The following is a 56,720-nucleotide window of genomic DNA, read 5'->3' as shown; positions in this document are numbered from 1 at the left end:
ACTGGTGACCTTCCTGGCCAGCGTCAACCACACGGGCACGTCGTCCATGGAGATCGGCATCAAGGTGGTGGCCGAGAACATCCGCACCCAGGTGGTGCGGCATGTGAACAGCTGTTTCTTCTCGATGGTGGCAGTGGACGATGCGGGCAAACCCACCCCCGTGCCGCCGCTGGCCCCCACCAGCTACGACGAGCGCCGCCGCTGGGAGGCCGCGCTGCTGCGCAAGGCCCTGCGCAGGGAACAGGCCGAGCGCTTCGCGCAGATCCGCCAGGCGGCGCAGGCCAGCGCCGCCGGCTGAGCCGTCACACCGCCCGGCTGCGCGTGCCTGCTACCGGGGCTGCATCTTCGCCTTGCGCCACGGCCTGGATGCCGCGCACCACGTCGCCGATCACGATCACCGAGGGGCTGGCCAGCCCCTCGCGGGTGATGGTGGACTGCAACTGGCCCAGCGTGGTCACCGCGTGGCGCTGCTGCGGCAGGCTCACATGCTGGATCACCACCGCCGGCGTGTGTGCAGGCAGGCCGGTGAGCAGTTCCTCCTGGATGTGGGCGCAGCCGGTCACGCCCATGTAGATCACCAGGGTCAGGCGTGCATCGCGCGCGGTGGCGGCCAGCAGGCGCCAGTCGGTGCCTTGGTTCCCAGGCTTGTTGTGGCCCGTGATGAAGACCACGCCGTGCGCATGTTCGCGGTGGGTGAGCGGCGCGCCCAGCTGCGTCATGCCCGCCAGGCCGGCGGTGATGCCATTGACCACCTGCACCGGCACGCCCGCCGCGCGCAGGTGCTCCACCTCTTCGCCGCCCCGCCCAAAGATGAACGGGTCGCCGCCCTTCAGGCGCACCACGGTCTCGCCCTCCTGCACGGCGGTGAGCATGAGCTTTTCGATGAACGCCTGGGGCGTGCTCTTGCAGCCGCCGCGCTTGCCCACATGCACGACGCGGGCGCCGGGGCGGGCCAGGGCGACGATGGCGTCGCTCACCAGGTCGTCCACCAGCAGCACGGTGGCGGCCTGGATGGCCTTCACCGCCTTGAGGGTGAGCAGCTCGGGGTCGCCGGGGCCGGCGCCCACCAGGGTGCAGCTGCCTGCATGGGCTGGAAGAGAAGGTGTGGTCATGACGAGGCCTGTGCAGTGATTTGACGGCTCAAGTGCAAGATATGTTCCACCTGCTGGCGCAGGGCAGGGGGCACGGGCGCGTCGCCCGCCAGCACGCGCCGGGTATAGGCGGCGGTGGTGGCCACGTCGATCTCGGTTGGCAGACCGGGCACTTCGGCGGCCGTGCCGGGCTGCTGGTCTTGCAGCAGTTGGTGCGTGCCGCCAATGAAGGCGTCGTAGCGCGGCGTGCGGCGCGGGTCGGCCGCCACCTCGCCCTCCAGCCCGCGCGACAGCAACGCGTGCGCGCCCAGCGTGGCAAAGGTGCCGCTCAGGATGTCGAAATATTCGGGGTGGGTGAAGCTGCTCACCACCAGCGCCGGGCCGGCGCAGGGGTTCATCAGCTTGGCCACGCTGTGCCCCGGTGTGCGCAGGCCGATCACCTCGCGCACCGCCAGCAGGCGCGCCAGCCCGGGCAGCAGCACCGCGGTGCCGATGTGCGCCACGCTGCTGGGTGCTATGGATTGAGGAGCTGTTAGCGCAGGTATATCCAGCGCTTCAAGCACATCTGATGCCAGAACGCGGCGCGCCTCGGTGCGCATGCCGTGCAGCAGCACGGGCAGGCCTTCGCGCGCCAGCAGCAGCGCCAGCAGCGGCGTGAGCACGGGCAGCTTGCGCGCGCCGTTGTAGCTGGGCAGCACGATGAGCGGCTGCCCGTTCGCACAGGCCGGTATGGCGGCGATGCGCGCATGCACCGCGTCCAGCAGGCCGCTCATTTCCTCGGCGGTCTCGCCCTTGATGCGCATGGCTACGCAGAAGGCGCCGATCTCCAGATCGGTCACCTGGCCGTCGAGCACTTGCCCGAACAGGTCGGCGGCTTGTGCGCGGTCCAGCGCCTTGGCGCCGCGTGCGCCGCGGCCGATTTCCTTGATGTAGTGGCTGATGCCCATGGGGTATTGGCTGGCGGGTGGGACGAGTGGTGTCCATTCTGCGGCATGTCTGATAACCGCCTGTTATATGCGTGCGGCGGATTGCGTGCCGCGTCACGCTGCCTGCACCGCAGTGGTGCCTATGCCCGCGACCGCCGCCTGCACCATGCGCTTGAGCTCGGGTACGCAGGAGCCGCATTGCGTGCCGCAGCGCAGCGCGCCCTGCAACTGCGCCAGGCGCTCGGCCGGGCTGCCCTGGCACTGGCCCAGGCGCTCGGTGATGTCGGTATCGGTCACGTTCAGGCAGACGCACACCCGCTTGCCGCGTGCGGCCACGGCCACGGGCGGCTGTTGGGTGGGCAGCAGCAGCAACCGGCCATAGGTCTGCACGGGCAGTTCTTCCTGCAGCAGCGTGCGCAGCCAGCCGCCAGCGCTGCCATTGCCGGCCAGCAGCAGTGCGTCCAAAGTGGTGCGGCCGTCGGTTTGGCGCTGCAGGCGCGCGGCGCGGTGTTGGGCGCGGCGGCGGTCGGCATAGCGCAGCGTGCCAGGCCCGTCCAGGTGCAGCAGGTGCTCGATGCGCGCGAGCAGGGCCGGGGGCGGCGCCTCGTGCGCGGCACCGCGCAGCAGAACGCCCGTGCGCGCGGGACCTGCCGTCGGCGCGGCGCCGCTGAAGGGCACGCAGTGGGCAAAAGGTAGCTCTGGCATCAGCGCGGCCAGGGCCTCGCGCGCGGCCAGGGCTTCATCTTCGGGCAGCCAGGCCATGGCCAGCAGCGTCCAGGGCAACTCGGCCTTGAGCACCTTCACCGCCGCGTGCTTGAGCTCCGGCTGTTTGGAGCCAGGGCAGAAGGCCGGCGTGGTGAGCGCGTTCACGCCCGCCAGCGGCCGGCCCGTGCTGGAGCGCCCGCCCAGGTATTCGCCGCCCCAGTGCATGGCCATGAAGGCCTGCCCGGGTGCCAGTGTGTCGTCGGCCTGCACGGGCGCGATGATGGAGCCGCGCGCGCTGGTCACATGCGCCAAGTCGCCAGCGGCCAGCTGCAGGCGCTGCAGGTCCTGCGGGTGCATCTGCAGCGCGGGCTCGGACGCGTGGCCGAACAGCCGCCCCAGCGTGCCGGTGCGGCTCATGCCGTGCCACTGGTCGCGCAGGCGTCCCGTGGTCAGGCTGAACGGGTAGCGCGCGCTGGGCGGCTCGGCCAGGGGCTGCCAGGCCGTGGGGACGAAGCGCGCACGCCCGTCGGGAGTGGGAAAGACGCCGTCCGCATACAGGCGCGCGCGGCCCGTGCGGGCGCCGCTCGGGTAGGGCCACTGCTGCGGCCCGTCGGCCTCCAGCGCGGCCCAGGTCAGGCCGGTGATGTCCAGGTCGCGCCCGCGCGTGGTCTCGCGGTGTTCGTTCCAGATGGCCTCGGCGCAGGCCTGCGCCGTGTCGCCGGTGTAGGGGAACAGCGTGGGCTGGCCGGGGCGCAGGTGCCTCTCCAGCCGCTGCGCCAGCGCCAGCGCGATCTGCCAGTCGTGCCGCGCGCCGCCGGGTGCGGCCACTGCCGCGCGCACGCGGCTGATGCGGCGCTCGCTGTTGGTGACGGTGCCGGTCTTTTCGCCCCAAGTGGTGGCGGGCAGCAGCAAGTCGGCGTACTGCGCGGTGGCGGTGGTGGCGAAGGCCTCTTGCACCACCACAAACTCGGCGCGCTGCAGGGCGCGGCGCACGGTGGTCTGGTCGGGCAGGCTCTGCGCGGGGTTGGTGCAGGCGATCCACAGCGCCTTGATCTCGCCGTCGGCCGCGGCCTGGAACATCTCCACCGCCGTCTTGCCGGGCCGCGCGGGCACCGACTCCACACCCCACAGCCGGGCCACTTCGGCGCGGTGGTCGGGGTTGGCCATATCGCGGTGCGCGGGCAGCAGGTTGGCCAGGCCCCCCACCTCGCGTCCGCCCATGGCGTTGGGCTGGCCCGTCAGGCTGAAGGGGCCGGCGCCCGGTTGGCCGATCTGCCCGCAGGCCAGGTGCAGGTGGATCAGCGCGGCGTTCTTGGCCGTGCCGCTGGTGCTCTGGTTGAGACCCTGGCAGTACAGGCTCAGCGTGGGCCGGCGCGGCCCACCCTCCGCCATGCCCTCCACGCCTGCGAACCAGCGCGCTGCGGTGGCAATGTCCTGCGGCGGCAGGCCGCAGACGGCGGCAGCGCGCTCTGGCGTGCAGTCCTGCACCACGGCCTGCAGATCGGCAAAGCCGCTGGTGTGGCGCGCGATGTAGCCCTGGTCCACCCAGCCCTCGCGCAGCATCACGTGCAGCATGGCGTTGAACAGCATCACGTCGCTGCCCGGCAGCAGGGGCAGGAACAGATCGGCCATGGCCGCGGTGTCGGTGCGGCGCGGATCGGCCACGATGATCTTCATGGCCGGGTTGGCGGCGCGCGCGTCCTCGATGCGGCGAAACACGATGGGGTGCGCCCAGGCCGTGTTGCTGCCGGCGATGAACAGGCATTGCGCGTGGGCCAGGTCGTCGTAGCAGGCGGGCGGCGCGTCGGCGCCCAGCGTGGCCTTGTAGCCAACCACGGCGCTGCTCATGCACAGGCGCGAGTTGGTGTCGATGTTGTTGGTGCCGATCAGGCCCTTGGCCAGCTTGTTGAAGACGTAGTAGTCCTCGGTGAGCAACTGGCCGCTCAGATAGAAGCCCACCGCGTCGGGGCCGTGGCGGTCGATGGTGGCGGCGAAGCGCTGCGCCGCGGTGTCGAGAGCCGCGTCCCAGTCGATGGGGTGCGCTGCCTGGCCGCGCTGCGGGCGCAGCTGGGGTTGCAGCAGCCGGGTCTGCAGTGTGATGGGCCGGCTGGCGGTGAGGTGCAGGGTGCTGCCCTTGGTGCACAGGCGGCCGAAGTTGGCGGGGTGGTGGGGGTCGCCGCGCACGCCGGTGATGGTGTCGCCGTCGGACTGGATGATCACGCCGCAGCCTACGCCGCAGTAGGGGCAGGTGGAACGGGTTTCTTGCATGGCGTGTTCTCTTGGTATTTTTGGGCTTTAGGGCTTGTGGTGTGGGCGCGAGTAGCTATTCTTTTTGGACGTGGCTGGCCGGGACTCGCCCCGGCGGGCGAGGTACTTTTCTTTGCTTCGCCAAAGCAAAGTACCCAAAAGAAAGGCGACCCTACAGGCTGCGTCCCTTCGCTTCGCTACGGGCAACCTGCGGTGCTCGCGTCCAGCGGGGTCTCGCTCAAACTCGCTTCGCTCAAACAATCGCGAGCCCTGATCCGCTGGCCGCTGCGCTCCTCGGCGCATCCTGAAGGGAACCCGCAAACCGGACAGCCCATTCGGGCCATCGCTGCGCTCGGCCTGGCCTTGCGCGGCACGTTGCGCCTGCGCGGGGTCATGGTGGGTTTGCCTTGCAGCGCAGCGCGGGGCCGGCCACGGGGCGTTGCAGGTCCAGGGCGTGGTGGGCCAGCTCCTGGGCGTCCAGGTAGACGGTGCCGGCTTCCACCTTGACCTGAAAGCGCGGCGTGCAGCCTTCGTCGGGGGCGGCGGCCTGGCCGTCGCACAGGCCGATGGTCCAGTTGTGCAGCGGGCAGGCCACGCTGTTGCCGAAGACGATGCCCTGGCTCAAGGGGCCGCCCTTGTGGGGGCAGCGGTCGAGCAGGGCGAACACGCCGCCGGCGTCGTTGCGGAAGACGGCCACGTCCATGCCGTGCGGGCGGGCCACGCGGCGCGCGCCGAGCACGGGGATGTCGTCCAGGGAGCAGATCGGGGTCCAGGTGGTCATAGCTATTCCTTTAGGAGCTGTTGGCGCTTGCTGGCAGGGCGTGACAGGCACTTTTGGCTGAAACTCATGCCAACGTTTATGCGGGGATCGGCGTGATCGGGATGAACTGGCGCCGGTCCACCGCTGCCGGCTCGAACTCGAACCACGGGTCGGGCTCGCCCGCCAGCGCGTCCTGCAGCTCGCGCCACAGCGCCTGGCGGCCGGGGGCATCTTGGAGTACGCGGCGCTTGACGTAGTCCAGTCCCACGCGGGCGACGAAATGCACCGTGCGCTCCAGGTACCAGCCCTCCAGGCGGTACAGCTGCATGAAAGCGCCCGTGTACTCCAGCACCTCCTCGGCGGTCTTGAGCTTGGTAAAGAACTGCGCCACCTCGGTCTTGATGCCGCCGTTGCCGGCCACGTACATCTCCCAGCCCGAGTCCACGCCGATGATCCCCACGTCCTTGATGCCGCTCTCGGCGCAGTTGCGCGGGCAGCCGCTGACGGCGAACTTGACCTTGTGCGGCGCGTACATGCCCACGAAGGCGTGCTCCAGGTCCTTGCCAAGCTGCGTGCTGTCCTGCGTGCCCATGCGGCACCACTCACTGCCCACGCAGGTCTTCACCGTGCGCAGTGCCTTGGCGTAGGCGTGGCCGCAGGGCATGCCGATGTCGCGCCAGACGTTGACCAGGTCTTCCTTCTTCACGCCCAGCAGGTCGATGCGCTGGCCGCCCGTGACCTTCACCGTGGGGATCTGGTACTTGTCCACCACGTCGGCGATGCGGCGCAGTTCGGCGGCACTGGTCTCTCCGCCCCACATGCGCGGCACCACGCTGTAGGTGCCATCCTTCTGGATGTTGGCGTGGCTGCGCTCGTTGATGAAGCGGCTTTGCGGGTCGTCCCGCGCCTCCTTGGGCCAAGTGCTGATGAGGTAGTAGTTCACGGCCGGGCGGCAGGTGGCGCAGCCGTTGGGCGTCTTCCACTCCAGGAAGCGAAACACGCCGTCTACGGTCAGCAGCCGGTGTGTGCGGATGGCTTCGCGCACGGCCTGGTGGCCGTGGTCGGTGCAGGCGCATACGGGCTTGGTCTTGGGCGTGGCGGAATAGTCGCCGCCCGCGGTGGCCATGAGGATCTGCTCCACCAGCCCGGTGCACGAGCCGCAGCTGGCGCTGGCCTTGGTGTGCTTGCGCACCTCGTCCAGCGTGAACAGGCCCTTGTCCTTGATCGCCTTGCAGATCTGGCCCTTGGTCACGCCGTTGCAGCCGCAGACCTCGTCGCTGTCGGCCATGGCGGCAGCCTTGTTCTGGCCCTGATGGCCCGCGTCGCCCAGGTGCGATTCGCCGAACATGAGCCGGTCGCGGATGTCGGCCACGCTGCGGCCGTCGCGCAGCAGCTTGAAGTACCAGCTGCCGTCCACCGTGTCGCCATAGAGGCAGGCGCCCACGAGTCGGTCGTCCTTGAGCACCAGCTTCTTGTACACACCGCCGCCCTCGGCATGCGGGTCGCTGAGCACGATTTCCTCCGTGCCCTCGCCGCCCTGGAAGTCGCCGGCGGAAAACAGGTCGATGCCCGTGACCTTGAGCTTGGTGGAGGTGAGCGAGCCCTGGTAGCGCCCGATACCCCATTCCGCCAGGTGGTTGGCCAGCACCTTGCCCTGCTCGAACAGCGGCGCCACCAGCCCGTAGGCGATGCCACGGTGCGCCGCGCATTCGCCCACGGCGTAGATGCGCGGGTCGGTCACGGTCTGCAGCGTGTCGCTGACCACGATGCCGCGGTTGACGTGCAGGTGCATCTGCTCGGCCAGGGCCGTGTTGGGGCGGATGCCCACGGCCATCACCACAAGCTGGGCGGGCACCTCGCTGCCGTCCTTGAAGCGCACCGCGGCCACGCGGCCGTCGCCGCCGGCTACCAGTTCCTGCGTTTGGGCCTGCATCAGGAACTGCATGCCGCGCTCGGCCAGCGACTGCTGCAGCAGCTTGCCCGCCACGTCGTCAAGCTGGCGCTCCATGAGCCACTCGCCCGCATGCACCACGGTGACCTGCATGCCGCGCTTCATGAGGCCGTTGGCCGCCTCCAGGCCCAGCAGGCCGCCGCCGATCACCACGGCGTGCTTGTAGCTGGCGGCAGCGTCGATCATGGCCTGCGTGTCCGCGATGTCGCGATAGGCCAGCACGCCGGGCAGCTCACGGCCCGGAATGGGCAGCATGAACGGGTTGGAACCCGTGGCGAGGATCAGCCGGTCGTAGGGCGCCTCGACGGTGCGCCCGTCCTGCGCCACGCCATGCACGGTGCGCCGCGTGCGGTCCACATGGGTCACGGTGCACCCCGCGTGCAGCGTGATGTGGTGGTCCGCATACCAGGACCAGTCGTTGAGGACGATCTCCTCCAGCGTCTGCTCGCCCGCCAGCACGGGCGACAGCAGGATGCGGTTGTAGTTGGGGTGCGGCTCGGCGCCGAACACCGTGATGTCGTAGAGGTCGGGCGCGATCTTGAGCAGCTCTTCCAGCGCGCGCACGCCTGCCATGCCATTGCCCACCATCACCAGCCTGGATTGCTTCACCATCGTCTCCCCGGCGGGAATGCCCCGCGCAGCCACATCAACAAAAAAGGCGTCCGCACGCCGCACCGGGCAGGGGCCTGGTTGCGGGTGGGGACGCCTTCGTCCCGCGAGCCCTGCCTCCGCCGTTGGAGAGGGCACGCGCTGCGGCCTACCGTGGCCGCGCTGGCTTCAATGCAATGGGCGTGCCAGGGTGCGGCGGGGTGAGAGGTGTGCGCTCATGGGTTGGGCGAGATAGTCCGCTAGCGCTTGATGGGAAAGCGCGAGCAGCTATTGTTTTAGGAGCGATCGCGCGCTTCGCCGGGCGTGGCAGGCTGCGCACCGCCGTGGTGCAAGTGGCGGCGCGATGGTGCGGGCGCTGGCGTCCTGATGGCGCCCGGACCTCGTAGGGGATGTTGTGCCGGTGGTGCGGCCCCTGCGTGCGCGCCCGGTGCACCGCAATTGAACAAGAACAGCGTCCAGCGCTTGCCCCTCAAGCGCTGCCAGCGATGGAATCAGGAGCCGCCTGCCGGCGGTGGTGTTGGGTCCGTCCAGGCGCCGCCCAGCACCTTGTAGAGCGTCACGCGGTTGACCTGCTCGGCCAATTGCAGCGTGATCTGCGCCTGCTGTGCGGCATACAGCGTGCGCTGCGCGTCCAGCACGGCGAGGTAGTTGTCCGCACCGAGGCGAAAGCGTGCGTCCGACAGCTGCAGCGTGCGCTGGGTGGCCTGCACCAGCGAGCCCTGCGCCTGCAGGCGCTCGGTGAGCGTGGCGCGCTCGGCCAGCGCGTCGGACACCTCGCGGAAGGCGGTCTGGATGGCCTTCTCGTACTGGGCCACGGCGGTGTCGCGCGTCACCTCGGCCACGCGCAGGTTGGCCTGATTGCGGCCGGCGTCGAAGATCGGCAGGCGGATCTGCGGCGCGAACGCCCAGGTGCCGTTGCCGCCCTCGAACAGGCCCGACAGCGCATTGCTGGCCGTGCCCACCGAGGCCGTGAGCGTGATCGACGGAAAGAACGCCGCGCGGGCCGCGCCGATATTGGCCGTGGCGCCCTGCAGTGCATGCTCGGCCGCGCGCACGTCGGGGCGGCGCAGCAGCACGCTGGACGGAACGTCTGCAGGCACGGCCAGCAGCGCCGTTGCGGGCGCCGTGGGATCGGCCAGCGCGGGGACGGGGGACCGGGGGGCAGGACTGTCCGCAGTACCGGTGCCGGGAGAGGGCTGGGTTGCAGTCGTGGCCGGGCCCGCGATGGCCGTTTCCACGGTGGCCACGCTGGCGGGCAACAACGCTGGGGGCACGGGCGATCCCACCAGCAGGGCCAGGGCGTTGCGGCTGCGCGCCAGCTGCGAGACGAAGGCGGCCGCATCCACGCGTGCGGTGTCGGCCGCCGACTGGGCCTGCGCCAGCACCAGGCCCGAGCTGGCGCCCAGTTCATGGCTGCGCTGCGTGAGCTCCAGGGCCTGCTGGCGCGTGCGCAGGGTCTCGCGTGCCAGTTGCAGGCGGCGCGCGTCGGCGTCCAGCGTGAGCCAGGCGCCGATCACCTCGGCCACCAGGCTGAGCTGCACGCTGCGGCGGTTCTCCGCCACGCGCAGGAACTCCTGCAGCGCGGCATCGTTCAGGTTGCGCACGCGGCCGAAGAAGTCGATCTCGTAGCTGCTGAAGCCCAGTGTGGCGCTGTACTGGCTGGTGGTGTTGGAGCGGCCCGCGGCGGTCAGGTCGTCAGCGGTGCGGCTGCGGTTGCCCGCGCCGGCCGCGTTCACCGTGGGAAAGCGGTCGGCCTGCACCACGCCGTACTGCGCGCGGGCCTTGTCGATGGCCAGTACCGCCACGCGCAGGTCGCGGTTGTTCGCCAGGGCCTGTTCCACCACCGTGCGCAGGCGGGCGTCCTGCACGAAGTCTTGCCAGGCCATGGGGCCGCCGTCCGGCAGCGCCACGGCGCCGGCGGTCGGTGGCTGGGGCAGGGGCGATGCCACCGTGTCCGGCACGGGCAGCGGCGGCGCTTCGTAGCGTGGCGCCAGGTTGCAGCCGGCCAGCAGGGCGCAGGCCAGGGCGGCGGTCACAGGCGTGAAGGGATGGGGGCGCGTCATGCGGCACTCTCCGGATGGATGGGGGCAGGCTGGGCCGCGTCTTCCTGGCGCGAGCGGCTCTTGAACCAGCTGCGGATCAGCAGGAAAAACACCGGCACCATGAAGATGCCCAGCACCGTGGAGGCCACGGTGCCGCCCAGCACGGCCGTGCCGATGGCATTGCGCCCGCCTGCGCCGGCGCCCGTGCCCAGGGCCAGCGGCACCACGCCGAAGCCAAAGGCCAGCGAGGTCATGAGGATGGGGCGCAGGCGCATGCGCACGGCTTCCAGCGTGGCATCCAGCAGCTTGCGGCCCTGTTCCTGCAACTGCACGGCAAACTCGACGATCAGGATGGCGTTCTTGGAGGCCAGGCCCACCGTGGTGATCAGGCCGACCTGGAAGTACACGTCGTTGGCCAGGCCCCGCGTCCAGGTCGCCAGCAGCGCGCCCAGCACGCCCAGCGGCACGGCCAGCATCACCGACAGGGGCACGGTCCAGCTCTCGTACAGCGCGGCCAGGCACAGGAACACGAACAGGATCGAGATGGCGTACAGCAGCGGCGCCTGCGCGCCCGACTGGCGCTCCTGCAGCGAGGCGCCCGTCCATTCGTACGCAATGCCGGGCGGCAGGCCCTTCAGGATGTCCTCCACGATCTTCATGGCCACGCCCGAGCTGACGCCCGGCGCGGCGCTGCCCACCATCTCATAGGCGGGCGCGCCGTTGTAGCGCATGAGCTGCGGCGAGCCATAGGCCCAGTGGGCCTTGGAGAAGGCGCCGAACGGCACCATCTCGCCGTTCTTGTTGCGCACGGTCCACTTGCCGATGTCCTGCGGCAGCATGCGGTGCGGCGCGTCGCCCTGGATGTAGACGCGCTTGACGCGGCCGTTGTTCAGAAAGTCGTTCACGTAGGTGCCGCCCATGCCGCTGGAGAGCACGCTGTTGATGGCGTCGTAGCTCAGGCCCAGCGCGGCGGCCTTGCGGTCGTCGATGTCCAGGCGCAGCTCGGTGGCGTCGTCCAGGTTGGTGGTGCGCAGGTTGGTCAGCTCGGGGTGCTTGCGCGCCTCGGCCAGGAACCGGTCCTTGGCGGCCAGCAGCGCCTCGTGCCCCAGGCCGTTGATGTCCTTGAGCATGAAGTTGAAGCCCGCGTTGGAGCCCAGGCCGCGCACGGCCGGCGGCTGCGACACGAAGATGCGCGCGTCGCGGATCTTGGCCAGATCCTGGGTGGCGCGGTGGGCGATGGCCGCCGCGGACTGGCTGGCCAGCGGCCGCTGGTCCCAGGGCTTGAGGCGGATGAATGCGCGCGCCGAGCTCTGGTCGCCGTTCAGGCCCGAGACCTGGTTGAAGCTGATGACCTCGGGCACGTCCTTGAAGTACAGATTCACCTGGTCCAGCACGTCCTGCAGTCGCGCGTCGGTGGCTCCAGCGGGCAGGTTGACGTTGGCCAGGATGTAGCCCTGGTCTTCATCGGGCAGGAAGGCCGTCGGCACGCGGCCGATGATCCACCACACGGCCAGGCAGATGGCGGCAAAGATCAGCAGCATGCGCTTGGCGCGGTGCAGCATCCAGCGCACGCCGCGCTGGTAGCGCAGCGTGTTGGTCTCGAAGTGGCGGTTGAACCAGACGAAGAAGCGGTCGTTCAGCCCCAGCAGGCCGCGGCGCACCTGCGGGTCCTTGCCCAGGTGGGCGGACGGCTTGAGGATGCTGGCGCACAGCGCCGGCGTGAGCGTGAGCGCCACCAGCACCGACAGCGCCATCGCCGCCACGATGGTGATGGAGAACTGCCGGTAGATCACCCCCGTGGAGCCGCCGAAGAACGCCATCGGCACGAACACCGCCGACAGCGTGAGGCCGATGCCCACCAGCGCGGGCGTGATCTCGCGCATCGAGTGGCGCGTGGCCTCTTTGGGCGAGAGGCCCGACTCGTGCATCACGCGCTCGACGTTCTCCACCACCACGATGGCGTCGTCCACCAGCAGGCCGATGGCCAGCACCAGCGCGAACATGGTCAGCGTGTTGATCGAGTAACCCGCCGCAGCCAGCACGCCGAAGGTGCCCAGCAGCACCACTGGCACGGCGATCGCAGGGATCAGCGTGGCCCGGAAGTTCTGCAGGAAGATGAACATCACGATCACCACCAGCACCATGGCCTCGCCCAGCGCGGTGGCCACTTCGCGGATCGAGGCGCGCACGAAGGGCGTGGAGTCGGAGCTGACGAAATAGTCGATCTGGTTGGGAAAGTAGGGCTTGAGCTCCGCCAGCTTGGCGGCCACGGCGTCCGACACCGCCATGGCGTTGGCGCCGTCGGCCAGCACGATGCCCATGCCCGCGCCCGGGCGGCCGTTGAGCTTGGCCTTGACCGACAGGTTATCGGGGCCCAGTTCCACGCGCGCGACGTCCTTCACCGTGACCACCGAACCGTCGGTGGCGGTCTTGAGCACGATGTCCTCGAACTCCTGCACCGTCTGCAGCTTGGTGCGCGCGGTGATGGTGGCGTTGAGCTGCTGGTCGGGCACGGCGGGCAGCGCGCCGAGCTGGCCCGCCGAGACCTGTGCGTTCTGCGCGTTCAGCGCGCTGATCAGGTCCGACGGCATGAGCTGGAATTTCTCCATCTTGGCCGGGTCCATCCACAGGCGCATGGCGTAGAAGGTGCCGAACACGCGGATGTCGCCCACACCGTCCAGGCGGCCGATCACGTCCACGAGGTTGGAGTTCAGGTAGTCCCCGATGTCCACCGCGCTCATGTTCGGGTCGCCCGAGAAGAAGCTGTAGGTGACCAGGTAGTCCTGCCCGCCCTTGTTGACGAACACGCCCCGGCTCTTCACGGCATCGGGCAGGCGGTTCATGGCCGACTGCAGCTTGTTCTGCACCTGCACCTGGGCCACGTCGATGTTGGTGCCCGGCGCAAACGTGAGGGTGGTGGCCGAGCGGCCCGACGCATCCGACGTCGAGCCCATGTAGATCATGTTGTCGATGCCCTTGAGCTGCTGCTCGATGATCTGCGTGACCGAGTTTTCCACGGTCTCGGCCGAGGCGCCCGTGTACTGCGCGGAGATGGTCACGCGCGGCGGTGCGATATCGGGGTACTGCTCCAGCGGCAGCGTGAAGATCGCCAGGCCGCCCGCCAGCATGATGATGATGGACAGCACCCACGCGAAGATGGGGCGGTTGATGAAGAACTGGGCCATGTGCGCCTGACCTCGTGCTCAGCGGGATGCGCCGGGGCGGGCGGTGATGTCCACGCTCTGGCCCGCCGCGGGGGGGGCGCTGGCGGCGGGTGCTGGCGCCGCGGCGGCCGGGCCGTTCTTGGTGTTCAGGTCCACCACCTGGGGCGCCACCTTGTCGCCGGGCTTGATGCGCTGAAAGCCATCCACCACCAGGCGCTCGCCGGGTTGCAGGCCGCTGTCCACCAGCCAGCGGTTGCCCAAGGCGCGCGCCAGTTCCACGGGGCGCTTCTCGACCACGTTGTCGGCGTTGACCACCAGCACGCTGGCGCGGCCCGTCAGGTCGCGGTTCACGGACTGCTGCGGGATCAGCAGCGCGTCGCTGGCCAGGCCCGTGGGCAGCAGCGCCTGCACGTACATGCCGGGCATGAGCACGCCGTCGGGGTTGGGCACCACGGCGCGCAGCGTCACCGTGCCCGTGGTGTCGTTGACGATCACGCCCGCAAACTGCAGCCGGCCTTCGTGCGGGTAGTCGCTGCCGTCGTCCAGCCGGATGCGCACGCGCATCTGGTTGCCGTCCACCTTCTGGTAGCGGCCGGCCTCCCAGTCGCGCTTGAGCTGTACCAGCTCGGTGCTGGACTGGGTGAAGTCCACGTACATCGGGTCCATCTGCACGATGGTGGTGAGCGCATTGGCCTGGTTGGCCGTCACCAGCGCGCCAGGGGTGACGCTGGACAGGCTGATGCGTCCGGCGATGGGCGCCTCGATGCGGCTGTAGCGCAGGTTGATGCGCGCCGTCTCCAGGTTGGCGCGGGCCACGCCCACGTCGGCGCGGGCCTGCGCGGCCGCGGCCTGGCTCTCGTCATAGGCCTGGCGGCTGATGGCGTCGATCTTGACCAGTTCGGCATTGCGGCGCGCATTGGCCTCCTGCGTGCGCGCCGTGGCCTCGGCGCGGGCCAGGGTGGCCTCGGCGCTGGCCTCGGTGGCGCGCAGCGGGCGGTCGTCGATCTGGTACAGCGGCTGGCCCTTGCGCACCAGCGCACCCTCGGTGAACAGGCGCTGCTGCACGATGCCCGAGACCTGGGGGCGCACCTCGGCGGTCAGGTAGGCGCGGGTGCGGCCGGGCAAGGTGGCGTCCAGTTGCTGCGCGCGCGTTTGCAGGGTGACCACGCCCACGGCGGCGGGGCCCTGTGGCTCGGTGGCTGGCGCGTCCTTGCCGCCACAGGCCGCCAGGCCCAGCGCCAGGGCCAGGCCAGCCAGCCGCTGCGCGAGCGCGCCGTGACGGGCCGCAGTGGTGCACGAGGGGGAAAAAGCGGGTGAAGCGGAAAGACGGGCGGCGCGGGCGGGGCGCTCAATGGGCGCGGGTGTCGTCGCGTGGATCATGGGGCGAAGGCGCAAGGTCTGGAAAGGGTGGCGCAGAGCAGGAAAGCGGGGCCTGGAAGGGCGTCGCAGGGCGCTCCGCTCTGCAGGCACGCGTTGCACTTTCGCACATTGACGGCAAGGCTGCCGTGGTAGCGGCGATTCTTCATGCTTCTTTACAAGGCATTGTCAAAGGGCATCGCGCGCCGCAGAGCCCCCGCCGGCAGGGCGTGGGGGGCGGCTGTTGGCGCTTTAAATCGGCGCTTTGGGCTTGTGTGTTCAGCGTTTGTAGCTATGTAAATGATAGCTACCGACATGCAGCGAAGCCGTGCAGCGCCTACCATGTACGCCTGACGCGGCTGCCGTGGCCGCGCATCACCGTCTGAAGGAGTTGCCTGCCATGAACACTTCCACTTCCGCATCGACCCCGCTGCTGACCCAGCAGCTTTTGCAGCACCTGCAGGGGGCGCCGCTGCAGCAGATGGCCCAGCGCCTTGGCACCGACATCGCCCAGACGCAAAGCGCCGTGGAGATGGCCCTGCCGCTGCTGCTGGGTGCCCTGGGGCGCAACGCCGAGGGGCCGCAGGGTGCGCAGTCGCTGATGGGGGCGCTGCAGCGCGATCACATGGACGCCGCGGCACCTGCGGCGCAGGGCATCGGCGGCCTGGACCTGGGCGGGCTGCTGGGGTCGGTGCTGGGCGGCGGCATGGCCGGCGGCGCCGGGCAGGGCGGCGATGCGGGCGCCATCCTGGGCCATATCTTCGGCGGTGGCCGCGAGAGGGCCGAAGCCGGCCTGGGCCAGGCCAGCGGATTGGGTGCGAACGCCGGTCAGCTGCTGCAGATGCTGGCGCCCAGCGTCATGGCGTTCCTGGCGCAACGGGTGCGCAGCGACGGGCTGGACGCGGGTGGTCTGGGGCAGGTGCTGGGCCAGGAGCGCGCCCAGGTGCAGCGCACGGGCGCGCCCGGCGGCGATCTGCTGGGCAGCCTGCTGGACCAGGACGGCGACGGCCAGGTGGGCCTGGGCGACCTGTTCAAGATCGGCGGCAGCCTGCTGGGTGGGCGGCGCTGAGCGCAGCGGCTCAGGCCGCGCCTGCAGCTTCCAAAAGCATAGCTGCACTCGCCCGGCCCTTGGGCGCTGCGACCACCTGGTTGCAACAAATTTTGAACCCGGTTGCGCGCCCGCCCTGGTTCGGCGGACACTGTGGGCGCGTGTTCGGTTTCGTTCCATCCACAGCCAGGGAGGCAGCCATGACGACTGTTGCAGAAATCCTCAGAACCAAAGCCGATGGGCAGGTCCATGCCGTCGAACCTTCGGACACCGTGCTCACCGCGCTGCGGCGCATGGCCGACAAGGGCATCGGTGCGCTGCTGGTGATGGAAGGCGATCAGATCGCGGGCATCTTCACCGAGCGCGACTACGCCCGCAAGATGGTGCTGTTGGGCCGCTCCTCGGGCGACACCCCGGTGAGCGAGGTGATGACGCGCGCGGTGCGCTTCGTGCGGCCCGCGCAGAGCGCCGAGCAGTGCATGGCGCTGATGACAGAAAACCGGCTGCGGCACCTTCCGGTGGTGGAGGGCGGGCGCGTGGTGGGGCTGGTGTCCATCGGCGACCTGGTCAAGAGCGTGATTTCGGAGCAGCAGTTCATCATCGAGCAGATGGAGCTTTACATCACGGGGGTGCGGTGACGGTGTTCCGGGCGGGCCTGTGCCGAGCGGGGCGCGGGCTCTGTGAAGCCCTGCGGTGTGAGTTTCTTCGTCGCTGGCCGGGACTCGCCCCGGCCAGCGGCATGAAACCCAAGGGCAAATGATCAAAAACAATAGCTGCCAGCGCTTGCCCAGCAAGCGCTAGAGCCCAAAAACCCTCAAGCCGCTCTCTCCACGTGCCCCTGCCGCGTGTAGAGAAAGTCGATCACCGCCTTGCGGCACTGCAGGTACCGCGCATCCTCCGCCAGCGCCACCCGGTTGCGCGGGCGTGCAATGCCCACGTCCAGCACCTCGCCAATGGTGGCGGCGGGGCCGTTGGTGAGCATCACGATGCGGTCGGACAGCAGCACCGCCTCGTCCACGTCGTGCGTGACCATGACCACGGTGCTGCGCGTGCGCGCCACGATCTCCAGCAGCTCGTCCTGCAGCCGTGCGCGCGTGAGCGCGTCCAGCGCGCCGAAGGGCTCGTCCATCAGCAGCACCTGGGGCTCCATCGACAGCGCGCGTGCGATGCCCACGCGCTGCTTCATGCCGCCCGATATCTCGCCGGGGCGCTTGTGCGCGGCATGGGCCAGGCCCACCAGTTCCAGCGCGGCGTGGGTGCGCTCCTTCAGCCGGCCCTTGGACTCGCGCGCGCCGAACACGCGTTCCACGGCCAGGTGCACGTTGCCTTCGCAGGTCAGCCAGGGCAGCAGCGAGTGGTTCTGGAACACCACCGCGCGCTCGGGACCGGGGCCTTTGATCTCGCGCCCGGCGCAGATCAGCGCGCCGGCGGTGGGCGTGGTCAGGCCCGCGATCAGGTTCAGCAGCGTGCTTTTGCCGCAGCCCGAGTGGCCGATCAGTGCCACGAATTCGCCCTGGGCGATGGCCAGGTCGATGCCGCGCAGCGCGGGAAACACGCCCTTGGCGGTGCGGAAGGTCTGCTCGACCCCCTGGATCTGCAGGAATTTTGCGTCGCTCATGATTGCACCTCCTCGAACGTGAAGGCCGTGGCCAGCCGGACCAGCGCCCATTCCAGCAGCAGGCCCACGCCGCCGATGACGAAGATGGCCACCAGGATGTTGGTGACGTTCAGGTTGTTCCACTCGTCCCACACCCAAAAGCCAATGCCCACGCCGCCGGTGAGCATCTCGGCCGCCACGATCACCAGCCAGGCCGTGCCCACGGCCAGGCGCACGCCGGTCAGCATGTAGGGCAGCACCGCCGGGAACAGGATGGTGGTGGCGATCTTCCATTCGCTCAGGTTGAGCACGCGCGCCACGTTCATGTAGTCCTGCGGCACGCGTTGCACACCCACGGCGGTGTTGATGACCATGGGCCAGATGGAGCAGATGAAGATCGTCCAGATGGCGGCCGGGTTGGCGCCCTTGAACACCAGCAGGCCGATGGGCAGCCACGCCAGCGGCGAGACGGGCCGCAGCAGGCTGATGACCGGGTTGCACATGCGCGAGAGGAACGCGAAGCGCCCGATCACGAAGCCCGCCGGTATGCCCACCAGCGCGGCCAGGCCGAAGCCCACGGCCACGCGCTGCAGGCTGGCCAGCACGTTCCAGCCCACGCCCTGGTCGTTGGGGCCGTTGCGGTAGAACGGGTCGCTGAAGATCTCCACCGCCTGCGCCCAGGTCTGCAGCGGGCCAGGAATGCTCTGGCCCGTAGTGGCCGAGACCACGGCCCACAGGCCCAGCAGCAGGCCCACGCCGCACAGCGGCGGCAGCACGGCCAGCCAGAGCGCGTTCCAGCGCTGGCGCGCGTCGCTGCGCGGGGGTGGGCTGGCAGGCCCTGAGGGTTTTGGGCCTGCAGAGCTTGTGGGATAAGCGATGGCAGCTATCGATTTGGAAGCATCGGACGCGCCGGCCGGCGCTTGCGGCTCCAGCGGGCTGTGAAAGACGGCACTGACCATGGTTTCTCCTGTGGGGGTGGGGCGATCGGGGCGTCAGGCCTTGAGCTTGAAACCGTCGGCGTACTTCGCGGGGTCCTTGCCGTCCCAGACCACGCCATCCACCAGCTTGTGGCTGCGCATGTCGCTTGCGGGCAGGGGGGTCTTCGCGGCCGTGGCGGCTTGGCGGTACACGTCGGTGCGGTTGATGGCCTTGGCCACGCCCAGGTAGTCCGGGTGGTCCTTGAGCAAGCCCCAGCGCTTGTGCTGGGTCAGGAACCACATGCCGTCGGACAGGTAGGGGAAGTTCACCGCGCCGCCGCCATAGAACTTCATGTGGTCGGGGTCGTCCCAGGTCTTGCCCAGGCCGTCCTGGTAGCGCCCCAGGATGCGCTGGTTGATGGCGTCCACGCTGGTGTTCACGTAGGCCTTGCCGGCGATGGTCTCGGCCATCTGGTTCTTGTGGGCCAGGCTTTCGTCGATCCAGCGGCTGGCCTCCAGGATGGCGGCCGTCACGGCGCGCGCGGTGTTGGGGTACTTCTGCACGAAGTCGGCGGTCGTGCCCAGCACCTTTTCGGGGTGGTCCTTCCAGATCGCCTGCGTGGTGGTGGCCGTGACGCCAATGCCGTCCATGATGGCGCGGTGGTTCCAGGGCTCGCCCACGCAGAAGCCGTCCATGTTGCCCACGCGCATGTTGGCCACCATCTGCGGGGGCGGCACGGTGATGACCTTGGCGTCCTTCAGGGGGTGGATGCCGTGCGCGGCCAGCCAGTAGTACAGCCACATTGCATGCGTGCCGGTGGGGAAGGTCTGCGCAAAGGTGTACTCGCGCCGTTCCTTGGCCATCAGCTGGGCCAGGCCTGCGCCGTTGACGGCCCCCTTGTCGGCCAGCTTGCGCGACAGCGTGATGGCCTGGCCGTTGTGGTTGAGCGTCATCAGCACGGCCATGTCCTTCTTGGGACCGCCCACGCCCAGATGCACGCCGTAGACCAGGCCGTAGAGCACATGGGCGAAGTCCAGCTCGCCGTTGACCAGCTTGTCGCGCACGCCGGCCCAGCTGGCCTCCTTGGTGGGGATGATCTTCACGCCGTACTTCTGGTCGATGCCCAGCACCGATGCCATGACCACGCTGGCGCAGTCGGTGAGGGGGATGAAGCCGATGCGCACCTCTTTCTTCTCGGGGGCGTCCGAGCCCTGGGCGTGCACCAGGGCACGCAGCGCGGGGCTCACGCCCACGGCGCCCACGGTGGCCGCCTGCAGCACGGTGCGTCGGGGGATTCGGGTGTGGAGCAGATCGGTCATGCAAGAGTCCTTTGGGGTCGTCAAAAAAGCAGTGCAGCAACGGAAAAAGGCGTCCTCACGCCGCGCGGCCGGCGCATGTGCGCTGTCCGAGCGGGTGGGGACGCCTTTGTCCTGGGAGCCTGGCCCTTCCGCCGTTGGAAGGGCCTGGTGCGTGACCAGCGGTGGTCACCGGGCCTGTTGCAAGCGGTGTGCCATCTTTGGGGTTGCTTTTATTTTGATAGCTGTTTGCGCTTGATGGTCGGGCGTTTCAGGCCTTTTTTGTTTGAAAGCCTCATCCCTGTGTGGCGCGGCATCGGATGCACCGCATTTGTGCAATGCACAAACCAGCGCATCAACCCAGCAAATCGGCCGCGTCCAGCATGCGCTGCGCCACCTCGGCCAGGCGCAGGCCGCGGTCCATGGCGGCGCGGCGCAGCCGCTCGTAGGCCTGCTGCTCGGTCAGGCCCTGGCGCTGCATCAGCAGGCCCTTGGCGCGGTCGATGGTCTTGCGCTCGTGCAGGGCGGTGCGTGCCTGCGCCAGTTCGGTGCGCAGCGCCTGTTCGTGGGCAAAGCGGGCCAGCGCCACCTCCAGGATGGGGCGGATGCGCTGCGGCGCCAGGCCCGCGACGATGTAGGCCGTCACGCCCGCGGCCAGCGCGTCCTTCACGTGGCGCGTGTCCTCGTCGTTGGTAAACATGACGATGGGGCGGGGCGCCTCGCGCGTGGCCATCACCACATGCTCCAGCGCGTCGCGGGCCTCGCTTTCGGCGTCCACGATCACCAGGTCGGGCTGCAACTGGGCCAGGCGCTCGCCCAGGAACATGTCGCCCGGCAGCGTGGCCACGAGGTTGAAGCCGTTCTCCAGCAGCCCGATGCGCAGCGCGCGCGAACGCTCGGCCTGCAGCGCCGCGTGCGCGTCGCCGTCGGCCGCCAGGTCCGGCGCCACCACCACGATCCGCAGTTGTTCAGTCATGCCGCAGGCGCCAGCAAGAAATACGCCACACCCGCCCCGATGCGTTGTGGAAGATTGCCGAAACGCGCCGGTTGGGGCCGCGGGCAATTCCCCTGGCGCGCGCGGCATCCTTTCGCGAACATCCTGTCACATATCCACATGAACGAGAGAGGAGTCGACTGTGCAGCAGGGAATCAAACGACGCGGTTTTTCCGCCAGCCTGGGGCTGGCGGCGTTGGGAGTGGCGGGTGGATCACGGGATGCAGCAAGGTGCCGGACACCATCAAGATCGGTGTGGCGCAGCCCTTGTCCGGCCCCTTGGCGGGTTTGGGGCAGGACCTGCTCAATGGCGTGAAGCTGGCGGTGGACGAGATCAACCGATCCGGCCTGAACGTGGACGGCAAGCGCGTGACGCTGTAGGTGGTGGCGCAGGACGACCGCGCGGACGCCGCTTCGGGCAAGGCGGCTGCGCAGCAGCTGCTGGAATCGGGCGTGGTGGCCGTCATCGGGCACTTGAACTCGGGCGTGAGCCTGGAGACCGCGCCCATCTATGCCGCCAAGGAGGTGCCGCAGCTCATCATCTCCACCAACCCGCGCATCACGCAGCTGGGGCTGGCCACCACCTTCCGCATCGTCGCCAACGACAACCTGCAGGCGCGCGCCATCGGCGCGTTCGCGGCCGCGCAGCTCAACGCCGATGCCTACGCGGTGGTCGACGACGGCTCGCCCTACGGCAAGGGACTGGCCGAGGGCGCGGCCGCGCAGTTGCTGGCGGCCAAGAAGCACATCGCCGTGCGCCAGAGCTTCGACGACAAGACCGTGGCCTTTGCTGAACTGGCGGCCCGGCTCAAGGAGGCGCAGGTGCGCGTCATCGTCTGCATGCTCAACGACTTCCAGGCGCTGGCGCTGCTGCAGGAACTGCAGAAGCTGGGCCACAGCCGTGTGGCGCTGCTGGGCGGCGACCTGGTGAAGACGGCCGACATGGCCAAGGGCATGGGCGTGATCGACGGGATCTACGCCACCTCGCCGGTGCTGGACGTGGCCGAGTTCACCACCGGCCGCCAGTTCCTGGAGAAGTACATCGCCGCCTTCCAGAAGCCCCCGGCCTATGGCGGCCACTACACCTACGACGCCGTGTACGTGGTCAGCGAGGCGATCAAGAAGGCCGGCTCCGCCGCGCCCGCCGACATCACGCGCGCGCTGCGCGGCATCAACGGCTACGCCCCCGTCACCGGCACCATGGCCTGGGACGACCGGGGCGAGCTGCGCTATGGCGCCGTGGGCGTGTACGAGCTGCGCAAGGGCCAGTGGGAGCTGCGCATGCGCTCCGACCGCTGGTAGCCGCCGTCCGGGTATGCGCGGGCGTGCGATTGCCCCCGGCCCGGCGGGCGCGGGGGGCGGCCACTACACTCGCGGGCATGAGTCAGCTGATCCTCGGTATCGAATCTTCCTGTGACGAAACCGGCGTGGCCCTGGTGCGCGCCGGCGAGGGCGGCGCCGTGCCCGTGCTGTTGGCGCATGCGCTGCACAGCCAGATCGACATGCACCAGGCCTATGGCGGCGTGGTGCCCGAGCTGGCCAGCCGCGACCACATCCGCCGCGTGCTGCCGCTGACCCGCGAGGTGCTGCGCGAATCGGGCGAGCGCCTGGAGGATGTGGACGTGGTGGCCTACACGCGCGGGCCGGGCCTGGCGGGTGCGCTGCTGGTGGGCGCGGGCGTGGCCTGCGCGCTGGGCGCAGCGCTGGACAAGCCCGTGCTGGGCGTGCACCACCTCGAAGGCCATCTGCTGTCGCCGTTCCTGAGCAGCGACCCACCCGAATTCCCGTTCGTCGCGCTGCTGGTGTCGGGCGGGCACACGCAGCTCATGCGCGTGGAGGGCGTGGGGCGCTACGAGATCCTGGGCGAGACCATCGACGACGCGGCGGGCGAGGCCTTCGACAAGTCGGCCAAGCTCATGGGCCTGGGCTACCCCGGCGGGCCGGCGCTGTCGCGCCTGGCCGAGCATGGCAGCGCCACCGCGTTCAAACTGCCGCGCCCGCTGCTGCACAGCGGCGACCTGGACTTCTCGTTCGCAGGCCTCAAGACCGCCGTGCTGACCCAGGCCAAGAAGCTGGGCGACGAACTGTCCGCGCGCAAGGCCGACCTGGCCGCGAGCACCGAGGCCGCCATCGTGGAGGTGCTGGTCAAGAAGACGCTGGCCGCCCTTCAGAAAACAGGGCTCCAGCGCGTGGTGGTGGCCGGCGGCGTGGGCGCCAACCGGCATCTGCGCGCGCAACTCAACGCGGCCTGCGCGCGAGCCAAGGTGCGTGTGCACTACCCCGAGTTGCACCTGTGTACCGACAACGGCGCCATGATCGCCATGGCCGCGGCCATGCGCCTGCAGGCCGGGCAGCAGCAGCCCAACCGCGATTACGCCTTCGACGTGAAGCCGCGCTGGCCGCTGGACGCCATCACGCTCGCGGCCTGAAGATATGGGTCAAAATAGGCTCCAGCGCTTGTCTATCAAGCGCTGGTAGCTCACATTTTGGTAGCAAGCTAGAACGGGTAGTGGCGCGGCGCGGTCTGCACCGTGATCCAGCGCAGTTCCGTGAACTCGCGCACGCCCGCCATGCCGCCAAAGCGCCCCCAGCCCGACTGCTTCACGCCGCCAAAGGGCATCTGCGGCTCGTCGTGCACCGTGGGGCCGTTCACATGGCAGATGCCGGACTCGATGCGTGCGGCCACGTTCCAGGCGCGCGCCACGTCGCGCCCGAACACGGCGGCCGACAGGCCGTAGGAGGTGTCGTTCGCGGTGGCGATGGCTTGCTCCACGCCGCGCACCCGCACGATCGCCTTGACCGGGGCAAAGGTCTCCTCGTGGTAGATGCGCATGGCGGGCGTCACCCGGTCCAGCAGCGTGGCGGGCATCAGCGGGGTGTCGCTTTTGCCGCCGCACACCAGCGTCGCGCCCTGGCCCAGCGCGTCGTCGATCAGCGCGTTGCAGCGCTGCACGGTGGCCATGTCCACCACCGGGCCCAGCACCACGGGGCCCTGGCGCGGGTCGCCCAGCGGCAGGGCGCGGGCGCGTTCGGCCAGTTGGTGCACGAACGCATCGGCCACAGCCTCGTCCACCACCAGGCGCTCCGTGGACATGCAGATTTGCCCCGAATTGGCGAACGCGCCAAACACGGCGGCGTTCACGGCGGCATCCACGTCGGCATCGTCCAGCACCACCAGCGGGGCCTTGCCGCCCAGCTCCAGCACCACGGGCTTGAGGTGGCGCGCGCAGGTTTGCGCCACCAGCCGCCCTACCTTGGTGGAGCCCGTGAAGTTCACGCGGCGCACGGCTGGGTGGGCCACCATGGCCTCCACCACGTCGGCCGCATCGCCGGGCGCATGGGTGATGAAGTTCACCACGCCCGCGGGCAGGCCGGCGTCGTGCAGCGCCTCGGCAATGAGGCGGTGGGTGGCCGGACAGGTTTCCGAACCCTTGAACACCACCGTGTTGCCGCAGGCCAGTGGCGTGGCAATGGCGCGCACCCCCAGGATGACCGGCGCATTCCACGGCGCCATGCCCAGCACCACGCCGGCGGGCTGGCGCACGCCCATGGCCAGGCTGCCCGGCATGTCGGACGGGATCACCTCGCCGGCGATCTGCGTGGTGAGGGCGGCGGCCTCCTGCAGCAGGTTGGCGGCCAGGTGCACGTTGAAGCCGGCCCAGGCGGCAGAGGCGCCGGTCTCGGCCGCCATGGTGGCGGCGAAGGCATCGGCGCGCGCCGTGAGGGCCTGCGCGGCGCGCTGCAGCAGGTCGCGCCGCGCGGCGGGGCCCAGCGCGGCCCACGCGGGAAAGGCCCGGGCGGCCGCCTGCACGGCGGCCACGGCGTCTTCGGGGGTGGCCGCAGCGGCCGTGGTGGCAATGCGGCCATCCAGCGGGTTGCGGCGCTCGAAGGTGGCGCCGCCCGAGGCGGGCCGGGGCGCGCCGTCGATCAGCAGGGGAAGAGGGGGCATGGGAACTCCTTTGCGAGGGGCGGCCGCGGCGGTGAGGCCACGCGGGCATTTGGCACGCAAGGGTAGCAGCGTGCCACGCCACGGGTTCTCCGGTTTTCTTTACAAAAGTTCATCTGCCGCTGGTGGCGCTGACAAGGAGCGCTGTAACAATTGCCCTCATGTTTGCCGCAGCGCTTCCTTCTCGCTCCCGCCGTCGCCCGCGCGCTTCGGCGCCACTGGCCTTGCTGGCCGCCCTGGTGCTGGCCGGTTGCGCCACGCGGCCGCCTCCCGCGCTGGAGGGGGCGGTGGCCACTCCCGCCGCCTGGGCCGGCCAGGGGGCAGTGCAGGGCGGCGCGGCCGCGACCCCGCAAGACCTGGCCCAGTGGTGGCGGCAACTGGGCGATGCGCAGCTCACCGGCCTGGTGGAACGCGCGCTGCAGTCGCACACCAGCATGCGCAGCGCACGCGCCGCCGTGGAGCAGGCGCGTGCCCAGCGCGACGTGCAGGCCGCCGGCCTGCTGCCTTCCGTGAACGCATCGGGCTCCGCCCAGCGCAGCCGCAGCAATGGCAGCACCGGCAACACTTTCCAGGCGGGACTGGACGCGAGCTGGGAGCCCGACCTGTTTGGCCGCCTGTCCAGCGGGGTGCGCGCCAGCGAGGCCGACCTGCTGGCCGCCGAGGAAGGCGTGGCCGCCGCCCAGGTGGCATTGGCCGCCGAGGTGGCGGTGAACTACATCAGCCTGCGCAGCCAGCAGCAGCGCCTGCAGATTGCCCAGCAGAACCTGGCGGCGCAGAGCGAAACCGCGCAGATCGTCCAATGGCGTGTGCAGGCGGGGCTGGCCAGTTCGCTGGCGGCCGAGCAGGCCCGCGCCGCCGTGGAGCAGACCGCCGCCCAGGTGCCCACGCTGCAGGCGGGCATCGCACAGGCGCGGCATGCGCTGGCGGTGCTCACCGGCCAGCCGCCCGCGGCGCTGGACGAGGCCCTGGCCGCGCACGCGCCCGTGCCCCAACCGCCGGTGGACCTGGCGCTGGCCTTCCCCGCAGACACGCTGCGCCAGCGCCCCGACGTGCGCCAGGCCGAGCAGCGCGTGCGCGCCGCCTGGGAGCGCGTCGCCCAGGCCGAGGCGCAGCGCATGCCCAGCCTGCGCATCAGCGGAACGCTGGGCCTGCGCGCCCTCACGCTGGGCGCGCTCACGGGTGGGGGCGCCACGGTGGCGTCGCTGCTGTCCAGCGTGTCGCTGCCGGTGTTCGATGGCGGGGCGCTGCGTGCCCAGGTGCGCGCGCAGGAGGCTGCGCTGCAGCAGGCGCAGGTGGGCTACGAGGAATCGGTGCTCGGCGCGCTCAAGGATGTGGAAGATGCGCTCGTCGCGCTGCAGGGCGACCGTGACCGACTGCAGCGCCTGTCCGCCGCGGCCGAGGCTGCGGGCAACGCGGCGCTGCTGGCGCAGAACCAGTATGCGAGCGGGCTGGTGGACTTCCAGACCGTGCTGGACACCCAACGCACGCTGCTGTCCGCGCAGGACAGCGTGGCCAGCACGGCCGCCAGCGTGAGTACCGACCATGTGCGCCTGTACAAGGCGCTGGGAGGCGGCTGGCCCGCGCCCTGAGCGGCCCCCCCAAAAAACCTGCTGAATGACCCGGCGCTGCCGCCCAAGCGGCGCCTTCCCAGGCAAGAACCATGACCGACCAAGAATCCCCAAGCTCTTCCAGCGCCCCCGCTTCCCATGCCGCCGCGGCGGCCCCGCAGCGCCTGCAGGCCCTGCTGGGCGACGGCCTGCGCCGGCGCTGGTGGCAGAGCATCACCCTGTGGCTGGCCGTGCTGGTGCTGGCCGCCGCTGCCGGCGGCTGGTGGTACTGGCAGGACCGCCAGCGCGCCCAGGCGGCGCCGCGCTATGTCACGCAGGAGGTGCAGCGTGGGCAGATCACGCTCACCGTGGCGGCCAACGGCACGCTGCAGCCCACGCGGTCGGTGAACATCGGCAGCGAACTCTCAGGCACCGTGCGCCGCGTGCTGGTGGACGTGAACGACCAGGTCAAGAAGGGCCAGGTGCTGGTGGAGCTGGACACCACCAAGCTCGACTCGCAGGTGCTGCGCTCGCGCGCTTCGGTCGCGTCGGCGCAGGCGCGCCTGGCACAGGCGCAGGCGACCATGCAGGAGGCGCGCGCCAGCCTGTCTCGCCTGGAGGAGGTGGCCCGCCTGTCCGGCGGCAAGGTGCCTTCGGCGGCCGAGCTGGACACCGGCCGCGCCGCCTACGAGCGCGCCCAGGCCGACGAGGCCGCTGCGCGCGCCAGCGTGCAGGATGCGCGCGCGGCGCTGGCCACCGACGAGACCAACGTCACCAAGGCCTCCATCCGATCGCCGATCGACGGGGTGGTGCTCTCGCGCGCGGTGGAGCCGGGCAATGCCGTGGCCGCGTCGCTGCAGGCGGTGACGCTGCTCACCCTGGCAGAGGACCTGACCAAGCTGCGCCTGGAGGTCAACGTGGACGAGGCCGACGTGGGCTCGGTGCGCCCGGGCCAGAAGGCCACCTTCACCGTGAGCGCCTACCCCTCGCGGCGCTACCCGGCGCGCACCACGCGCGTGGCCTTCGGCTCCACCAAGACCGACAACGTGGTCACCTACATCACCTACCTGGAGGTGGACAACGGCGATCTGAGCCTGCGCCCCGGCATGACGGCCGCGGCCACCATCACCTCCACCGAGCGCAATGACGTGCTTACCGTGCCCAACACGGCCCTGCGCTTCAAGCCCGCGAGCGCGGCGGGGGAAGCCCCCCAGGCAGGCCGGCCCGGTGCACAGGGCAGCTCTGGCGCAAGCGCGGGCGGCAGCGGCGGCATCATGTCCCAGCTCATGCCGCGCATGCCGCGCCCCTCGGGCCAGCGGCGCAGCGCGGGCGCGGACGGCAGCCGCGGCGACGGCCCCCAGCGCCAGGTGTGGGTGCTGCAGGACGGCACGCCCAAGCCCGTGCGCGTGAAGACCGGCATCAGCGACGGCCGCGTCACCGAGGTGGAGAGCGACGAGCTGCAGCCGGGCATGCAGGTCATCACCGACCAGCTTGCGAGCGGGGCGAAGCCATGATGGCGCCCGCCGATGCGCAGCCGCTGATCCGCCTGCGCGGCATCACCAAGGTGTACGGCGAGGGCGCGCTGGCCTTCCAGGCGCTCAAGGGCGTGGACCTGGACATCGACAGCGGCGACTTCGTGGCCATCATGGGCCCCAGCGGCTCGGGCAAATCCACGGCCATGAACGTGCTGGGCTGCCTGGACCGGCCCACCGCGGGCACCTACCTGTTTCGCGGGCTGCCGGTGCACTCGCTGTCGCGCGACGACCGTGCGCGGCTGCGGCGGCGCTTCCTGGGCTTCGTGTTCCAGGGCTTCAACCTGCTGGCGCGTACCTCGGCGCAGGAGAACGTGGAGCTGCCGCTGCTGTACCGCGGCGAGAGCACGGCCGCGCGCCATGCGGCTGCGGCCCGCGCCCTGGACGCCGTGGGCCTCAAGGGCTGGGAGCACCACACACCGGCCGAGCTGTCCGGCGGCCAACAGCAGCGCGTGGCGATTGCGCGCGCCATCGTCACCGAGCCTACGGTGCTGCTGGCCGACGAGCCCACCGGCAACCTGGACACGCAGCGCAGCCGCGAGATCATGGAACTGCTGTGGCGCCTGAACACCGAGCAGGGCATCACCGTGCTGATGGTCACACACGAGCCCGACATGGCGCAGTACGCACGGCGCATCGTGCGCTTCGTGGACGGGCGCATCGAAAGCGACGAGCGCAATCCGCACCCGCATGCGCAGGTGCCCCGGGAAGCGCCTGCAAGTGCAGGCACGGGGGAGGTGGCGCCATGATGCTGCTCAACTCCCTGCTGCAGGCGCTGCGCTCGATACGGCGCAACCTGATGCGGTCCTTTCTCACCGTGCTGGGCATCGTGATCGGCGTGAGCGCGGTGATCACCATGGTCACGCTGGGCAACGGCGCGACGCTGGCGGTGCAGGCGCAGATCTCCAGCCTGGGCACCAACCTGCTGCAAGTGCGTCCTGGCCAGCGGCTGGGCCCCGGCGGCAGTGGCGGCGCACCCTCGTTCAAGGATGTGGATGCCGAGGCCATCGCGCAGCAGATCGGCGGCATTCTGGCCGTGGCGCCCGAGGCGCGCACCAGCGCCACCGTGGTGGCCAACGGGCGTAACTGGGCCACCAGCGTCATGGGCAGCACCAATGCCTGGCTGCAGACCGGCAACTGGACGCTGGAAAGCGGGCGCGAATTCACCTCCGACGAGCTGCGCGTGGGCGCTGCCGTGTGCCTGATCGGCCAGACGGTGCGGCGGGAGCTGTTCGCCGGCGGCGATGCGCTGGGTGAGCGCGTGCGCGTGCGCCAGTTTTCGTGCGAGGTGGTGGGCGTGCTGGCCTCCAAGGGGCAGGGCGCCTTCGGCAACGACCAGGACGATCTGGTGCTGCTGCCGCTCAAGACGCTGCAGCGCCGCGTGACGGGCTCCACGCGCGTGCCGACGCTGCTGGTGTCCATGAAGGATGGCAGCGACCCCGAGCGCGTGAAGGCCAGCCTGACCGAGTTGCTGCGCGAACGCCGCAAGCTGGCCGACACCGACGATGACAACTTCAACGTGCTGGACACCAAGCAACTGGCCGACACCTTCTCGGGCACCACGCGCGTGATGACCACGCTGCTGGGCGCGGTGGCGGCCGTGAGCCTGCTGGTGGGCGGCATTGGCATCATGAACATCATGCTGGTGAGCGTGACCGAGCGCACGCGGGAGATCGGCCTGCGCCTGGCCATCGGCGCGCTGGAGCGCGAGGTGCTGATGCAGTTCCTCATCGAGGCCGTGGTGCTGGCCGCTTTGGGCGGCCTCATCGGCATCGTGCTGGCCACGGGCGCGTCGATTGCGCTGGCGCAGGTGATGGGCATCCCCTACGTGTTCCACGCGGGCGTGAACCTGCTGTCGTTCGTGTTCTCGGCGGGCATCGGGGTGCTGTTCGGCTACTTCCCGGCCCGCCGCGCCGCGCGGCTGGACCCCATCGAGGCGCTGCGCCACGAGTGAGGCGCTGCGATGGGGCCGCACGCGGCCGCGGCGTTCGATGCGGACAGGCGCCGGACTGGACAAGCCGGGACAAGGCCCCACATGCGTCGAACGCGGACGGTTTAGTCGGAGTCTCGCTGTGGTGTGCCCTGGAAGAGGATCAGGTTAAAAATGGGCGGTAGCGCCCATCCGGCAAGCGGCAGTAGCTAGATAAAACATAGCAAATGGGCGGCCGCCCGGCCGCCCTGGAATCAGGCGACGCTCTGCGTCTTGTCAGTCGATGGCCAGTCGAACGGCGCTGCTCTGCGGCGGCTTCTTGGCCAGCACCAGGGTGAGCACGCCATGTTCCAGTCGCGCCGTGCTGGCCTGCGGGTCGATGTCCTGCGCCAACTCCCATGCACGCTGCACGCGCCGGGGCGCACCTTCGGCGCTGGCGACGCGCACTTGGTTGCCTTCGATCGTGACCGCGAGTTGCTCGCGCGACAGGCCTGGCACGTCCAGCTGCACGGTGATCGCCTTGTCGTCCTGCTGCACGTTCACGCCAGTGGCGCGTGCATCGTGCGGCGCGGCGGCGGGGGCAGTGAGTGTGTGGTGCAGGAAGCGTTGCACGGCGGCGTCTCCCACGCGCGGTGCGACATAGGTGGCGTGGCGGATCACGGGGGCGAAAATCATGTCGGAGGCTCCTGGGTCAGACGCGGCACGGGTCAGCCGCATGGACCGCACATGTGTTTGCGTGCGGTGTTTTTCAAGAGTGCCCCACCGCGCGGATGGAACGTCGCCTTGCAATGGGTTACAACGAGCGCGCGCGGGAGGGACATCGCTCAGGCTTCACAATGCGGCCCTGCTGCGGATTTTTCTAGCTGATGCCCGTGTCTCGATTCCCACGCCTTTCCCCCTTCGCTTCCCTGGGCTGCCGGTTGGGCCTGGTGGCCTGTGCCCTGCTGGCTGGTTGCGCCCACATTCCCGACACCATGCCCGGCCTGGACCGCAACCTGCAGTTCTCGCCCAACGACTTCGATACCGCCGGCATGCACACGCGCCACATGGCGGCGCCGCAGGCCAGCACCTGCGAGGCGGCCCGGCGGGCGCTGCTGAGCCAGGGCTACATGGTGCACGTGGCCTCCAGCGACACGGTGGCGGGCCGCAAGTACTACCAGCCCCACACCGACGTGCACTACGTCGTGGAGATGCGCGTGGTCTGCGCATCCGAAGGGCAGGGCGACGTGCGTACGTCGGCCTTTGCCAGCGCGCTGCAGGACCGCTACGTGATCAAGAAGATCAACAACTCGGCGTCGCTTGGCGTCGGTGGCATCGGCTCGGTGTCGCTGCCCGTCACGGCGATCGACGACACGCTGGTGAAGGTGGGCAGCGAGACCATCGCCGATCCGCAGTTCTACGAGCGGTTCTTCCAGCTCTTCGAGCAGTTCGTGCGCGCGGCGCCCGTGGTGCCGGCAGCGCCGACGGTGGCGGCCAAGCCAGCCCTGCACGAGCGCGAAGCCGTGCCGCACGCTGCGGTCGCCGCGACCGTTGCGGCGCAGCCGCCCGCCGCTGCTGCAGCCGCCACCGCCAGCCCGGCTGCAGAGTCCAGCACCCCTGCGCCCATGGTTCCCGCCGGGGAGCAGCCGCGCACGCAGGCGTCCGCGCAAGCCCCTCAGCCAGCGCCAGAATCGCAGCCGGCCGGTGCATCCGACGGCGCACCTGACGGCGCATCCGACGGCGCGGCGCCGCCGGGCATCCAGCAGCTCATGGCCCAGTGAATTCCATTCTTCGTGAGCCAGCGCGCCGCTGCGCTGCCATCTTTTCCTGCTTGTGCCCGTTGCCATGATGATCCTGCCCCGCCGCCATGTTCTGCGCGCCTGTGCGTTGGCTCTGTCCTCCCTGCTGGGCGTTGCGACGCCGCTGGCCGGTGCAGCGGCGCCGCCCCAGGGCGCGCCGATCCGCGTGGCGCTGATCGAGAGCCTGTCCGGCAGCTTTGCCAATACCGGCGAGGCGGTGTTCCGCAACATCGCCTGGGCCATGGAACGTGTGAACGCGCGCGGCGGCGTGGCACTGCCCCCTGCGGCGGGCGGGGCGCGGCCGCTGATGCTGGTGCGCTACGACAGCAAGGGCACCAACGAAGAGGCGCTGTCCGCGCTGCGCTCCGCCATTGACGGCGGCGCGCGTTTCGTCATGCAGGGCAACTCATCGGCCACGGCCACTGCGCTCATCGACGCGATCAACAAGCACAACCAGCGCGAGCCCGGCAAGCGTGTGGTGTTCCTGAACTATTCGGCCGTGGACCCCGCCCTCACGAACGAGAAGTGCAGCTTCTGGCACTTTCGCTTCGACGCGCATGCCGACATGCGCATGGCAGCGCTCATGGAGGTGGTCCGAGAGGACAAGGCCCTGCAGCGCGCCTACCTCATCGGGCAGGACTACAGCTTCGGCCAGGCCGTGCTGCGCGAAGCCCGGCGCCAGCTGGCCGCGCAACGGCCCGATGTCGCCATCGTCGGCGACGAGCTGCACGCCGTGGGCCGCGTGAAGGACTTCGCGCCCTACGCCGTGAAGATCAAGGCCAGCGGCGCGCAAGCCGTCATCACGGGCAATTGGGGCAATGACCTCACGCTGCTGGTCAAGGCTGCGCGGGAGGTGGGCTACGACGGCATGTTCTATACCTTCTACGGCAACGCGCTCGGCGCGCCCGCGGCCCTGGGCGATGCCGGCGTGGGCAAGGTGGTGGCCGTGGCCGACTGGCTGCCCAACCTGCCCACGAAGGGCAGCGAGGACTTCTACCGGGCCTTCCGCGCACGCTTCCCGCAGCCGCAGGACGACTACGTGCACATGCGCATGCAGCTCATGGTCGAGGCCCTGGCCCAGGCCATGCAGCAGGCCGGCAGCACCGACGCGCTGCCAGTGGCGCGCGCGCTGGAGCACGCTAGCGTGACCCTGTACGGCCAGGCGGGCCGCATGCGCGCGCAGGATCACCAGTTCCAGCAACCCCTCGTCGTGGGCGTGATGGACCGGCTGGGTGCGCCGGGCGTGAAGTTCGACGTGGAGGGCTCGGGCTACGGCTTCCGCGTGGTGCGGCAGATCCCGGCGGACAAGGCGCAGATGCCCAGCACCTGCCGCATGCAGCGGCCCTGATTCAAGGCCACTGCGGCAGGTAACGGCTCAGCAGCAGCCCCGCCCCCAGCAGCCAGGCAAACAGCGCGGCGGCCAGTAGCAGCGGCCTGAGTCCCGCGGCGCGCACTGCGCGCACATGGGTGGTGAGGCCCAGGGCCGCCATGGCCATGGCCAGCAGCAGGTCGTCCAGGCGCACGCCGGCCCGCACCACCGCATCGGGCAGCATGTCCAGCGAGTTCACGCCAGCCATGGCCACGAAGCCCAGGGCAAACCAGGGAATGGTGATGGCCCGGCTGCCGCCTGCATCCTTCTGGCCTGCAGCCGCGCCGTGCCGTGCGCGCGCCAGGAAGAAGGACAGGACGAGCAGGAAGGGCGCCAGCATCATCACGCGCGTCATCTTGGCGATCACGGCGGTGGCGGCGGCTTCGGGGCCGATGGCTGCGCCCGCGGCCACCACCTGCGCTACCTCGTGTACCGTGGCGCCCACGTAGAGGCCGTATTGCTGCGCATTCATGTCTATCCAGTCCCAGGAGGCGTTCCAGTGGTATAGCGCGGGATACAGGAACATGCCCAGCGTGCCGAACACCACCACGGTGGCCACGGCGACGGCTACATCCTGGGCGCGTCCCTTGACCACGGGCGCCGTCGCCAGCACGGCGGCCGCGCCGCAGATGGAGCTGCCCGCGCCGACGAGCAGCGTGGTGCGCCGGTCCAGCCCCAGGACGCGCTGGCCCAGCCAACTGGCCAGCCCGAAGGTACTGGCCAGCACCAGGGCGTCCACGGCGACGCCACCCCAGCCCATGTGGGCGATGTCCTGGAAGGTCAGACGCAGGCCGTACAACACGATGCCTGTGCGCAGCAGCTGCTGTTTGGCCAAGCCCACGCCGGGCGCACAGGTCTGTGCCAGGCGTGGGTATAGGGTGTTGCCTAGCAGCAGCCCGAACACGATCGCGAGCGTCAGGGTACTCAGGCCATGCCCTACAAAAAACGGTTGACCGGCCAGGTGCAGCGCGCCCGCCGCGATGGCGCCGCTCAGCAGCAGCCCTGGCAGCCAGCGGACTGGCTCGGTAGTGAAGGAGGCGAGGGTAAGCGGAGCAAGGGGCATGACAGCGGCCGCTGGTAAAAGGTCCTTACGGCAGGCGCCCACTTTAGAAATATTAGTTATATTTGTATAACAAATACTTTTTGTAAAATCTACCTGGAAAACTGGTTCGTCTTATGCTGCATATCACCTTGCGCCAGCTCGAGATATTCAGCGCCGTGGCGCAAAGCGGCTCCACGGTGGCTGCGGCACACGTGGTGGCGCTGTCGCAGTCGGCCACCAGCGCGGCGCTGCAGCAGCTGGAGCATTGCCTGGGCGCGCCGCTGTTTGAGCGCGCGGGCCGCAGCCTGGTGCTCAACGATGCGGGACGTGCACTGCTGCCGCAGGCGCTGGAGCTGTTGGCGCAGGCGCACACCATCGAGCAGGCCTTTGGCGCGCAGAGTGCGGTCCTGCCGGTACGCCTGCGCGTGGCGGCCAGCACCACCATCGGCAGCTATGCGCTGCCCCGCGTACTGGCCGCCTTTGCGCGCAGCCACCCACAGGTGAGCGTGGACCTGCAGATCGGCAACACGCGCGAGGTGGCACACGCCGTGCAGGCGCTGGAGGCCGACCTGGGGCTGATCGAGGGCGCCAGCCACTGGCCGGGGCTGCAGGTCCAGCCTTGGCAGCGTGACGAGCTGGTCATCGTCTCCGCACCACACGACCCGTTGGTGAAGGCAGCTCAAGCCCGGCCGCTGGGCGCGGCCGCATTACGCAGTGCGCGCTGGCTGCTGCGCGAGCAGGGGTCAGGTACGCGCGAGATGGTGGAGCACGCTTTGCTGCCGCGTCTGCACCAGCTGCCCTCAGCCGCTACGCTAGGCAGTTCTGAGGCGATCGCGCGCTGCGTGGCCCAAGGGCTGGGCATCAGCTGCCTGTCGCGCGTGTTGGTGCAGCCGCTGCTTGATGCCGGCGAACTGGTGCTGCTGTCTACCCTGCTGCCGCGCATGTGGCGCCATTTTTCGCTGCTCCAGCGCGCGGGGCATAGGCAATCGCCCACGCTGGCAGCCTTCGTGCAGACTTGCCAGGCGCATGCCCGAGGGACGCCCGCATGAGACGGGTGCGCCGCTACCGTGGCGTGGCACGCGCCGTTGCGATTTCACGGCCCAGCTCAATCACCGCCATGGCGTAGTAGCTCGACCAGTTGTAGCGCGTGATCGCATAGAAGTTCTCGGTGCCGGCCACGTAGCTGGGCGCCTCAGCGCCATTCTGCAGTTCCACCAGCGCTAATGGACCCGTGTGCTGCGCGCCTTCGCTCTGCACGTGCGCCCCTTGGGCCGCCATGCTGGCGACGCTGAAAGTGGGCAGGATGTCCGGCGCCAGCAGCGCGTCCAACTGCAGCGTGGCCGCGTCGAACGCCACTGCGTAGTGCGTGGGCATGCCGCTCTGCCAGCCGTGGCCCACGAAGTAGTTGGCCACGGAGCCGATGGCGTCCTGTGCGCTGCGCCACAGGTCGATGCGGCCGTCGCCGTCGAAATCCACCGCGTAGCGCGACCAGCTCGACGGCATGAACTGCCCCAGACCCATGGCGCCCGCGTAGCTGCCGCGCGGGGTGTGCGGGTCGATGCCCGTGCGGTCCATGAGGGTCAGAAACTGCTCCAGCTCGCGCTGGAAGAACGCGCGCCGCTCGGCCGCGCGCGGGTGTGCGTCGGGAAAGTCGAAGGCCAGCGTGGCCAGCGCGTCGATCACCCGCAGGTTGCCCATGTGCTGGCCGTAGAGTGTCTCCACGCCGATGATGCCCACGATGATCTCGGCGGGCACGCCGTATTGCGTTTCAGCGCGTGCCAGCGCTTCGGCGTTGTCCTGCCAGAAGCGCAGGCCCGCGCGGATGCGCGTGGGCTCCACGAAGCGCGCACGGTAGGCCGCCCAGTTCTTGGGCGTACCCCGCGCGGGCGGCAGCACCAGGCGCGGCACCTGGGGCAGCAGCCGCGCTTGCCCGATCGCCTGGCGCACCCATTCGCGGTCCAGCCCGCGCCGCTCTGCCAGATCGTCGGCGAATTGCATGGCCTGCGCACGTTGCGCATAGTGGTAGATGGCCGCCGTCTTGGTGGCTGTCTTTTTAGAATGATTTTGGGCTAAAGCGCTTATGGGTAAAGCGCTGACAGCTATGAAAAAAGTAGCTTTTGCAAGGGTGCGGATCATGGGGCAGAGGGGCGTGGATTCTGCGCGGTGGGCCAGGGCAGGCGGCGCAATTCGCGCTGCAGGTCGGCCAGCAGGGCGCGGGGTTCGGGGGCGTAGCGGGCCTGCTCCACGCGCAGCAGCCACTGCGCGGCGGCTTCGGCGGGGGCGCCCAGTTCGGCGCGCGCACGCGCGGCCATGGTGCGTGGCGGCAGGTGGGGTGGCAGCGGCAGGCCGGCGTGTGCCAGTCGCTGGCGGGCCTGCAGCAGCAGGCGCTGCCAGGGGTCCTGGCGGCTGCGCTCCCACAGGGCCCAGCCTGCGCCCGCGGCGGCGGCCAGCGCGGCCAGCAGGCCCAGCAGGCGCACCAGGTCCTGCCAACTGGGCGACTGCATGCCCAGCGACTTGAGCAAATCGAGCTGGCGCCCCTGGGTGTAGTTCAGCACCCATTGGTTCCAGCCGTTGTTCACAGCCTCCCACACCGACCGCAGACTGCGTACCAGCGAAGGGTTGACGACGGCATCCATCGCGGTGCCCAACACGCCGCGTGGCGCCTGCAATCGCTGGAACTGGCCGATGCGCCCCGGCGACACGGCCCCCGTGGGGTCCACGCGCACCCAGCCGCGGCCCTCCAGCCAGACCTCGGCCCAGGCGTGGGCGTCGCTCTGGCGCACGGTCCAGTAGCCATCGATACCGTTGAGCTCGCCCCCCTGGTAGCCCGTGACGATGCGCGATGGCACGTCCAGCGCGCGCATCAGCACTACGAAGGCCGAGGCGATGTGCTCGCAAAAGCCTTCCTTGCGGTCGAACCAGAACTCGTCGGCCGTGTGCTCCCCGTACACGCCGGGCTCCAGCGTGTAGGTGTAGCCGCCCGTGCGCAGCCGTGCCAGTGCGGCGTCGATGTAGGCCTGTGCCCCGCTGGCGGCCACGCGCGCCGCGATCGCGGGGTCGGCCTGCATCTGTTCGGCCAGGGCCAGGGTGCGGGGGTTCATCTCCGCGGGTAGTTCCACGTAGCCGTTCAGCAGGGAGGTGCGCCGCGTGGGGCCGTGGGTGAAGCGCAGGTGGCTTTCGGCGCGGTAGCGCAGCACGCTGGAGATGGGCCGGCTGGCGGACCACAGCAGTTCGGGCGACATCATCGCGCCAGTGCCCTGTGGGAGTTCGGGCCGCTCCTGCACGGCGTCCAGCGTCAGCAGCCAGGGGCGGCGGCTGGGCTCCAGCGTGACCTCGTAGCGCACGGACTCACCCTGCATTTGCAGGTTGGCCGGCGTGGGGTAGGCCCAGGTGATGCCGCGCGCCTCGGGCTGCGACAGCGCATACCAGTCACGCCCGTTGAAGGCCGTGAGCACCGGGCCGCGAAAGTACAGGCTGCTTTGCGGCGGTGGGGCTCCGCCCGGCGTGTCAAAGCGCACGCGCAGCGCCACGCTGTCGTCCAGCACCAGCGACGCCATGCTGCCGATGGACATCTCCCCCGACAGGCCGCTGCGCCCCGAGCGCGCATCGTCCGGCACGCCCCACAGCGGTGCCATGCGCGGAAACAGCAGGAACAGCGCCACCATGATGGGCGCGCCCAGCAGCGCCATGCGCGCGGCGGTGCGCATGGAGGCCGCCAGCGGCGGCCGCCCCACCGGCATGTGGGCGTTGACCAGCGCGGTGAGCAGCCCGAGCAGCGCCACCAGCAGGGCGGCGGCCGTGGGCAGCGACTGCGAGAAGAAGAAGTTGGCCAGCAGCGTGAAGAAGCCGAGGAAGAACACCACCATGGCATCGCGCCGCGCGCGCAGCTCCAGCGTCTTGAGCGCCAGCAGCACCACGATCAGCGTCACGCCCGCGTCGCGCCCGACGATGGTGCGGTGCGACAGCAGCGTGAGTGCCACGGCCGCCGCAAGCAGTGCGCCAATCATCCAGCGCCCCGGCAGGGCACGCGCGCCCACGGCCAGCCAGCCGCGCCAGGCCAGCAGCGCTGCGGCCAGCGCGCTGGTCCACAGCGGCAGGTACGCGGCCAGCGGCGCCACGCAACAGGCCACCACCGCCAGCAGGAACAGGGTGTCGCGCGCTTCGCGCGGCAGATGCGAAAGCCGCTGGGCCAGATTCACGTCGAGGCTCCCGCGCGTCGATAGGGGCTGCTATTGAATGAATAGCTGGCCGCGCTTGTTGGTAGTGGGCTAGGCGCTTTTTTCATGTCAAACACAGAATCAGCACAGCGCCAGTGCCTCCAGGCAGCGGTGGCGGTGTGCGGCGCCGCTGTCCGGTGCAACCTGCTGGCCGGGCAGGCGCAGGCCGTATTCCACGCCCAGCCGGTCGGCCTGCAGCACCCAGGCCGTGAGGCGCGAGACGCGGGCCTCCGGGTCCTGCAGGCCGGTGGCGGCGCCGTCCAGCCAGAGTTCGTGGTGCTGCGCCTGCTGGGTGTCGCGGCTCACCAGGTCGTCGGTGCCGGTGGCAAGCGACTTGGCGGCCTTCTTCCAGACCACCAGCTTGAGCGGGTCACCCCGGCGGTACGCGCGCACGCCATCGAATTCGCCGATGCCGCGCGCCGGTGCCTGGCCGCCGCTGCCCGAGCGCGGCTCGCCGGCGGGCAGCGCAGGGGCGCCCACCTCCGGGCGCGGGTAGACCAGCAGCTGCGCGGCGGGCTGCCACAGCGTCCACACGCGGAACGTGCCCAGCGGGTAGCGGGTTTCCGCCATCAGCACGGGCACGTCCTGCAGCCCGCGCCGCGCGGGCTGGAACGCCACCCGCACGGTGGCGGAGCCTTCGGCGGGCACGTCGGTCCAGGCCCATTCCGCGGCCTGGCCGCCGCGCACCGCCAACGCGATGCCATGGCGCGTGGCGCGCCGCGGGTTGTGCAGCTGTACCTGCAGCAGCGCGCCAGCACCGAGGAACTGCGGCTGCGGCGGCACCAGGTGCAGCGTGAGTCCGCGCAGTGTGGCGTGGCACAGGTGCACGCCCACCACCACGCTGCCGGCGAGCAGGAAGGTGAGCAGGTAGCCCAGGTTGAGTTGGAAGTTGATGGACGCCACCAGCAGCACCAGCAGCGTGAGGGCCAGCATCCATCCCGCGCCTGTGGGCAGGATGTAGATGTTGCCCTGCGTGAGCGTGAGCGTGTCGGTGCGCCGCAGGCGTGCCAGCCACCAGCGCTGCCAGCGCGCGGCCACGGCACGCCAGGGCATCTGCCGCGGGGCCGCGGCACCGGGCGGTGCGGCCTGCTCGAATGCTGCGGGCATGGCGTCAGGGCAGGGGAACGGACTCGACCATGGCGCGCACCTGCTCCACGGCGCCGCGGCCGGAGTCGCCCACCGGCACCAGGCGGTGGGCAATGGTCTGCGGCAGGATGGCCTGCACATCGTCCGGCGCCACGTAGTCGCGCCCCTCGATGAGCGCCTGGGCCTTGGCCGCCCGCATCAGCGCGATGCCCGCGCGCGGCGACAGGCCCTGCAGGAACCAGCGGCCCGAGCGCGTGGCGGCGATGAGATCCTGCACATAGTTGAGCAGTGGCTCGGCCGTGTGCACGGCCAGCACCTGGTGCTGCAGTGCGGCCAGATCGTCCAGCGACAGCAGCGGCAGCAGGCCGTCCAGCATGTCGCGGCGGTCGCTGCCGGCCAGCAGCAGGCGCTCGGCGCCACGGTCGGGATAGCCCAGCGAGATGCGCATGAGGAAGCGGTCGAGCTGGCTCTCGGGCAATGCGAAGGTGCCCAGCTGGTCGTGCGGGTTCTGCGTGGCGATCACGAAGAACGGGTGGGGCAGGGCGCGCGTCTCGCCTTCCACCGACACCTGCTTTTCCTCCATGGCCTCCAGCAGCGCGCTTTGCGTCTTGGGGCTGGCGCGGTTGATCTCGTCGGCCAGCAGCACCTGGGCGAACACCGGCCCGGGGTGGAACACGAAGGCCTCCTTGCCACGCTCGTACACCGACACGCCGGTGAGGTCGCTGGGCATCAGGTCGGCCGTGAACTGCACACGCGCGAACTGCAGGCCGAAGGTGCGTGCCAGCGCATGGGCCAGCGTGGTCTTGCCAACGCCTGGTACGTCCTCGATGAGCAGGTGCCCGCCGGCCAGCAGGCAGGCCACGCAGTCCTGTACCTGCGCGGTTTTGCCCACGATCACCGTGTTAAGCTGATCCAAAAGCGACTTGATCTTCTGCTGTGCATGCATGGCGTGACGTTATCCGAAAACGATTGAGACACCGGGGAATGACTGTGAGCAAGACGGGCTATTACACCCACCGTGACTGCTGGAAGCACGAGATGGGCCCAGGACACCCCGAATGCCCGGCGCGGCTGGACGCCATCGAGGATCGGCTGCTGGTGACCGGCGTGGCCGATGCCTTGCAGCATTGTGAGGTACCGCTGGCCTCCCTGGCCGACATCGAGCTGGCCCATGACCGCATGCACATGGCCGCGCTGCGCGGCCTGTCAGACCGGCTGATCGAGGAAGAGGCCGCGGGCGGACCGCCCTATGTGCAGGTGGACACGGACACCTCGATGAACCGCCACACCTGGACGGCCGCACTGCGCGCCGCGGGCGCCGCACTGGCCGCCACCGACGCGGTGATGGCCGGAGAGATCGAGAACGCCTTTTGCAGCGTGCGCCCGCCGGGCCACCACGCCACGCGCACCAAGGCCATGGGCTTTTGCTTCTTCAACAACGTGGCCATCGCCGCCAAGTACGCGCTGCAGCGCTACAACTTGAAGCGCGTAGCGGTGGTGGACTTCGATGTGCACCACGGCAACGGCACGGAGGACATCCTGGCCGGCGACCCGCGCGCGCTCATGGTGAGCATCTTCCAGCATCCGTTCTACCCGTACTGCGGGGACCAGGAGCCCGCGTCCAACATGCTCAACGTGCCTGTGCCCGCCTATACCAAGGGCATGGAGGTGCGCGACATCGTGGACATGGTCTGGATGCCGCGGCTGGAATCGTTCAAGCCCGAGATGATCTTCGTGAGTGCGGGTTTTGACGCGCACCGCGAGGACGACATGGGCCAGCTCGGCCTCAACGAACAGGACTACGCCTGGATCACCATGCGCGTCAAGGATGTGGCCCGGCGCTTCGCCCGCGGCCGCATCGTGTCCTGCCTTGAGGGCGGCTACATGATGGGGCCGCTGGCGCGCAGCGTGGAAGCCCATGTGCGCGTGTTGGCAGACCTTTGATTCTTCCCCGCGCGCGCCGCGCGGTATTCGTACTCAGGAGACTTCGCCATGACTTCCTCCCCCTCCACGGCGGCCGGTGGCGGCCCACTGCGTGTGCAGCGCGACGATCGCGGCGTGGTCACCCTCACGCTGGATGACGCGCCGCGCTTCAACGCCCTCGGCCACGAGATGCTGGCAGCACTGCAGCAGGCACTGGACGATGTTGCGCGCGACGACAGCGTGCGCGTGGTGGTGCTCGCCGCGGCTGGCAAGGCCTTCTGTGCGGGCCACAACCTCAAGGATATGGCGGCCAACTCGGACTTGGCGTGGTACCAGCGCCTGTTCGCCCAGTGCAGCCGCATGATGCTGAGCATCCACAAGCTGCCCGTACCGGTGATTGCGCGTGTGCACGGCATGGCCACGGCGGCGGGCTGTCAGTTGGTGGCCCAGTGCGACCTGGCCGTTGCCAGCGAAAACGCGACCTTTGCGACCAGCGGCATCCACTATGGCCTGTTCTGCGCCACGCCCAGCGTGCCATTGGTGCGCAACGTGCCGGCCAAGCGGGCCATGGAGATGCTGCTCACCGGGGACTTCATTGACGCGCGCACCGCGTTGGACCAGGGGCTGGTCAACCGCGTGGTGGCGCCCGAGTCGCTGGACGCCGAGGTGGAGTCGCTGGTGCAGTCCATTCTGCAGAAACCCCGCGTAGCCGTGGCCATGGGCAAGGCGCTGGTGTACCAGCAACGCGAACTGGGCCTGGACGCGGCGTACCAACTGGCGGGCCAGACCATGGCCACCAACATGATGGACGACGCCGCGCAGGAAGGTGCGCGCGCCTTTGCAGAGAAGCGTCAGCCGGCCTGGAAGCCGGCTGCTGATAAGGCCTGAGCCGAGGAGCGCCGCGCTGATGGAATGGTGGGAACGGCTGGCGGCCGACTTCCGGCTGTCCAGCCTGTGGCTGGAACTGGCGGTGCTGGCCGGTAGCGTGGCACTCGCTTATGGGCTGAGCCGGCGGGCCGGTCGAGGACAGCCGCCGGAGTCGGTCTGGTTCGGCCGCCGCATCGTGGACGGGTTGATGTTTCCTGCGGTGGTGCTGGCACTGGTGTATGCGGCGCGCGTGGTGATGGAGCATTACCAAGCGGTTTTCCTGCTGCGCCTGGGGGTGCCGGTGTTCACATCGCTGGTGCTGATCCGCTTCGTGGCACGCGTGCTGGCCATGGCGTTTCCGCGTTCAGGCCTGATGCGCCTGATGGAGCGCGTGCTCTCCTGGCTGGCCTGGGGCGTGGCCGCCTTGTGGATCGCCGGGCTGCTGCCGCGCGTGCTGCAGGAACTGGACGACATCCGCATCGCGTTCGGCAAGTCCAGCGTCAGCCTGCTGGCGCTGCTGCAAGGCGGTCTGTCCGCGGTCCTGGTGCTGGTGGCTGCGCTGTGGGCGGCGTCGACTTTCGAGCGGCGCGTGCTCGACCATGCGGTGGCCGACCTGTCCATGCGCAAGGTGGCGGTGAATGCCACGCGGGCGCTGCTGCTGTTCGTGGGGTTGCTGCTGGCGCTGGCCGCTGTGGGGGTGGACCTCACCGCGCTGTCGGTTCTGGGCGGTGCGCTGGGCGTGGGCCTGGGCTTTGGCCTGCAGAAGCTGGCGGCCAATTACGTCAGCGGCTTCGTGATTCTGCTGGAACGCTCGCTGCGCATTGGGGACAACGTGCGCGTGGATGGTTTCGAGGGCCGCATCACGGACATCAAGACGCGCTACACGTTGATCCGCGCGGGCAACGGGCGCGAGTCCATCGTGCCCAACGAAAGCCTGATCACCCAGCGCGTGGAAAACCTGACCGCGTCCGACCGCAAATTCAACCTCACGACCAATATCACCGTCGCCTACGGCAGCGATGCCGCAAAGGTGCAGCAGATCCTGTGTGCTGCGGCGAGTGCGCAAGCGCGCGTGCTGGGCGACCCGGCGCCCGTAGCCTTCTTGCTCGATTTCATGCCCGACGGGCTGGTGTTCAACCTCAATTACTGGATCAATGATCCGGCTGCCGGTACTGCCAGCGTGCGGTCTGCCGTCAACCTCGCGGTGCTGGAAGGCTTGCGCACAGCGGGTATCGAGATCGCACAGCCGCAGCGCGTGGTGCATGTCGTGGCTTCGACGCCGGGGCAGGATGGAGTCGCGCCGGCGGCATTGCCACCGGCGTAGGCCTCGACCTGCCATGAATGCACTGGCATAATCGTCAAAAAGCACGATCGTTCGTTTTTGCCTTGTGCACCATGTTTCCGTGACGGAAATGCTGCGGTGCGCAATAGAATGGACCGGTTTACGTAAACGTCAAGCAATCAACTATTGAAGGAGCCGCAGCAATGAAGGTTTTGGTCCCCGTCAAGCGCGTGGTGGACTACAACGTGAAGGTCCGGGTGAAGTCGGACGGCACGGGCGTAGACATCGCGAACGTGAAGATGAGCATGAACCCCTTTGACGAAATCGCCGTGGAAGAGGCGGTGCGGCTCAAAGAAAAAGGCGTGGCCACGGAAGTGATCGCGGTGAGCTGCGGCGTGGCGCAATGCCAGGAAACGCTGCGCACGGCGATGGCCATTGGCGCCGACCGCGGCATCCTGGTGGAAACCGATGCCGAGCTGCAACCCCTGGCCGTGGCCAAGCTGCTCAAGGCCCTGGTGGACAAAGAGCAACCGGGCCTGATCATCCTGGGCAAGCAAGCCATCGACGACGACGCCAACCAGACCGGCCAGATGCTGGCGGCCCTGGCCGACCTGCCCCAAGCCACCTTTGCCAGCAAAGTCGAAGTCAGCGGCGACCAAGTCAGCGTCACCCGCGAAGTCGACGGCGGCCTGGAAACCCTGGTCCTGACCACCCCGGCCGTCATCACCACCGACCTGCGCCTGAACGAGCCGCGCTACGTCACGCTGCCCAACATCATGAAGGCCAAGAAAAAGCCGCTGGACACCGTCAAACCCGAAGACCTCGGCATAGACGTGGCCCCGCGCCTCAAGACCCTCAAGGTGGCCGAACCCCCGAAGCGCGGCGCCGGCGTGAAAGTGCCCGACGTCGCCACGCTGGTGGACAAGCTCAAGAACGAAGCCAAGGTCATCTAAAGGCAGGACAGGAGAAACAACATGACCGTACTCGTCATTGCAGAACACGACAACGCCAGCCTCAAGGCCGCCACCCTGAACACCGTCACCGCCGCACTCGCCTGCGGGGGCGACGTGCACGTGCTCGTAGCCGGTGAAGGCGCGCAGGCCGCCGCCCAGGCCGCCTCCCAAATCGCAGGCGTCGCCAAAGTCCTGCACGCCGACGGCGCCAGCCTGAAGGACGGCCTGGCCGAGAACCTGGCCGCCCAGGTGCTGCAGATTGCCGGCAACTACAGCCACATCCTGTTCCCGGCCACCGCCAGCGGCAAGAACGTCGCCCCGCGCGTGGCCGCCAAGCTGGACGTGGCGCAGATCAGCGACATCACCAAAGTGATCTCCGCCGACACCTTCGAGCGCCCCATCTACGCGGGCAACGCCATCGCCACCGTGCAAAGCGCGGACAGCGTCAAGGTCATCACCGTGCGCGGCACCGGCTTTGACGCGGCGCCCGCCACGGGCGGCAGCGCCGCGGTGGAAACCACCGCCGCCGTGGCCGACGCCGGCAAGAGCAGCTTTGCAGGACGCGAAGTCACCAAGAGCGACCGCCCCGAGCTCACCGCCGCCAAGATCATCGTCTCGGGCGGCCGGGCGCTGGGCAGCAGCGAGAAGTTCAACGAAGTCATGACCCCGCTGGCGGACAAGCTGGGCGCGGCCATTGGCGCCAGCCGCGCAGCGGTGGACGCGGGCTACGCCCCGAACGACCTGCAGGTGGGGCAAACGGGCAAGATCGTTGCGCCGCAGCTGTACATCGCGGCGGGGATCTCGGGGGCCATCCAGCACCTGGCAGGGATGAAGGACAGCAAGGTGATCGTGGCGATCAACAAAGACCCGGAGGCGCCGATCTTTGCGGTGGCCGACTACGGGCTGGAGGCCGATCTGTTCCAGGCCGTGCCGGAACTGGTGAAGGCCCTGTAAGCCGCTGCGCCGGCAAAAAGGCATCGCTTGCGATGCCTTTTTTTTGATCACATTCGTACCGTTTTGAGTTGGAGACACCCATGAGTTACACCGCCCCCGTCAAGGACATGCTGTTCGCCATCGAGCACTTGGCACGCATCGACCAGGTCGCGCAGATTCCCGGTTTCGAGGATGCTGGTCTGGACACGGCCGCTGCCGTGCTGGAAGAGTGCGCGAAGTTCAACGAGGGCGTGGTGGCTCCGCTCAATGTGGTTGGCGACGAGAAACCCTCCTGGTTCAAGGATGGTGCCGTGACCACCACGCCGGGCTTCAAGGAGGCCTTCAGCCAGTTCGCCGAGGGCGGCTGGCAGGGCTTGCAGCACCCTGCCGACTTCGGCGGCCAGGGCCTGCCCAAGACCATCGGCGCGGCCTGCGTGGAAATGCTCAACAGCGCCAACCTGAGCTTTGCGCTGTGCCCGCTGCTGACCGATGGTGCCATCGAGGCGCTGCTCACGGCCGGCAGCGACGAACTCAAGGCCACCTACCTGGAAAAGCTGGTCACGGGCGAGTGGACCGGCACCATGAACCTGACCGAGCCGCAGGCAGGCTCCGACCTGGCGCTGGTGCGCACCAAGGCCGACCCCCAGCCCGACGGTACGTACAAGGTCTTCGGCACCAAGATCTTCATCACCTATGGCGAGCACGACATGGCGGAGAACATCGTGCACCTGGTGCTGGCGCGCGTGGCGGGTGCACCCGAGGGCGTGAAGGGCATCAGCCTGTTCGTGGTGCCCAAGTTCCTCGTGAACCAGGATGGCAGCCTGGGCGCGCGCAACGACGTGCATTGCGTGTCCATCGAACACAAGATGGGCATCAAGGCGTCGCCCACGGCCGTGCTGCAGTACGGTGATAACGGCGGCGCCATCGGCTACCTCGTGGGTGAGGAAAACCGGGGCCTGGAATACATGTTCATCATGATGAACGCCGCGCGCTACGCCGTCGGCGTGCAGGGCATCGCGGTGGCCGAGCGCGCCTACCAGAAGGCCGTGCAGTACGCGCGCGACCGCGTGCAAAGCCGCCCGGTCGACGGCAGCGTGGCCGGCAGCGCCGCCATCATTCACCACCCCGACGTGCGCCGCATGCTGATGACCATGCGCGCCTACACCGAGGGTTGCCGCGCCATGGCCACCACGGCTGCTGCGGCCTACGACGCCGCGCACCACCATCCCGATGCCGAGGTGCGCAAGCAGAACGCGGTGTTCTATGAATTCATGGTGCCACTGGTCAAGGGCTACAGCACCGAAATGAGCCTGGAAGTGGCCAGCCTGGGCGTGCAGGTACACGGCGGCATGGGCTTCATCGAGGAAACGGGCGCTGCGCAGTACTACCGCGACGCGAAGATCCTCACCATCTACGAAGGCACGACCGCCATCCAGGCCAACGACCTGGTGGGCCGCAAGACGGCGCGCGACGGCGGCCAGACGGCCAAGGCGATTGCCGCGCAGATCGAGGCCACCGAGGGCGAGTTGCGCGCCAGCGGCACGGCCGACGCTCAAGCGGTGGCCCAGCGCCTGGCTGCCGCACGCCAGGCATTCCTGGAAGTGGTGGATTTCATCGCCGGTGGCGCCAAGGCCCACCCCAACGACGTGTATGCGGGCAGCGTGCCCTATCTGATGCTGGCCGGCAATCTGGTGGCGGGCTGGCAGCTGGCGCGCGCGTTGCTGGTGGCGCAGGAGCTGTCCGCCAAGGGACAGGACGTGGCCTTCATGCAGGCCAAGATCGCCACGGCGCGCTTCTATGCCGACCACCTGCTGACCAAGGCGCCGGGCCAGCGCGACGCAATCGTGCACGGCGCGGCCAGCGTCACGGCTCTGCCGCTGGAAGCATTCTGAAAATTGCTTCTGTTTTGATAGCTGCTAGCGCTTGCGGGTAAAGCGCTATAGCCCATTTTTATTATGGAGACCGTCCGCATGTCCAAACTGCCCCCAGCGTTGCAGAAACCCTCGCTGCCCGTCATCGGCTCGCCGCTGTTCATCATCAGCAACCCCCAGCTCGTGATCGAGCAGTGCAAGGCCGGCATCGTGGGCTCCATGCCTGCGCTCAACGCACGGCCGGCGGAGCAACTCGACGACTGGCTCGCCGAGATCACCGAAACGCTGGCGGCGTGGGACAAGGCGCATCCCGAGTCGCCCTCCGCTCCGTTCGCTATCAACCAGATCGTGCACAAGAGCAACGACCGGCTGGAGCACGACATGCAGGTCTGCGCCAAGTACAAGGTGCCGATCGTCATCACCAGCCTGGGCGCGCGCGAGGACGTGAACCAGGCCGTGCACAGCTGGGGCGGCATCGTGCTGCACGACATCATCAACAACAAGTTCGCGCACAAGGCCATCGAGAAGGGGGCCGACGGCCTCATCGCCGTGGCGGCGGGCGCGGGGGGGCACGCAGGGGTGAAGAGCCCGTTTGCGCTGATCCAGGAAATCCGCCAATGGTTTGACGGTCCGCTCGCGCTGTCGGGCTCCATCGCCTCGGGCGGCGCCATCCTGGCCGCGCAGGCCATGGGCGCGGACTTCGCCTACATCGGCTCGGCCTTCATCGCCACGCACGAGGCGCGCGCCATCGATGCGTACAAGCAGGCCATCGTCGAGGGCAACTCCGACGACATCGTCTACAGCAATCTGTTCACGGGTGTGCACGGCAACTACCTGGCGCAGTCGATCCGCGCGGCAGGCCTGGACCCCGACAACCTACCGGAGTCCGATCCGAGCAAGATGAACTTCGGTGGCGACGCCAAGAAGGCTTGGAAGGACATCTGGGGCTGCGGCCAGGGCATCGGCAGCATCACCGAGGTCACTTCGACGGCTGAACTCGTCGCGCGCCTGCGCCGCGAATACCAGCAAGCGCGCGAGCGCCTGGCCCTGGGCTGATGCCCGCGCGGGGCTGCCACGTAGCCCCGTTGGCCCAACGGCGCCCCAGGGGCGCCGTTTTTGTTGATGCGCGTGCGCTGTGTAGCGGTCAGCAGCATCAGCGCAAAAGGCGCAAAATCTTGGGCTTGCCCGATTACCGTGAACCCCCGTCGCAGGCCTGCTGCCGGCACGGGGTTCCTGTTTTGAATGTCCCAGCACACCCCGTCTCATGCCTCCCGCAGTGCGTTGATCGACTGCACCAAAGGCCTGGCCTGCGCCGCCATCGTCTGGCACCACCTGGCGTTCTACGGGCCCATGTCCGACGTGGCGCGCCAAGCGGTGCCGGGGTTGATCGACTGGCTCTACGAATACGCGCGCATGGCGGTGCAGGTGTTTCTGGTGCTGGGGGGCTTCCTGGCAGCGGCCAGTCTGGCGCCGCAGGGGCAGGCGCGCTTTACCGACCCAGCCCAGCGCATCGCACGGCGCTTCGTGCGCCTGGTGGTGCCCTACGCGGTGGCGCTGGTGATCGCCATCGTCGTGCAGGCGGCCGTGCAACCGTGGTTCGACCACGCCTCGGTGTCCGACGTGCCGGACCTGGGCCAGTTGCTTGCGCATGCGTTGCTGCTGCAAAGCGTGCTGGACGAGGAGTCGCTGTCGGCCGGCGTGTGGTACGTGGCCATCGACTTTCAGCTGTTCGCGCTCACCACACTGATCCTGGCTGGCGTATCACGCGTGGCGGTGGCGCTGCGCGCGCGTGGTGTGTCCCGCTACTGGCCCTGGGCCCTGAGCGGCGCGCAGGCACTCGTGGCGACGGGCGTCGCCGCCTCGCTGCTGTACTTCAACCGCGACGCCGATTGGGACGTCTGGGCGGTGTATTTCTTCGGTGCCTATGGCCTTGGCATGCTGGCCTACTGGGCCGTGCAGTCGCCCCGCGCGCTGGGAGCCTGGAGCTGGGCGCTGCTGATCGCGGCGCTGGTGGTGGCGGCGTTGGCACTGGAGTGGCGCCCCCGCATTGCGCTGGCCGGCGTGACTGCGCTGCTGCTGGTGGTGGCCATGCGCAGCCCGGCCATGCAGCGCTGGCAAGGCTGGGCACCGCTCAGCCGGCTGGGGCAGATCTCGTATTCGGTATTCCTCGTGCACTTTGCGGTGTGCGTGCTCGTCAACGCGGTGGAAAGCTACTTCTGGCCGCAGTCAGTAGCCGCCGCGATGGCGGGCATGGGCATCGCTTTCGTGCTGTCGATCGCCGCGGGCCACCTGCTGTACGAGCGTGTGGAGCGCCACGTTCCCACATGGCAATCTGCGCTGCGCTGGCAGGCCGGGCTCGTGGGAACCGGCCTGCTGACCACCGCGCTCATGGCAGGCCTGCGCTGACGAAAAAAAGGCAGCCAGTCATGGCTGCCTCGGGTCTTGGGTGGTGCGATCGCGCTCAGCGATGCAGCTCACCCGCGTTCTCGGGTTGGAACTCAATGGCGTCCACGCGCACGGTGACCTGGCCGGTGGGGCTGGGCATCTGGAATTCGTCGCCCACGCCCAGGCCCAGCAGTGCGATGCCGACGGGTGCGAACACCGACACCTTGTCGCCCGAGCCGTCCATCTCCTTCGGGTAGACCAGCGTCAGCGTGTTCGTCTTGCCGGTTTCCAGCAGCGTGAAGCGCACGGTGGAATTCATGGTCACCACGTTGGGGGGCATGTCCTTGGGATCGAACACGTCGGCGCGGTCCAGCTCGGCCTCCAGTGCTTCCCGGCCAGGAAAGGGGGCGGTTTGTTTTTCCAGCAGGGCTTCGATGCGCTCCAGGTCCAGGGACGACAGGATGATGTGGGGCTTGCGCTGCATGGTGTGATTCCCTTGTAAACGATAGTGAAAGCGCGTCTGCCGGGCAGCCGCGCTCAAACGGACAAAAGCCCGGGCAACGGGGTTGTCCGGGCCAAGGCATGTTCTCAAAAAAAGCACCAATTGGGTGCGGAAGTGGTGAATTGTGCGGCCGGGTGGCGCGTTTGCCAAGGGATCTCACACGCGCGCAGTGCGAATTGCGCTGCGCTTGCAGCCCTCCGGCAAATGGCGTAGGCCTTTGGATATTGCCAGAATAACTGTTTATTTATAAGGGGTATCTATTTAGCTCCAGTGACGTGAGAATAGCTGGATGGAAACCCAGATGCTAACGCCAACTCCTGGAGGGGACTACCCCCGCACCTGGAACGAATTTCTTGACTGGTTTGCCACCGAAGAGGCTTGCCAGGCGTTCCTGGAGAAGCTTCGGTGGCCCCAAGGCTTCGTCTGCCCGCGTTGCGGCAACGCTGGCGATGTGTACCGCGCCAGCCGCACCCGCCTGATGTGCCGCTCATGCCAGTACCAAGGCACAGTGACATCTGGAACCATCTTTGACAAGACGCGCACACCGCTGCGTGTCTGGCTGGCTGCAGCTTGGTACCTGACCAATCAGAAACAAGGCGTGAGCGCCCTGGGGCTGCAGCGCGTATTGGGTTTGGGGAGCTACCAGACCGCCTGGACCATGCTGCACCGGTTTCGACGTGCCATGGTCCGCCCGGGCCGGGACAAGCTCAAGGGGCTTGTGGAGGTGGATGAAACGTACCTGTCCATCACGGATCGCAAGAATCCCGCCACCCCTGCAGGGCGCAAGAGCAGCACCACCAAAGTGTTGATGGTCATGGCGGTGGAGATCGTGGAGCCCAAGGGGTTTGGGCGCATCCGGTTACGCCGCATTGACCGAGACGCCGCCACCCACGTAATCCCCTTTGTGCAGGAGGTGGTCGAGCCTGGAGCCCAGGTACGCACGGATGGTTCGGCGGCATACCGCGCTCTGGGAGAACTGGGTTACACCCACCAGCGCACCGTCATGCTCGGCTCAGGCGTACCTGCCCATGTCTCCATGGCGGGAGTGCACCGGGTCGCCTCACTGGTACAGCGCTGGGTGCTGGGAACACATCATGGCTCTGTACAGCCAGACCACCTGGACGCCTATCTCGATGAATTCGTGTTCCGTTTCAACCGGCGCACATCCAGCTCACGCGGGATGCTGTTTTACCGCTTGCTGCAGCAAGCGGTGGTTACGCCGCCAGTGACGTATGGGGATGTCGTGAGCAAGAACACCGGGGAGAGCCAATCGGATACCATTGCTGGATGAAATCACAGTATCAATGGGGCTGCTGGAGCTAAATAGATACCCCTTTTATTCATACAGTTATTCAATGCATTCCGAAGACGACCCCCCGCCCTCACTGGCTCCTGTCGTATGGGCGCCCGTGCAGCCGCTCAAGGGGCGGGGTACGGCCACGCGTATGGCCCACCGTTTCATGCGCGATGCGCGCGAGGCGTTCGACGACGGCTGGGGCGGGTCGGCGGAGGGTGTGACGGGCGACGAAAGTGCCGCGCCCGCTGCGCCGCTGACCCAGGTGATCTGGGAAGATGCGCGCAGCGCGCTGTGCGGCAACGATTCGCCCGACATTTTCTTCGAGCAGTCGGTGAACCCTTACCGCGGCTGCGAGCATGGCTGTGTGTACTGCTACGCACGGCCCACGCACAGCTACCTCAACCTGTCGCCGGGGCTGGACTTCGAGACCCGCATCATCGCCAAGCGCAATATCGCCGAGGTGCTGCGGGGCGAGCTGGCGCGCGTCAGCCATCGGCCTTCGGTGGTCAACATCGGCTCCGCCACCGACTGCTACCAGCCGGTGGAGCGTGAGCTGCGCCTCACGCGCGCGCTGATCGAGGTGATGCGGGATGCGCGACACCCGTTCTCGCTGATCACCAAGAGCAGCGGCGTGGAACGTGACCTGGACCTGCTGGCTCCGCTGGCGCACAGCCGGCTGGCGGCGGCCTACGTGACCATCACCACGCTGGATGCGCGCCTGGCCCGCGTGCTGGAGCCGCGCGCGGCCGCGCCGCACCGGCGGCTGCGCACCATCCGCGCGCTGGCCGAAGCCGGCGTACCCGTCGGCGTGAGCGTGGCGCCGCAGATTCCTTTCATCACCGAGGACATGGAGCAGGTGCTGGCCGCCGCGCGCGACGCGGGCGCCACCTCGGCCTTCTATACGGTGATCCGCCTGCCGTGGGAACTCAATGCCCTGATGCGCGAGTGGCTGCAACTGCACTACCCGCAGCGTGCCGAACGCGTGCTGGCGCGCATTCAGGATCTGCACGGCATCGACGCAACCGCGCGTATCGCGGGCAAGAGCTACGACAGCAGCCACGCCACGCGCATGAAGGGCTCGGGCCTGTGGGCCGACCTGTTGCGCCAGCGCTTCGAGAAGACCTGTGCGCGCCTGGGCCTGAACCGCCAGCGCACGGAACTGGACCTGTCGCAGTACCGCCCGGCGCTGGCGTGCGGGCAGGGCGTGCTGTTCTGAGCGCGGTGCGCGCCGCGGCTAGCATGGGCGCTTTGCTGTGGGGAGGGAGTGGTGAATGCTGTTGATCGTAGGAACCATTCGCCTGCCGGCGGACGGGCTGGCCGCCGCGCTGCCGGCCATGCGGGCGATGGTGCAGGCTTCACGGGCCGAACCGGGCTGCATCGAATATGCGGATGCGCAGGATGTGCTGGACGCCGGGCTGATCCACGTGCATGAGCTGTGGCGCAGCCAGGACGACCTGGACCGGCACTTCGCCAGTGCCCACATCGCGCAGTGGCGCGCTTTGTGGCCGGCGCTGGGCATCGGCGGGCGTGACCTGCGCGCTTACGCGGTGGGTGCGCCCCGCCCGGTATGAGCGGTTTGGCGGGCGTCGGGTGTCAGACGGTGCATGACCTCGGGCGGCCCGGGCCACCGCGAAAGGGCGGCAGAAACGCGGCCAGTCGCGGCGCCAGGCGCATCCCTCGTGCGGGCTGTAGCGGGCATTCGCAACGGCGCGCGGACAGGTTGGGCGGAACGAGAGAGCCGGGCGGTTCGTTCACACTGCCTCAGGCGCGCCCAACTGCTGCGCGTGGTGGCGCAGGTGGTCGTCGATGAAGCTCTGGATGAAGTAGTAGCCGTGGTCATAGCCCGCGTGGCGGCGCAGCGTGAGCGGCTGGCCGATGGCGCTGCAGGCCGCCTCGAACAGGTGCGGGTGCAATTGATCGGCCAGGAATTTGTCGTCCAGCCCCTGGTCGATGAGGATGCCGCCGGGGTAGGGCGCGAGGGGCTGGTTCTCCATGAGCACGGTGGCGTCGTGCTGTCCCCAGGAGGAGCGGTCCGGGCCCAGGTAGCCGGTGAACGCCTTCTCGCCCCAGGGGCAGCGCGTGGGGGCGCAGATGGGTGCGAAGGCCGACAGGCTCTTGAACCGGCCCGGGTGGCGCAGTGCCAGCGTCAGCGCGCCATGGCCGCCCATGCTGTGGCCAAACAGGCCCAGCCGGGCACCGTCGATGGGCAGGGCGTTGGTGACAAGCGGCAGCAGTTCCTCCAGCAGGTAGCTTTCCATGCGCCAGTGCGTGGACCAGGGGGGTTGCGTGGCGTCCAAATAGAAGCCCGCGCCCACGCCGAAGTCCCAGGCGTCGGCCTCGCCCGCCACGCCCGCGCCGCGCGGGCTGGTGTCGGGGGTGATGAGGGCCAGGCCCAGCTCTGCCGCCAGGCGCTGGGCGCCGGCCTTGGTGGGGAAGGTCTCCTCGGTGCAGGTCAGGCCCGCGAGGTAGAGCAGCGCTGGGACCTTTCTATCCGCACTCTCGGCTGCCAGCGCACGGGGCGGCAGGTAGACGGCGAAGCGCATCGGCAGACCCACTGCGTGCGATGCATGGCGGTAAAAGCGTTGCTCGCCGCCAAAGCAGGCGTGGGCCGAGAGTTGTTCCAGGGTGTCGGACATGGGCGTGTTGCTCCTTTTTAAGTAGCTGCTGGCGCTTGGTATGGGCGGGATTCAGTAATAAAAGTACTGGAATCCCTTGCGCATCAAGCGCCAAGCGCTCCTGTTTTTATGCAGCGTAGTTCACCACCGAGCGGATCGACTTGCCCTCGTGCATCAGGTCGAACGCCTGATTGATGTCCGTGAGGCCCATGGTGTGGGTGACGAACGGGGCGAGCTGGATCTTGCCGGCCATGGCGTCCTCCACCATGCCGGGCAGTTCGCTGCGGCCCTTGACGCCGCCGAAGGCCGTACCCAGCCACTTGCGGCCCGTGACGAGCTGGAAGGGACGGGTGGAGATCTCTTGTCCCGCACCGGCCACGCCGATGATCACGCTCTGACCCCAGCCGCGGTGTGCGCATTCCAGCGCCGCACGCATCACGTTGACGTTGCCAATGCACTCGAAGCTGTGGTCCACACCCCAGCCAGTCATCTCCACGATCACCTGCTGGATGGGCTTGTCGAAGTCCTTGGGGTTCACGCAGTCGGTGGCTCCGAAGGTGCGTGCCAGGTCGAACTTGCTCGGATTGGTGTCGATGGCGATGATGCGGCCCGCGCCGGCCAGTCGGGCGCCCTGGATCACCGCCAGGCCGATGCCGCCCAGGCCGAACACGGCCACGCTGTCGCCCGGCTGCACCTTGGCGGTGTTCTTGACCGCGCCCAGCCCGGTGGTCACGCCGCAGCCCAGCAGGCAGACCTGCTCGGGGTTGGCATCGGGGTGAACCTTGGCCAGCGACACCTCGGCCACCACGGTGTATTCGCTGAACGTGGAACAGCCCATGTAGTGGTACACGGGCTGGCCGTTGTACGAGAAGCGCGTGGTGCCGTCGGGCATTACGCCCTTGCCCTGCGTGGCGCGCACGGCCACGCACAGGTTGGTCTTGCCGCTCTTGCAGAACAGGCATTCGCCGCATTCGGCGGTGTACAGCGGAATCACATGGTCGCCCGGCTTGACGCTGGTGACGCCTTCGCCCACCTCCACCACGACGCCCGCGCCCTCATGGCCCAGCACGGCGGGGAAGATGCCCTCGGGGTCGTCGCCGCTGAGCGTGAAGGCATCGGTGTGGCATACGCCGGTGTGGGTGATCTTGACCAGCACCTCCCCCTTGCGGGGCGGGGCCACGTCGAGTTCGACGATCTGCAGGGGTTCACCAGCTTTGAAGGCGACGGCGGCACGGGATTTCATGGGAGGGCTCCTTGTGGTGAAAGGGTGGGGGACGTTACTTCAGGTACGAGCGCAGCAGGGCCAGCGTCTCGTCCACGGCCTCGGGCGAGGGGGCGGGCTCTTGCGCCAGGGTTTCGCGCACATGGCTGTCCAGCATGTCGGCCATCAGCCCATGCACGGCGCCGCGCAGGGCGGCCAGCTGCTGCAGGATGGGTGCGCAGTCGCTGCCCGCCTGCACGGCGCGCTCCAGCGCCTCGGCCTGGCCGCGGATGCGGCGCAGGCGTGTGATGGCGCGTTGCTTGTCTTCGGCGGTATGGGGCATGGCGGTTGGATGGGCGGGCGTTGTGCCGGGACGTGTTGCTATGTGTCTTGTACTAGGGGGAAGTATAAATCGATGGCGCTTTAGGATAAAGCGCTGGCGGGTATTAAATACCTATTACTGGGAGGGGGTATAGGTGGATGCGCCCGATCGGCGTGTCGCGCGGGCATTGGCGGCGCAGCGGTTGACCGCGGGCTGCAGCACGGTTCCCGTTGTGCGCAGCAAAAAGGCCCGGACGCAAAAAAGCCCGCAGGCAACAGGTGCGTGCGGGCTGGGGGCGGGGCACGCCTGCCTTCGCGGCAGGCGGCGCTGCTTGATCAGCGCTTGTTGAGGGCTGGAACGTCGCGGCGCTCGGCGCCCACGAACAGCTGGCGGGGGCGGCCGATCTTGTACTCGGGGTCGCCGATCATCTCGTTGAGCTGGGCGATCCAGCCCACCGTACGGGCCAGCGCGAAGATGCCGGTGAACAGGTTGACCGGGATGCCGATCGCGCGCTGCACGATGCCGGAGTAGAAGTCCACGTTCGGGTAGAGCTTGCGCTGCACGAAGTAGTCGTCCTCCAGGGCGATCTTCTCCAGCTGCTTGGCCAGGGCGAACAGCGGGTCCTTTTCCAGGCCCAGCTCCGCCAGCACTTCGTTGCAGGTTTCCTGCATGAGCTTGGCGCGGGGGTCGTAGTTCTTGTACACGCGGTGGCCAAAGCCCATCAGCTTCACGCCGGAGGACTTGTCCTTGACCTTCTCCATGAACTCGCCCACCTTGGACACGCCGCCCATGGCCTGGATTTCTTCCAGCATGTTCAGGCAGGCCTCGTTGGCGCCGCCGTGGGCAGGGCCCCACAGGCATGCCACGCCGGCAGCGATGGCGGCGAACGGGTTGGTGCCCGAGGAGCCGCACAGGCGCACCGTGGAGGTGGAGGCGTTCTGCTCGTGGTCGGCGTGCAGGATGAAGATGCGGTCCATCGCGCGTTCGATCACGGGGTTGACCTTGTAGTCCTCGCAGGGCGTGCCGAACATCATGCGCAGGAAGTTGCCTGCGTAAGAGAGGTCGTTGCGGGGGTACATGTAGGGCTCGCCCTTGCCGTACTTGTACGCCATGGCCACCAGCGTGGGCATCTTGGCGATCAGGCGAATGGCGGAGATCTCGCGGTGCTCGGGGTTATTGATGTCCGTGCTGTCGTGGTAGAAGGCCGACAGCGCGCCCACCAGACCGGTCAGCACGGCCATGGGGTGTGCGTCGCGGCGGAAACCGCGCAGGAAGAACTGCATCTGCTCGTTGACCATCGTGTGCTTGGTCACGCGGTCGTTGAACGTGGCCTTCTGCGTGGCGTTGGGCAGCTCGCCATTCAGCAGTAGGTAGCAGGTTTCGAGGTAGTCGCACTGGGTGGCGAGCTGCTCGATGGGG

45 protein-coding genes and 2 pseudogenes (2 of these 47 running past the window's edge) are annotated in these 56,720 nt (G+C 68.8%); 23 read left to right on the top strand and 24 right to left on the bottom strand.

Going from position 1 to position 56,720, the window contains the following annotated elements:
• Positions 1 to 298, top strand: the 3' portion of a protein-coding gene (locus tag K2L43_RS12160) for an acyl-CoA thioesterase (RefSeq protein WP_047350503.1). 203 nt of this gene lie to the left of the window's left edge; only the last 298 of its 501 coding nucleotides appear in the window; its start codon lies beyond the left edge, outside the window; it ends in the stop codon at positions 296 to 298.
• 4 nt (positions 299 to 302) lie between these two features.
• Here K2L43_RS12160 and cobA read toward each other — a convergent pair whose 3' ends face one another.
• From cobA to K2L43_RS12120, 8 genes are all read right to left on the bottom strand, one after another.
• The gene (cobA, locus tag K2L43_RS12155; protein ID WP_220637646.1) at positions 303 to 1,112 is read right to left on the bottom strand and encodes a uroporphyrinogen-III C-methyltransferase; all 810 of its coding nucleotides are present in this window, start codon (positions 1,110 to 1,112) and stop codon (positions 303 to 305) included.
• The gene (ybiB, locus tag K2L43_RS12150) at positions 1,109 to 2,038 is read right to left on the bottom strand and encodes a DNA-binding protein YbiB (protein ID WP_220637645.1); all 930 of its coding nucleotides are present in this window, start codon (positions 2,036 to 2,038) and stop codon (positions 1,109 to 1,111) included. Before ybiB ends, cobA begins: the two co-directional genes overlap by 4 nt.
• Before the next feature lie 93 nt (positions 2,039 to 2,131).
• Entirely contained in the window at positions 2,132 to 4,990 is a 2,859-nt protein-coding gene (locus K2L43_RS12145) for a nitrate reductase (RefSeq protein ID WP_220637644.1), read from the bottom strand.
• 370 nt (positions 4,991 to 5,360) lie between these two features.
• A complete protein-coding gene (gene nirD / locus K2L43_RS12140; protein ID WP_088886406.1) occupies positions 5,361 to 5,750 on the bottom strand; it encodes a nitrite reductase small subunit NirD in 390 nt (129 codons plus the stop codon).
• A 76-nt stretch (positions 5,751 to 5,826) separates the two neighbouring features.
• Positions 5,827 to 8,292 (bottom strand): nitrite reductase large subunit NirB, encoded by a 2,466-nt coding sequence (gene nirB / locus K2L43_RS12135; RefSeq protein ID WP_011805995.1) that lies wholly within the window; start codon positions 8,290 to 8,292, stop codon positions 5,827 to 5,829.
• A 488-nt stretch (positions 8,293 to 8,780) separates the two neighbouring features.
• On the bottom strand, positions 8,781 to 10,352 hold the full coding sequence (locus K2L43_RS12130) for an efflux transporter outer membrane subunit (protein WP_220637643.1): 1,572 nt from the start codon (positions 10,350 to 10,352) through the stop codon (positions 8,781 to 8,783).
• The gene (locus K2L43_RS12125; RefSeq protein ID WP_220637642.1) at positions 10,349 to 13,516 is read right to left on the bottom strand and encodes an efflux RND transporter permease subunit; all 3,168 of its coding nucleotides are present in this window, start codon (positions 13,514 to 13,516) and stop codon (positions 10,349 to 10,351) included. Before K2L43_RS12125 ends, K2L43_RS12130 begins: the two co-directional genes overlap by 4 nt.
• 18 nt (positions 13,517 to 13,534) lie before the next feature.
• Complete coding sequence (locus K2L43_RS12120; protein WP_231403387.1) at positions 13,535 to 14,875, bottom strand: efflux RND transporter periplasmic adaptor subunit; 1,341 nt, start codon at positions 14,873 to 14,875, stop codon at positions 13,535 to 13,537.
• Positions 14,876 to 15,251: 376 nt separating this feature from the next.
• On the opposite strand from K2L43_RS12120, the gene K2L43_RS12115 reads away from it, so the two are divergent.
• Complete coding sequence (locus tag K2L43_RS12115; RefSeq protein ID WP_220637641.1) at positions 15,252 to 15,920, top strand: DUF937 domain-containing protein; 669 nt, start codon at positions 15,252 to 15,254, stop codon at positions 15,918 to 15,920.
• A 179-nt stretch (positions 15,921 to 16,099) separates the two neighbouring features.
• Positions 16,100 to 16,537, top strand: a complete 438-nt coding sequence (locus K2L43_RS12110; RefSeq protein ID WP_011805990.1) for a CBS domain-containing protein — start codon at positions 16,100 to 16,102, stop codon at positions 16,535 to 16,537.
• Between the two features lie 176 nt (positions 16,538 to 16,713).
• Here the strand turns inward: K2L43_RS12110 and K2L43_RS12105 are convergent, their stop codons facing one another.
• The 4 genes from K2L43_RS12105 to K2L43_RS12090 form a co-directional block, all read right to left on the bottom strand.
• Complete coding sequence (locus K2L43_RS12105; RefSeq protein ID WP_220637640.1) at positions 16,714 to 17,517, bottom strand: ABC transporter ATP-binding protein; 804 nt, start codon at positions 17,515 to 17,517, stop codon at positions 16,714 to 16,716.
• Complete coding sequence (ntrB, locus tag K2L43_RS12100) at positions 17,514 to 18,455, bottom strand: nitrate ABC transporter permease (protein WP_220637639.1); 942 nt, start codon at positions 18,453 to 18,455, stop codon at positions 17,514 to 17,516. Before ntrB ends, K2L43_RS12105 begins: the two co-directional genes overlap by 4 nt.
• A gap of 33 nt (positions 18,456 to 18,488) precedes the next feature.
• Complete coding sequence (locus tag K2L43_RS12095; protein WP_220637638.1) at positions 18,489 to 19,733, bottom strand: CmpA/NrtA family ABC transporter substrate-binding protein; 1,245 nt, start codon at positions 19,731 to 19,733, stop codon at positions 18,489 to 18,491.
• Positions 19,734 to 20,064: 331 nt separating this feature from the next.
• Positions 20,065 to 20,685 (bottom strand): ANTAR domain-containing response regulator, encoded by a 621-nt coding sequence (locus K2L43_RS12090; RefSeq protein WP_011805986.1) that lies wholly within the window; start codon positions 20,683 to 20,685, stop codon positions 20,065 to 20,067.
• A 160-nt stretch (positions 20,686 to 20,845) separates the two neighbouring features.
• Between K2L43_RS12090 and K2L43_RS12085 the strand changes: the two are divergent.
• Both K2L43_RS12085 and tsaD read left to right on the top strand, forming a co-directional pair.
• A pseudogene (locus K2L43_RS12085) lies at positions 20,846 to 22,005 on the top strand (branched-chain amino acid ABC transporter substrate-binding protein).
• A 77-nt stretch (positions 22,006 to 22,082) separates the two neighbouring features.
• Complete coding sequence (gene tsaD / locus K2L43_RS12080) at positions 22,083 to 23,132, top strand: tRNA (adenosine(37)-N6)-threonylcarbamoyltransferase complex transferase subunit TsaD (protein ID WP_220637637.1); 1,050 nt, start codon at positions 22,083 to 22,085, stop codon at positions 23,130 to 23,132.
• A gap of 68 nt (positions 23,133 to 23,200) precedes the next feature.
• Here tsaD and K2L43_RS12075 read toward each other — a convergent pair whose 3' ends face one another.
• Positions 23,201 to 24,652: an aldehyde dehydrogenase gene (locus tag K2L43_RS12075; protein WP_220637636.1), complete on the bottom strand. Its 1,452-nt coding sequence runs from the start codon at positions 24,650 to 24,652 to the stop codon at positions 23,201 to 23,203.
• Between the two features lie 158 nt (positions 24,653 to 24,810).
• On the opposite strand from K2L43_RS12075, the gene K2L43_RS12070 reads away from it, so the two are divergent.
• From K2L43_RS12070 to K2L43_RS12055, 4 genes are all read left to right on the top strand, one after another.
• Positions 24,811 to 26,238, top strand: a complete 1,428-nt coding sequence (locus K2L43_RS12070) for an efflux transporter outer membrane subunit (protein ID WP_220637635.1) — start codon at positions 24,811 to 24,813, stop codon at positions 26,236 to 26,238.
• Between the two features lie 71 nt (positions 26,239 to 26,309).
• Positions 26,310 to 27,710: an efflux RND transporter periplasmic adaptor subunit gene (locus K2L43_RS12065; protein WP_011805981.1), complete on the top strand. Its 1,401-nt coding sequence runs from the start codon at positions 26,310 to 26,312 to the stop codon at positions 27,708 to 27,710.
• Entirely contained in the window at positions 27,707 to 28,477 is a 771-nt protein-coding gene (locus tag K2L43_RS12060) for an ABC transporter ATP-binding protein (protein ID WP_011805980.1), read from the top strand. Before K2L43_RS12065 ends, K2L43_RS12060 begins: the two co-directional genes overlap by 4 nt.
• A complete protein-coding gene (locus K2L43_RS12055; protein WP_199856234.1) occupies positions 28,477 to 29,682 on the top strand; it encodes an ABC transporter permease in 1,206 nt (401 codons plus the stop codon). Before K2L43_RS12060 ends, K2L43_RS12055 begins: the two co-directional genes overlap by 1 nt.
• Positions 29,683 to 29,934: 252 nt before the next feature.
• Here the strand turns inward: K2L43_RS12055 and K2L43_RS12050 are convergent, their stop codons facing one another.
• Positions 29,935 to 30,333, bottom strand: a complete 399-nt coding sequence (locus tag K2L43_RS12050) for an Hsp20/alpha crystallin family protein (protein WP_015913721.1) — start codon at positions 30,331 to 30,333, stop codon at positions 29,935 to 29,937.
• 191 nt (positions 30,334 to 30,524) lie between these two features.
• Here K2L43_RS12050 and K2L43_RS12045 point away from each other — a divergent pair, with 191 nt between their 5' ends.
• Positions 30,525 to 31,418, top strand: coding sequence for a DUF2242 domain-containing protein (locus K2L43_RS12045; RefSeq protein ID WP_103738010.1), 894 nt, complete (start codon positions 30,525 to 30,527; stop codon positions 31,416 to 31,418).
• Between the two features lie 67 nt (positions 31,419 to 31,485).
• Complete coding sequence (locus K2L43_RS12040; RefSeq protein ID WP_220638999.1) at positions 31,486 to 32,784, top strand: branched-chain amino acid ABC transporter substrate-binding protein; 1,299 nt, start codon at positions 31,486 to 31,488, stop codon at positions 32,782 to 32,784.
• 1 nt (position 32,785) lies between these two features.
• Here the strand turns inward: K2L43_RS12040 and K2L43_RS12035 are convergent, their stop codons facing one another.
• Positions 32,786 to 33,868, bottom strand: a complete 1,083-nt coding sequence (locus tag K2L43_RS12035) for a YeiH family protein (protein WP_220637634.1) — start codon at positions 33,866 to 33,868, stop codon at positions 32,786 to 32,788.
• 113 nt (positions 33,869 to 33,981) lie between these two features.
• Between K2L43_RS12035 and K2L43_RS12030 the strand changes: the two genes are divergently transcribed.
• A complete protein-coding gene (locus K2L43_RS12030; protein ID WP_011805974.1) occupies positions 33,982 to 34,896 on the top strand; it encodes a LysR family transcriptional regulator in 915 nt (304 codons plus the stop codon).
• Positions 34,897 to 34,909: 13 nt separating this feature from the next.
• On the opposite strand, the gene mltB is transcribed toward K2L43_RS12030, so the two are convergent.
• From mltB to K2L43_RS12010, 4 genes and pseudogenes are all read right to left on the bottom strand, one after another.
• On the bottom strand, positions 34,910 to 35,983 hold the full coding sequence (mltB, locus tag K2L43_RS12025) for a lytic murein transglycosylase B (protein ID WP_047350483.1): 1,074 nt from the start codon (positions 35,981 to 35,983) through the stop codon (positions 34,910 to 34,912).
• A pseudogene (locus K2L43_RS12020) lies at positions 35,980 to 38,132 on the bottom strand (transglutaminaseTgpA domain-containing protein). The gene mltB and the pseudogene K2L43_RS12020 overlap by 4 nt, the downstream one beginning before the upstream one ends.
• A gap of 13 nt (positions 38,133 to 38,145) precedes the next feature.
• Positions 38,146 to 39,171, bottom strand: a complete 1,026-nt coding sequence (locus tag K2L43_RS12015) for a DUF58 domain-containing protein (protein ID WP_220637632.1) — start codon at positions 39,169 to 39,171, stop codon at positions 38,146 to 38,148.
• A 4-nt stretch (positions 39,172 to 39,175) separates the two neighbouring features.
• A complete protein-coding gene (locus tag K2L43_RS12010) occupies positions 39,176 to 40,096 on the bottom strand; it encodes a MoxR family ATPase (RefSeq protein WP_047350480.1) in 921 nt (306 codons plus the stop codon).
• A 38-nt stretch (positions 40,097 to 40,134) separates the two neighbouring features.
• On the opposite strand from K2L43_RS12010, the gene K2L43_RS12005 reads away from it, so the two are divergent.
• The 8 genes from K2L43_RS12005 (at position 40,135) to K2L43_RS11970 (ending at position 49,385) form a co-directional block, all read left to right on the top strand.
• Positions 40,135 to 41,094: a histone deacetylase family protein gene (locus K2L43_RS12005; RefSeq protein WP_011805969.1), complete on the top strand. Its 960-nt coding sequence runs from the start codon at positions 40,135 to 40,137 to the stop codon at positions 41,092 to 41,094.
• A 48-nt stretch (positions 41,095 to 41,142) separates the two neighbouring features.
• Positions 41,143 to 41,961, top strand: coding sequence for an enoyl-CoA hydratase (locus tag K2L43_RS12000; RefSeq protein ID WP_220637631.1), 819 nt, complete (start codon positions 41,143 to 41,145; stop codon positions 41,959 to 41,961).
• Between the two features lie 19 nt (positions 41,962 to 41,980).
• Entirely contained in the window at positions 41,981 to 43,264 is a 1,284-nt protein-coding gene (locus tag K2L43_RS11995) for a mechanosensitive ion channel family protein (protein WP_220637630.1), read from the top strand.
• A gap of 161 nt (positions 43,265 to 43,425) precedes the next feature.
• Positions 43,426 to 44,175 (top strand): electron transfer flavoprotein subunit beta/FixA family protein, encoded by a 750-nt coding sequence (locus K2L43_RS11990; protein ID WP_220637629.1) that lies wholly within the window; start codon positions 43,426 to 43,428, stop codon positions 44,173 to 44,175.
• 21 nt (positions 44,176 to 44,196) lie between these two features.
• Entirely contained in the window at positions 44,197 to 45,129 is a 933-nt protein-coding gene (locus K2L43_RS11985; RefSeq protein ID WP_015913713.1) for an electron transfer flavoprotein subunit alpha/FixB family protein, read from the top strand.
• An 80-nt stretch (positions 45,130 to 45,209) separates the two neighbouring features.
• The gene (locus tag K2L43_RS11980; RefSeq protein WP_011805964.1) at positions 45,210 to 47,000 is read left to right on the top strand and encodes an acyl-CoA dehydrogenase; all 1,791 of its coding nucleotides are present in this window, start codon (positions 45,210 to 45,212) and stop codon (positions 46,998 to 47,000) included.
• 78 nt (positions 47,001 to 47,078) lie between these two features.
• Positions 47,079 to 48,035 (top strand): nitronate monooxygenase family protein, encoded by a 957-nt coding sequence (locus tag K2L43_RS11975; RefSeq protein ID WP_220637628.1) that lies wholly within the window; start codon positions 47,079 to 47,081, stop codon positions 48,033 to 48,035.
• Between the two features lie 186 nt (positions 48,036 to 48,221).
• Complete coding sequence (locus K2L43_RS11970) at positions 48,222 to 49,385, top strand: acyltransferase (RefSeq protein WP_220637627.1); 1,164 nt, start codon at positions 48,222 to 48,224, stop codon at positions 49,383 to 49,385.
• 55 nt (positions 49,386 to 49,440) lie between these two features.
• Here K2L43_RS11970 and rnk read toward each other — a convergent pair whose 3' ends face one another.
• Positions 49,441 to 49,848 (bottom strand): nucleoside diphosphate kinase regulator, encoded by a 408-nt coding sequence (rnk, locus tag K2L43_RS11965; RefSeq protein ID WP_011805961.1) that lies wholly within the window; start codon positions 49,846 to 49,848, stop codon positions 49,441 to 49,443.
• A gap of 307 nt (positions 49,849 to 50,155) precedes the next feature.
• On the opposite strand from rnk, the gene K2L43_RS11960 reads away from it, so the two are divergent.
• The 3 genes from K2L43_RS11960 to K2L43_RS11950 all read left to right on the top strand — a co-directional run bounded on the left by K2L43_RS11960 (position 50,156) and on the right by K2L43_RS11950 (position 52,734).
• The gene (locus K2L43_RS11960) at positions 50,156 to 51,157 is read left to right on the top strand and encodes an IS1595-like element ISCsp2 family transposase (protein WP_011805635.1); all 1,002 of its coding nucleotides are present in this window, start codon (positions 50,156 to 50,158) and stop codon (positions 51,155 to 51,157) included.
• A 64-nt stretch (positions 51,158 to 51,221) separates the two neighbouring features.
• Positions 51,222 to 52,379 carry a PA0069 family radical SAM protein gene (locus tag K2L43_RS11955; protein WP_220637626.1) on the top strand — a complete coding sequence of 386 codons (1,158 nt, stop codon included), beginning with the start codon at positions 51,222 to 51,224 and terminating at the stop codon, positions 52,377 to 52,379.
• A 55-nt stretch (positions 52,380 to 52,434) separates the two neighbouring features.
• Complete coding sequence (locus tag K2L43_RS11950) at positions 52,435 to 52,734, top strand: putative quinol monooxygenase (RefSeq protein ID WP_015913708.1); 300 nt, start codon at positions 52,435 to 52,437, stop codon at positions 52,732 to 52,734.
• 180 nt (positions 52,735 to 52,914) lie between these two features.
• On the opposite strand, the gene fghA is transcribed toward K2L43_RS11950, so the two are convergent.
• From fghA to K2L43_RS11930, 4 genes are all read right to left on the bottom strand, one after another.
• On the bottom strand, positions 52,915 to 53,799 hold the full coding sequence (gene fghA, locus K2L43_RS11945; protein WP_135149781.1) for an S-formylglutathione hydrolase: 885 nt from the start codon (positions 53,797 to 53,799) through the stop codon (positions 52,915 to 52,917).
• Between the two features lie 106 nt (positions 53,800 to 53,905).
• Complete coding sequence (locus tag K2L43_RS11940) at positions 53,906 to 55,021, bottom strand: S-(hydroxymethyl)glutathione dehydrogenase/class III alcohol dehydrogenase (protein WP_220637625.1); 1,116 nt, start codon at positions 55,019 to 55,021, stop codon at positions 53,906 to 53,908.
• 34 nt (positions 55,022 to 55,055) lie between these two features.
• On the bottom strand, positions 55,056 to 55,322 hold the full coding sequence (locus K2L43_RS11935) for a metal/formaldehyde-sensitive transcriptional repressor (RefSeq protein WP_015913705.1): 267 nt from the start codon (positions 55,320 to 55,322) through the stop codon (positions 55,056 to 55,058).
• 314 nt (positions 55,323 to 55,636) lie between these two features.
• On the bottom strand, positions 55,637 to 56,720 hold the 3' portion of the coding sequence (locus K2L43_RS11930; protein ID WP_220637624.1) for a citrate synthase. It continues 227 nt past the right edge of the window; 1,084 of the gene's 1,311 nt are visible here — the last part of the coding sequence; the start codon falls outside the window, past its right edge — the gene reads right to left on this strand; the stop codon is at positions 55,637 to 55,639.

The sequence above is a fragment of the Diaphorobacter sp. MNS-0 genome, from assembly GCF_019602835.1.
GTDB classification, from domain to species: Bacteria; Pseudomonadota; Gammaproteobacteria; order Burkholderiales; family Burkholderiaceae_C; genus Diaphorobacter; species Diaphorobacter nitroreducens.
This window is presented reverse-complemented; position numbering and strand designations above follow the sequence as displayed.

Excerpts from the sequence above, each read along its gene's own strand:
- cobA (WP_220637646.1), bottom strand. The coding sequence starts at position 1,112 with ATGACCACACCTTCTCTTCCAGCCCATGCAGGCAGCTGCACCCTGGTG.
- ybiB (WP_220637645.1), bottom strand. The coding sequence starts at position 2,038 with ATGGGCATCAGCCACTACATCAAGGAAATCGGCCGCGGCGCACGCGGC.
- K2L43_RS12145 (WP_220637644.1), bottom strand. The coding sequence starts at position 4,990 with ATGCAAGAAACCCGTTCCACCTGCCCCTACTGCGGCGTAGGCTGCGGC.
- nirD (WP_088886406.1), bottom strand. The coding sequence starts at position 5,750 with ATGACCACCTGGACCCCGATCTGCTCCCTGGACGACATCCCCGTGCTC.
- nirB (WP_011805995.1), bottom strand. The coding sequence starts at position 8,292 with ATGGTGAAGCAATCCAGGCTGGTGATGGTGGGCAATGGCATGGCAGGC.
- K2L43_RS12130 (WP_220637643.1), bottom strand. The coding sequence starts at position 10,352 with ATGACGCGCCCCCATCCCTTCACGCCTGTGACCGCCGCCCTGGCCTGC.
- K2L43_RS12125 (WP_220637642.1), bottom strand. The coding sequence starts at position 13,516 with ATGGCCCAGTTCTTCATCAACCGCCCCATCTTCGCGTGGGTGCTGTCC.
- K2L43_RS12120 (WP_231403387.1), bottom strand. The coding sequence starts at position 14,875 with ATGATCCACGCGACGACACCCGCGCCCATTGAGCGCCCCGCCCGCGCC.
- K2L43_RS12115 (WP_220637641.1), top strand. The coding sequence starts at position 15,252 with ATGAACACTTCCACTTCCGCATCGACCCCGCTGCTGACCCAGCAGCTT.
- K2L43_RS12110 (WP_011805990.1), top strand. The coding sequence starts at position 16,100 with ATGACGACTGTTGCAGAAATCCTCAGAACCAAAGCCGATGGGCAGGTC.
- K2L43_RS12105 (WP_220637640.1), bottom strand. The coding sequence starts at position 17,517 with ATGAGCGACGCAAAATTCCTGCAGATCCAGGGGGTCGAGCAGACCTTC.
- ntrB (WP_220637639.1), bottom strand. The coding sequence starts at position 18,455 with ATGGTCAGTGCCGTCTTTCACAGCCCGCTGGAGCCGCAAGCGCCGGCC.
- K2L43_RS12095 (WP_220637638.1), bottom strand. The coding sequence starts at position 19,733 with ATGACCGATCTGCTCCACACCCGAATCCCCCGACGCACCGTGCTGCAG.
- K2L43_RS12090 (WP_011805986.1), bottom strand. The coding sequence starts at position 20,685 with ATGACTGAACAACTGCGGATCGTGGTGGTGGCGCCGGACCTGGCGGCC.
- tsaD (WP_220637637.1), top strand. The coding sequence starts at position 22,083 with ATGAGTCAGCTGATCCTCGGTATCGAATCTTCCTGTGACGAAACCGGC.
- K2L43_RS12075 (WP_220637636.1), bottom strand. The coding sequence starts at position 24,652 with ATGCCCCCTCTTCCCCTGCTGATCGACGGCGCGCCCCGGCCCGCCTCG.
- K2L43_RS12070 (WP_220637635.1), top strand. The coding sequence starts at position 24,811 with ATGTTTGCCGCAGCGCTTCCTTCTCGCTCCCGCCGTCGCCCGCGCGCT.
- K2L43_RS12065 (WP_011805981.1), top strand. The coding sequence starts at position 26,310 with ATGACCGACCAAGAATCCCCAAGCTCTTCCAGCGCCCCCGCTTCCCAT.
- K2L43_RS12060 (WP_011805980.1), top strand. The coding sequence starts at position 27,707 with ATGATGGCGCCCGCCGATGCGCAGCCGCTGATCCGCCTGCGCGGCATC.
- K2L43_RS12055 (WP_199856234.1), top strand. The coding sequence starts at position 28,477 with ATGCTGCTCAACTCCCTGCTGCAGGCGCTGCGCTCGATACGGCGCAAC.
- K2L43_RS12050 (WP_015913721.1), bottom strand. The coding sequence starts at position 30,333 with ATGATTTTCGCCCCCGTGATCCGCCACGCCACCTATGTCGCACCGCGC.
- K2L43_RS12045 (WP_103738010.1), top strand. The coding sequence starts at position 30,525 with ATGCCCGTGTCTCGATTCCCACGCCTTTCCCCCTTCGCTTCCCTGGGC.
- K2L43_RS12040 (WP_220638999.1), top strand. The coding sequence starts at position 31,486 with ATGATCCTGCCCCGCCGCCATGTTCTGCGCGCCTGTGCGTTGGCTCTG.
- K2L43_RS12035 (WP_220637634.1), bottom strand. The coding sequence starts at position 33,868 with ATGCCCCTTGCTCCGCTTACCCTCGCCTCCTTCACTACCGAGCCAGTC.
- K2L43_RS12030 (WP_011805974.1), top strand. The coding sequence starts at position 33,982 with ATGCTGCATATCACCTTGCGCCAGCTCGAGATATTCAGCGCCGTGGCG.
- mltB (WP_047350483.1), bottom strand. The coding sequence starts at position 35,983 with ATGATCCGCACCCTTGCAAAAGCTACTTTTTTCATAGCTGTCAGCGCT.
- K2L43_RS12015 (WP_220637632.1), bottom strand. The coding sequence starts at position 39,171 with ATGCCCGCAGCATTCGAGCAGGCCGCACCGCCCGGTGCCGCGGCCCCG.
- K2L43_RS12010 (WP_047350480.1), bottom strand. The coding sequence starts at position 40,096 with ATGCATGCACAGCAGAAGATCAAGTCGCTTTTGGATCAGCTTAACACG.
- K2L43_RS12005 (WP_011805969.1), top strand. The coding sequence starts at position 40,135 with ATGACTGTGAGCAAGACGGGCTATTACACCCACCGTGACTGCTGGAAG.
- K2L43_RS12000 (WP_220637631.1), top strand. The coding sequence starts at position 41,143 with ATGACTTCCTCCCCCTCCACGGCGGCCGGTGGCGGCCCACTGCGTGTG.
- K2L43_RS11995 (WP_220637630.1), top strand. The coding sequence starts at position 41,981 with ATGGAATGGTGGGAACGGCTGGCGGCCGACTTCCGGCTGTCCAGCCTG.
- K2L43_RS11990 (WP_220637629.1), top strand. The coding sequence starts at position 43,426 with ATGAAGGTTTTGGTCCCCGTCAAGCGCGTGGTGGACTACAACGTGAAG.
- K2L43_RS11985 (WP_015913713.1), top strand. The coding sequence starts at position 44,197 with ATGACCGTACTCGTCATTGCAGAACACGACAACGCCAGCCTCAAGGCC.
- K2L43_RS11980 (WP_011805964.1), top strand. The coding sequence starts at position 45,210 with ATGAGTTACACCGCCCCCGTCAAGGACATGCTGTTCGCCATCGAGCAC.
- K2L43_RS11975 (WP_220637628.1), top strand. The coding sequence starts at position 47,079 with ATGTCCAAACTGCCCCCAGCGTTGCAGAAACCCTCGCTGCCCGTCATC.
- K2L43_RS11970 (WP_220637627.1), top strand. The coding sequence starts at position 48,222 with ATGTCCCAGCACACCCCGTCTCATGCCTCCCGCAGTGCGTTGATCGAC.
- rnk (WP_011805961.1), bottom strand. The coding sequence starts at position 49,848 with ATGCAGCGCAAGCCCCACATCATCCTGTCGTCCCTGGACCTGGAGCGC.
- K2L43_RS11960 (WP_011805635.1), top strand. The coding sequence starts at position 50,156 with ATGGAAACCCAGATGCTAACGCCAACTCCTGGAGGGGACTACCCCCGC.
- K2L43_RS11955 (WP_220637626.1), top strand. The coding sequence starts at position 51,222 with ATGCATTCCGAAGACGACCCCCCGCCCTCACTGGCTCCTGTCGTATGG.
- K2L43_RS11950 (WP_015913708.1), top strand. The coding sequence starts at position 52,435 with ATGCTGTTGATCGTAGGAACCATTCGCCTGCCGGCGGACGGGCTGGCC.
- fghA (WP_135149781.1), bottom strand. The coding sequence starts at position 53,799 with ATGTCCGACACCCTGGAACAACTCTCGGCCCACGCCTGCTTTGGCGGC.
- K2L43_RS11940 (WP_220637625.1), bottom strand. The coding sequence starts at position 55,021 with ATGAAATCCCGTGCCGCCGTCGCCTTCAAAGCTGGTGAACCCCTGCAG.
- K2L43_RS11935 (WP_015913705.1), bottom strand. The coding sequence starts at position 55,322 with ATGCCCCATACCGCCGAAGACAAGCAACGCGCCATCACACGCCTGCGC.